This window comes from Pseudomonas putida (assembly GCF_030159595.1).
GTDB lineage: Bacteria > Pseudomonadota > Gammaproteobacteria > Pseudomonadales > Pseudomonadaceae > Aquipseudomonas > Aquipseudomonas putida_AC.
Genome location: NZ_BSKJ01000015.1, coordinates 1 through 55,864, shown reverse-complemented (window position 1 = coordinate 55,864; position 55,864 = coordinate 1). Strand labels below are relative to the sequence as shown.

General features: G+C 62.0%; 52 protein-coding genes and 1 pseudogene (1 of these 53 cut by a window edge). 22 read left to right on the top strand and 31 right to left on the bottom strand.

Annotated elements, in window-relative coordinates:
- The 4 genes in view from QQL85_RS25135 to QQL85_RS25120 are tightly spaced (at most 9 nt apart) and all read left to right on the top strand, a layout consistent with a single transcriptional unit that may run on beyond the window.
- Positions 1–394: the 3' portion of a hypothetical protein gene (locus QQL85_RS25135; RefSeq protein WP_284357082.1), read on the top strand. It extends 188 nt beyond the left edge of the window; the window shows 394 of its 582 coding nt (coding positions 189–582); its start codon lies off the left edge, out of view; the stop codon is at positions 392–394.
- A 9-nt stretch (positions 395–403) separates the two neighbouring features.
- Entirely contained in the window at positions 404–1,483 is a 1,080-nt protein-coding gene (locus QQL85_RS25130; protein ID WP_284357083.1) for a COX15/CtaA family protein, read from the top strand.
- Positions 1,468–2,361 (top strand): heme o synthase, encoded by an 894-nt coding sequence (cyoE, locus tag QQL85_RS25125; protein ID WP_284357084.1) that lies wholly within the window; start codon positions 1,468–1,470, stop codon positions 2,359–2,361. The genes QQL85_RS25130 and cyoE overlap by 16 nt, the downstream gene beginning before the upstream one ends.
- Positions 2,358–2,990, top strand: coding sequence for an SCO family protein (locus QQL85_RS25120; protein WP_284357085.1), 633 nt, complete (start codon positions 2,358–2,360; stop codon positions 2,988–2,990). The genes cyoE and QQL85_RS25120 overlap by 4 nt, the downstream gene beginning before the upstream one ends.
- A gap of 119 nt (positions 2,991–3,109) precedes the next feature.
- Here QQL85_RS25120 and QQL85_RS25115 read toward each other — a convergent pair whose 3' ends face one another.
- The 3 genes from QQL85_RS25115 to QQL85_RS25105 form a co-directional block, all read right to left on the bottom strand.
- The gene (locus QQL85_RS25115) at positions 3,110–3,880 is read right to left on the bottom strand and encodes a MetQ/NlpA family ABC transporter substrate-binding protein (RefSeq protein WP_284357086.1); all 771 of its coding nucleotides are present in this window, start codon (positions 3,878–3,880) and stop codon (positions 3,110–3,112) included.
- A gap of 64 nt (positions 3,881–3,944) precedes the next feature.
- The gene (locus tag QQL85_RS25110; protein ID WP_284357087.1) at positions 3,945–4,616 is read right to left on the bottom strand and encodes a methionine ABC transporter permease; all 672 of its coding nucleotides are present in this window, start codon (positions 4,614–4,616) and stop codon (positions 3,945–3,947) included.
- Positions 4,616–5,623, bottom strand: a complete 1,008-nt coding sequence (locus QQL85_RS25105) for a methionine ABC transporter ATP-binding protein (RefSeq protein ID WP_284357088.1) — start codon at positions 5,621–5,623, stop codon at positions 4,616–4,618. The genes QQL85_RS25110 and QQL85_RS25105 overlap by 1 nt, the downstream gene beginning before the upstream one ends.
- 227 nt (positions 5,624–5,850) lie before the next feature.
- Between QQL85_RS25105 and katE the strand changes: the two genes are divergently transcribed.
- Complete coding sequence (katE, locus tag QQL85_RS25100) at positions 5,851–7,986, top strand: catalase HPII (protein WP_284357089.1); 2,136 nt, start codon at positions 5,851–5,853, stop codon at positions 7,984–7,986.
- Positions 7,987–8,085: 99 nt separating this feature from the next.
- Here the strand turns inward: katE and QQL85_RS25095 are convergent, their stop codons facing one another.
- From QQL85_RS25095 to zur, 4 genes are all read right to left on the bottom strand, one after another.
- Positions 8,086–8,793, bottom strand: a complete 708-nt coding sequence (locus QQL85_RS25095) for a PA5502 family lipoprotein (protein WP_284357090.1) — start codon at positions 8,791–8,793, stop codon at positions 8,086–8,088.
- A 127-nt stretch (positions 8,794–8,920) separates the two neighbouring features.
- A complete protein-coding gene (znuB, locus tag QQL85_RS25090) occupies positions 8,921–9,703 on the bottom strand; it encodes a zinc ABC transporter permease subunit ZnuB (protein WP_284357091.1) in 783 nt (260 codons plus the stop codon).
- Positions 9,696–10,469, bottom strand: coding sequence for a zinc ABC transporter ATP-binding protein ZnuC (znuC, locus tag QQL85_RS25085; protein ID WP_284357092.1), 774 nt, complete (start codon positions 10,467–10,469; stop codon positions 9,696–9,698). The genes znuB and znuC overlap by 8 nt, the downstream gene beginning before the upstream one ends.
- Complete coding sequence (zur, locus tag QQL85_RS25080; protein WP_284357093.1) at positions 10,466–10,951, bottom strand: zinc uptake transcriptional repressor Zur; 486 nt, start codon at positions 10,949–10,951, stop codon at positions 10,466–10,468. Before zur ends, znuC begins: the two co-directional genes overlap by 4 nt.
- 18 nt (positions 10,952–10,969) lie before the next feature.
- On the opposite strand from zur, the gene QQL85_RS25075 reads away from it, so the two are divergent.
- Positions 10,970–11,926: a zinc ABC transporter substrate-binding protein gene (locus tag QQL85_RS25075; RefSeq protein ID WP_284357094.1), complete on the top strand. Its 957-nt coding sequence runs from the start codon at positions 10,970–10,972 to the stop codon at positions 11,924–11,926.
- Positions 11,927–12,038: 112 nt separating this feature from the next.
- Here QQL85_RS25075 and QQL85_RS25070 read toward each other — a convergent pair whose 3' ends face one another.
- Together QQL85_RS25070 and QQL85_RS25065 are read right to left on the bottom strand one after the other, a co-directional pair.
- On the bottom strand, positions 12,039–12,989 hold the full coding sequence (locus QQL85_RS25070; protein WP_284357095.1) for a homoserine kinase: 951 nt from the start codon (positions 12,987–12,989) through the stop codon (positions 12,039–12,041).
- Positions 12,990–13,058: 69 nt separating this feature from the next.
- Complete coding sequence (locus tag QQL85_RS25065; protein ID WP_010951520.1) at positions 13,059–13,346, bottom strand: DUF2782 domain-containing protein; 288 nt, start codon at positions 13,344–13,346, stop codon at positions 13,059–13,061.
- Positions 13,347–13,421: 75 nt separating this feature from the next.
- Here QQL85_RS25065 and polA point away from each other — a divergent pair, with 75 nt between their 5' ends.
- Positions 13,422–16,169 carry a DNA polymerase I gene (gene polA, locus QQL85_RS25060; RefSeq protein ID WP_284357096.1) on the top strand — a complete coding sequence of 916 codons (2,748 nt, stop codon included), beginning with the start codon at positions 13,422–13,424 and terminating at the stop codon, positions 16,167–16,169.
- Between the two features lie 400 nt (positions 16,170–16,569).
- On the opposite strand, the gene yihA is transcribed toward polA, so the two are convergent.
- Positions 16,570–17,202 carry a ribosome biogenesis GTP-binding protein YihA/YsxC gene (gene yihA / locus QQL85_RS25055; RefSeq protein WP_284357097.1) on the bottom strand — a complete coding sequence of 211 codons (633 nt, stop codon included), beginning with the start codon at positions 17,200–17,202 and terminating at the stop codon, positions 16,570–16,572.
- Between the two features lie 201 nt (positions 17,203–17,403).
- Here yihA and QQL85_RS25050 point away from each other — a divergent pair, with 201 nt between their 5' ends.
- The 7 genes and pseudogenes from QQL85_RS25050 (at position 17,404) to QQL85_RS25020 (ending at position 24,514) form a co-directional block, all read left to right on the top strand.
- On the top strand, positions 17,404–17,706 hold the full coding sequence (locus tag QQL85_RS25050) for a c-type cytochrome (protein ID WP_016712845.1): 303 nt from the start codon (positions 17,404–17,406) through the stop codon (positions 17,704–17,706).
- 31 nt (positions 17,707–17,737) lie between these two features.
- A complete protein-coding gene (locus tag QQL85_RS25045; RefSeq protein WP_284357098.1) occupies positions 17,738–18,355 on the top strand; it encodes a c-type cytochrome in 618 nt (205 codons plus the stop codon).
- 151 nt (positions 18,356–18,506) lie between these two features.
- Positions 18,507–19,139, top strand: coding sequence for a thiol:disulfide interchange protein DsbA (gene dsbA / locus QQL85_RS25040; protein WP_284357099.1), 633 nt, complete (start codon positions 18,507–18,509; stop codon positions 19,137–19,139).
- A 34-nt stretch (positions 19,140–19,173) separates the two neighbouring features.
- Positions 19,174–20,006, top strand: a pseudogene (locus QQL85_RS25035) (endonuclease/exonuclease/phosphatase family protein).
- A gap of 27 nt (positions 20,007–20,033) precedes the next feature.
- A complete protein-coding gene (locus tag QQL85_RS25030) occupies positions 20,034–21,962 on the top strand; it encodes a GGDEF domain-containing protein (RefSeq protein ID WP_284357101.1) in 1,929 nt (642 codons plus the stop codon).
- 80 nt (positions 21,963–22,042) lie between these two features.
- Entirely contained in the window at positions 22,043–22,831 is a 789-nt protein-coding gene (locus QQL85_RS25025) for an N-acetylmuramoyl-L-alanine amidase (protein WP_284357102.1), read from the top strand.
- Between the two features lie 78 nt (positions 22,832–22,909).
- The gene (locus QQL85_RS25020; RefSeq protein WP_284357103.1) at positions 22,910–24,514 is read left to right on the top strand and encodes an EAL domain-containing protein; all 1,605 of its coding nucleotides are present in this window, start codon (positions 22,910–22,912) and stop codon (positions 24,512–24,514) included.
- Positions 24,515–24,565: 51 nt separating this feature from the next.
- On the opposite strand, the gene QQL85_RS25015 is transcribed toward QQL85_RS25020, so the two are convergent.
- Together QQL85_RS25015 and algB are read right to left on the bottom strand one after the other, a co-directional pair.
- Positions 24,566–26,332, bottom strand: a complete 1,767-nt coding sequence (locus QQL85_RS25015; RefSeq protein ID WP_284357104.1) for a KinB sensor domain-containing domain — start codon at positions 26,330–26,332, stop codon at positions 24,566–24,568.
- Positions 26,333–26,343: 11 nt separating this feature from the next.
- Positions 26,344–27,690 (bottom strand): sigma-54-dependent response regulator transcription factor AlgB, encoded by a 1,347-nt coding sequence (gene algB, locus QQL85_RS25010; protein ID WP_284357105.1) that lies wholly within the window; start codon positions 27,688–27,690, stop codon positions 26,344–26,346.
- A gap of 419 nt (positions 27,691–28,109) precedes the next feature.
- On the opposite strand from algB, the gene QQL85_RS25005 reads away from it, so the two are divergent.
- From QQL85_RS25005 to QQL85_RS24985, 5 genes are all read left to right on the top strand, one after another.
- Positions 28,110–28,400 (top strand): hypothetical protein, encoded by a 291-nt coding sequence (locus QQL85_RS25005; protein WP_284357106.1) that lies wholly within the window; start codon positions 28,110–28,112, stop codon positions 28,398–28,400.
- A gap of 42 nt (positions 28,401–28,442) precedes the next feature.
- Complete coding sequence (locus tag QQL85_RS25000) at positions 28,443–28,604, top strand: DUF1328 domain-containing protein (RefSeq protein WP_284357107.1); 162 nt, start codon at positions 28,443–28,445, stop codon at positions 28,602–28,604.
- A 2-nt stretch (positions 28,605–28,606) separates the two neighbouring features.
- Positions 28,607–29,077: an inhibitor of vertebrate lysozyme family protein gene (locus tag QQL85_RS24995; protein ID WP_284357108.1), complete on the top strand. Its 471-nt coding sequence runs from the start codon at positions 28,607–28,609 to the stop codon at positions 29,075–29,077.
- Between the two features lie 745 nt (positions 29,078–29,822).
- Positions 29,823–31,151, top strand: a complete 1,329-nt coding sequence (gene gltP / locus QQL85_RS24990) for a glutamate/aspartate:proton symporter GltP (protein ID WP_284357109.1) — start codon at positions 29,823–29,825, stop codon at positions 31,149–31,151.
- Positions 31,152–31,292: 141 nt separating this feature from the next.
- Positions 31,293–32,522 carry a nucleoside recognition domain-containing protein gene (locus QQL85_RS24985; RefSeq protein ID WP_284357110.1) on the top strand — a complete coding sequence of 410 codons (1,230 nt, stop codon included), beginning with the start codon at positions 31,293–31,295 and terminating at the stop codon, positions 32,520–32,522.
- On the opposite strand, the gene QQL85_RS24980 is transcribed toward QQL85_RS24985, so the two are convergent.
- From QQL85_RS24980 to QQL85_RS24940, 9 genes are all read right to left on the bottom strand, one after another.
- Positions 32,504–33,139, bottom strand: a complete 636-nt coding sequence (locus tag QQL85_RS24980) for an ABC-type transport auxiliary lipoprotein family protein (protein WP_284357111.1) — start codon at positions 33,137–33,139, stop codon at positions 32,504–32,506. The two genes, QQL85_RS24985 and QQL85_RS24980, sit on opposite strands and share 19 nt — an antisense overlap.
- The gene (locus tag QQL85_RS24975) at positions 33,136–34,074 is read right to left on the bottom strand and encodes an MlaD family protein (RefSeq protein ID WP_284357112.1); all 939 of its coding nucleotides are present in this window, start codon (positions 34,072–34,074) and stop codon (positions 33,136–33,138) included. Before QQL85_RS24975 ends, QQL85_RS24980 begins: the two co-directional genes overlap by 4 nt.
- A 3-nt stretch (positions 34,075–34,077) precedes the next feature.
- Positions 34,078–34,869, bottom strand: a complete 792-nt coding sequence (locus tag QQL85_RS24970) for an ABC transporter ATP-binding protein (RefSeq protein ID WP_284357113.1) — start codon at positions 34,867–34,869, stop codon at positions 34,078–34,080.
- Complete coding sequence (locus QQL85_RS24965; protein ID WP_284357114.1) at positions 34,866–35,999, bottom strand: ABC transporter permease; 1,134 nt, start codon at positions 35,997–35,999, stop codon at positions 34,866–34,868. Before QQL85_RS24965 ends, QQL85_RS24970 begins: the two co-directional genes overlap by 4 nt.
- A gap of 113 nt (positions 36,000–36,112) precedes the next feature.
- Complete coding sequence (locus QQL85_RS24960; protein ID WP_284357115.1) at positions 36,113–37,135, bottom strand: DUF5924 family protein; 1,023 nt, start codon at positions 37,133–37,135, stop codon at positions 36,113–36,115.
- Between the two features lie 49 nt (positions 37,136–37,184).
- Entirely contained in the window at positions 37,185–38,591 is a 1,407-nt protein-coding gene (locus QQL85_RS24955; protein ID WP_284357116.1) for a M16 family metallopeptidase, read from the bottom strand.
- A gap of 30 nt (positions 38,592–38,621) precedes the next feature.
- Positions 38,622–40,280 carry a Na/Pi cotransporter family protein gene (locus QQL85_RS24950; protein ID WP_284357117.1) on the bottom strand — a complete coding sequence of 553 codons (1,659 nt, stop codon included), beginning with the start codon at positions 40,278–40,280 and terminating at the stop codon, positions 38,622–38,624.
- A 190-nt stretch (positions 40,281–40,470) separates the two neighbouring features.
- Positions 40,471–41,241 (bottom strand): TerC family protein, encoded by a 771-nt coding sequence (locus tag QQL85_RS24945; RefSeq protein ID WP_284357118.1) that lies wholly within the window; start codon positions 41,239–41,241, stop codon positions 40,471–40,473.
- Between the two features lie 71 nt (positions 41,242–41,312).
- On the bottom strand, positions 41,313–42,620 hold the full coding sequence (locus tag QQL85_RS24940) for a CitMHS family transporter (protein WP_284357119.1): 1,308 nt from the start codon (positions 42,618–42,620) through the stop codon (positions 41,313–41,315).
- Between the two features lie 267 nt (positions 42,621–42,887).
- On the opposite strand from QQL85_RS24940, the gene QQL85_RS24935 reads away from it, so the two are divergent.
- Positions 42,888–43,289, top strand: a complete 402-nt coding sequence (locus QQL85_RS24935) for a GFA family protein (protein WP_284357120.1) — start codon at positions 42,888–42,890, stop codon at positions 43,287–43,289.
- A 16-nt stretch (positions 43,290–43,305) separates the two neighbouring features.
- On the opposite strand, the gene QQL85_RS24930 is transcribed toward QQL85_RS24935, so the two are convergent.
- The 10 genes from QQL85_RS24930 to QQL85_RS24885 all read right to left on the bottom strand — a co-directional run bounded on the left by QQL85_RS24930 (position 43,306) and on the right by QQL85_RS24885 (position 53,136).
- Complete coding sequence (locus QQL85_RS24930) at positions 43,306–45,261, bottom strand: DUF4105 domain-containing protein (protein WP_284357121.1); 1,956 nt, start codon at positions 45,259–45,261, stop codon at positions 43,306–43,308.
- The gene (locus QQL85_RS24925; RefSeq protein ID WP_284357122.1) at positions 45,258–45,578 is read right to left on the bottom strand and encodes a DUF2388 domain-containing protein; all 321 of its coding nucleotides are present in this window, start codon (positions 45,576–45,578) and stop codon (positions 45,258–45,260) included. Before QQL85_RS24925 ends, QQL85_RS24930 begins: the two co-directional genes overlap by 4 nt.
- A 36-nt stretch (positions 45,579–45,614) precedes the next feature.
- Positions 45,615–45,908 carry a DUF2388 domain-containing protein gene (locus QQL85_RS24920; protein WP_284357123.1) on the bottom strand — a complete coding sequence of 98 codons (294 nt, stop codon included), beginning with the start codon at positions 45,906–45,908 and terminating at the stop codon, positions 45,615–45,617.
- A gap of 85 nt (positions 45,909–45,993) precedes the next feature.
- Entirely contained in the window at positions 45,994–46,311 is a 318-nt protein-coding gene (locus QQL85_RS24915; RefSeq protein ID WP_284357124.1) for a DUF2388 domain-containing protein, read from the bottom strand.
- A 303-nt stretch (positions 46,312–46,614) separates the two neighbouring features.
- On the bottom strand, positions 46,615–46,830 hold the full coding sequence (locus tag QQL85_RS24910) for a DUF1127 domain-containing protein (RefSeq protein ID WP_201204204.1): 216 nt from the start codon (positions 46,828–46,830) through the stop codon (positions 46,615–46,617).
- A gap of 402 nt (positions 46,831–47,232) precedes the next feature.
- Positions 47,233–48,726, bottom strand: coding sequence for an acetyl-CoA hydrolase/transferase family protein (locus QQL85_RS24905; protein WP_284357125.1), 1,494 nt, complete (start codon positions 48,724–48,726; stop codon positions 47,233–47,235).
- A gap of 186 nt (positions 48,727–48,912) precedes the next feature.
- Complete coding sequence (locus tag QQL85_RS24900; protein WP_284357126.1) at positions 48,913–50,349, bottom strand: NAD(P)(+) transhydrogenase (Re/Si-specific) subunit beta; 1,437 nt, start codon at positions 50,347–50,349, stop codon at positions 48,913–48,915.
- A gap of 2 nt (positions 50,350–50,351) precedes the next feature.
- Positions 50,352–50,666: an NAD(P) transhydrogenase subunit alpha gene (locus tag QQL85_RS24895; RefSeq protein ID WP_016484308.1), complete on the bottom strand. Its 315-nt coding sequence runs from the start codon at positions 50,664–50,666 to the stop codon at positions 50,352–50,354.
- Between the two features lie 11 nt (positions 50,667–50,677).
- Entirely contained in the window at positions 50,678–51,799 is a 1,122-nt protein-coding gene (locus QQL85_RS24890; RefSeq protein ID WP_284357127.1) for a Re/Si-specific NAD(P)(+) transhydrogenase subunit alpha, read from the bottom strand.
- Positions 51,800–52,236: 437 nt separating this feature from the next.
- A complete protein-coding gene (locus tag QQL85_RS24885) occupies positions 52,237–53,136 on the bottom strand; it encodes a LysR family transcriptional regulator (RefSeq protein WP_284357128.1) in 900 nt (299 codons plus the stop codon).
- A 162-nt stretch (positions 53,137–53,298) separates the two neighbouring features.
- Between QQL85_RS24885 and QQL85_RS24880 the strand changes: the two genes are divergently transcribed.
- Positions 53,299–54,480, top strand: coding sequence for an acyl-CoA dehydrogenase (locus QQL85_RS24880; RefSeq protein WP_284357129.1), 1,182 nt, complete (start codon positions 53,299–53,301; stop codon positions 54,478–54,480).
- A 14-nt stretch (positions 54,481–54,494) separates the two neighbouring features.
- Entirely contained in the window at positions 54,495–55,715 is a 1,221-nt protein-coding gene (locus QQL85_RS24875; protein ID WP_284357130.1) for a CaiB/BaiF CoA transferase family protein, read from the top strand.
- Positions 55,716–55,864: the final 149 nt, after the last annotated feature.

Here is a 55,864-nt window from a genome sequence, read left to right as displayed (position 1 = left end):
CCGTGCAGATATCGGCGTGGCAGGCGAGGACGAGCGCTGGCAGTTGCTGGTCAGCGCGCCCGAAGCCTGTGCCGAGGATTGCCAGCGCCTGGTGTACCTGGCCCGGCAGATCCAGGTCGGCCTGGGCCGCGATGCCAGCCGTGCCAGCCATGCGCTCGCCACCGCCCAACCGCTGAGCGCCGACTACCAGGCGCTGTTGGGCCGCGAGTACCCGCAGCTGCAACGCTACCCGCTGGATGCCCCGCGCTACCAGCAGAAGGTCGGTGAGCCTGGCCCGCAACTGTGGATCGTCGACCCCCACGGCAATCTGGTGCTGCGCTACGACGGCAAGGTCAACGGCAAGCATGTGCTGGACGACCTGCGCCACCTGCTCAAGCTGTCCAACATCGGCTAGGAGCCTGCCATGGCCAGACCCGGATTCCGCTTAGCTGTGTTCGCCACCCTGCTGGCATTGCTGGTCGTGCTGCTCGGTGCCTACACTCGCCTGACCCACGCTGGCCTTGGCTGCCCCGACTGGCCGGGTTGCTACGGCTTCATCAGTGTGCCCAAGAGCGAGGCTCAGCTCGCCCATGCCGAGTTGCACTTCCCCGATCACCCGGTGGAAGCGGCCAAGGGCTGGGCCGAGATGGTCCACCGCTATTTCGCCGGCACCCTGGCCGGGGTGATTGCCCTGCTCGCCTTCCAGGCGGTGCGTCGGCACGCCCGCGATGGCCAGCCCTATCGCCTGCCTGTGCTGTTGCTGGGCGTGGTGCTGGCCCAGGCGGCCTTTGGCATGTGGACGGTTACCCTGAAGCTGTGGCCACAGGTGGTCACGGCGCATTTGCTGGGTGGCTTTACTACCCTAAGCCTGCTGCTCCTGTTGTCTCTGCGCCTATCCCGGGCCTTTGCGCCTTTGCCAAAACTGCCGCTGAGCCTACGCCGGATCGCTGCGCTGGCTTTGCTGGTGGTGATCGGCCAGATCGCCCTGGGCGGTTGGGTCAGTGCCAACTACGCAGCAGTCGCCTGTATCGACCTGCCCACCTGCCATGGCCAGTGGTGGCCGGCGGCGGATTTCAGCAACGGCTTCCACCTGACCCAACACGTCGGCCCCAACTACCTGGGCGGGCAACTGGACAGTGATGCCCGCACGGCCATCCACATCAGCCACCGGCTGGGCGCGCTACTGGTGACCTGCGTGTTGCTGATGCTCAGCTGGAAGCTCTACCGCTGTGGCCTCCCCGGCCTGGCGCGGCTGGTACTGCTGGCGCTGGCCCTGCAAGTGGGCCTGGGCATCAGCAACGTGGTGCTCCACCTGCCGCTGGCGGTGGCTGTTGCGCACAATGCCGGCGGGGCGCTGTTGCTGCTGAGCATGGTGTTGGTGAACTACCGCATCCGGGTGGTCGACAAGGTTCGCGTGGGTGTCGGCCAAGGCTGGCGCCTGCGGCCCGTGGCCGGCGTGGGCATTTCCCATCACATGAGGAACGACTCGTGGCGACGCTTCTGAGCGCACGACGGGCCAGCTGGCGCGATTACCTGGAGCTGACCAAGCCCAAGGTGGTGGTACTGATGCTGATCACTTCGCTGGCGGGTATGTTCCTGGCCACGCGGGCAGGTGTCGGCTGGAGCGTGTTGCTGTTCGGCAACCTGGGCATTGGCCTGTGCGCTGGCGCTGCGGCGGTGGTGAACCATGTGGTGGACCGGCGCATCGATGCGCTGATGGCCCGTACCCACAAGCGGCCGCTGGCCCAAGGCCGGGTCGAGCCGCTACCGGCGTTGCTGTTTGCACTGGCGTTGGCGCTGCTGGGCATGGCCCTGTTGCTGGCGTTCACCAACGCCCTCACCGCCTGGCTGACCCTGGCATCCTTGCTCGGCTATGCGGTGCTCTACACCGGCTTTCTCAAGCGTGCCACGCCGCAGAACATCGTCATCGGCGGCCTTGCCGGCGCCGCTCCGCCGTTGCTCGGTTGGGTGGCAGTAAGTGGCCATGTCAGCGCCGAACCCTTGCTGCTGGTGCTGATCATCTTCGCCTGGACCCCGCCGCACTTCTGGGCGCTGGCCATCCACCGCAAGGAAGAGTACGCCAAGGCTGATATCCCGATGCTGCCGGTGACCCATGGCGAGCGCTACACCAAGCTTCATATCCTGCTCTACACCCTGGTTCTGCTGGCGGTGAGCCTGCTGCCGTACGCCATCCACATGAGCGGCCCGCTGTACCTGGCCTGTGCCCTGGCGTTGGGCCTGCGCTTCCTGCAATGGGCTTGGGTGTTGTACCGTGGCAGCCAGCCGCACGCGGCGATCGGCACCTTCAAGTACTCTATCGGCTACCTGTTCGCGCTGTTCATCGCACTGCTCCTAGACCACTACCTGTTGCTGAACCTATGACCCGAACCCAGAAAACCGTCTTCATCCTCGTCGCCCTGGTCGCGTTGATCCTGGGCCTGACCGTCAACAAGGTGCTCAATGGCCGCGACCAGCCCAACCCCACCGAGTTGATCGACGCCGGCATCATCCTGCTGCCGCAGAGCCGTACCGTGGCCGACGTGACCATGACCAACCAGGATGGCCACCCGGTAAAGCTGGATGATCTGAAAGGCAAATGGTCGCTACTATTCTTTGGCTACACCTACTGCCCGGACATCTGCCCGACCACCCTGGCCCAGTTGCGCCAGGTGAAGAGCGAGCTGCCCAAGGAAGCCGTCGACCGGCTGCAGGTGGTGCTGGTGAGTGTGGACCCGAACCGCGACACGCCGAACCAGCTGAAGCAGTACCTGGGCTATTTCGACAAGGACTTTGTCGGGGTGGCGGGGTCTATCGAAGATACCCAGAAGCTGGCCAATGCCTTGAGCATTCCGTTCATTCCGGCGGATACCAGCAAACCGGGGTATACCGTGGATCACAGCGGTAACCTGGCCGTTGTCGGGCCGGATGGGCGTCAGCGTGGGTTCATTCGTGCGCCGTTCAACAACCAGAAGCTGGTGGCGCAGTTGCCCGGGCTGGTCAAGCGGGATTGAGTGGGCCTCAAAAAGCTTCGCGGGTAACCCGCTCCCACAGGGATAGCACAAGGCTCACGGCCTACGCTTCACCTGTGGGAGCGGGTTTACCCGCGAAGAATCCAGCGCGATTGGGCGGCTTAGAAGGCCGGAACCACAGCGCCCTTGTATTTTTCGATGATGAATTTCTTCACCTCAGGCGAGTGCAGTGCAGCCGCCAGTTTCTTCATGTCTTCCGAGTCCTTGTTGTCCGGGCGGGCAACCAGGATGTTCACATACGGCGAGTCGCTGCCTTCGATGGCCAGCGCGTCTTTTTCCGGGTTCAGCTTGGCTTCCAGCGCGTAGTTGGTGTTGATCAGGGCGGCATCGACCTGGGTCAGCACACGCGGGATGGTGGCCGCTTCCAGCTCACGGAACTTGATGCTTTTCGGGTTCTCGGCAATATCCTTCACGGTGGACAGGATGTTCTTGTTGTCCTTCAGCTTGATCACACCGGCCTTGTCCAGCAGCAGCAGGGCGCGGCCGCCGTTGGTAGCATCGTTGGGGATGACCACGGTGGCGCCGGAGGACAGCTCGTCCAGCTTCTTGATCTTGGTCGAGTACACGCCCAGCGGCTCGATGTGCACGCCAGCCACGCTGACCAGGCTGGTGCCCTTGGCCTTGTTGAATTCATCCAGGTACGGCTGGTGCTGGAAGAAGTTGGCGTCCAGGCGCTTTTCGGCCACCTGCACGTTCGGCTGGATGTAGTCGGTGAATTCCTTGACCTTCAGCTCCACGCCTTCTTTGGCCAACTGCGGTTTCACGAAGTTGAGGATCTCGGCGTGCGGCACCGGGGTGGCGGCAACGGTCAGGGTATCGGCGTGGGCCGAGAAGGCCGCAACAGCGGCAGCGACAGCAAGCAGCTTCTTCATTGATCACTCCTTGTGAGGGCCGCGACGGCCCCCGAACGGGTCGGCCAAGCCGACCCCATTGGGGTTACTTACGGGAAAAATGCACGACCAGTTTGTCGCCCACGCTCTGCAGTACTTGAACCAGTACCAGCAGCAGTACCACGGTCACCACCATCACATCGGTCTGGAAACGCTGGTAACCGAAGCGGATAGCCAGGTCGCCCAGGCCACCAGCACCCACCACACCGGCCATGGCGGTGTACGAAACCAGGGTGATGGCGGTGACGGTAATGGCCGCGAAGATACCCGGACGGGCCTCCGGCAGCAGCGCACTGGTGATGATCTGGCGGGTGGTGGCGCCCATCGACTGTGTAGCCTCGATGATGCCGCGGTCCACTTCACGCAGGGCGGTTTCCACCAGGCGGGCGAAGAACGGCGTGGCACCCACCACCAGCGGCGGGATGGCGCCGGCCACGCCCAGCGAGGTGCCGGTGATCAGCACGGTGAACGGGATCATCACAATCAGCAGGATGATGAACGGCAGCGAGCGCAGGATGTTGACCACCAGCGACAGCAGCGCATATACGCCCTTCTGCTCGAACATCTGCTTTGGCCCGCAGAGGAACAGCAGCACGCCCAGCGGCAGGCCCAGCAGCACGGTGAAGAACAGCGAGCCGAACAGCATGATCATGGTGTCGAGGGTGGCCAGCCAGATTTCGGCCCAGTCGACGTTGGCAAAGAAATTCAGGGCGTCCATCAACGCAGTACCTCCATATGTACGTCAGCTGCCTTGAAGCGGGCGAACGCCGCTTCCATGTCACCGCCGATCAGGGCGAGGGTGAGCTGGCCATAGGGGACGTCCTTGATGCGGTCAATACGCCCGGCGAGGATGCTGTAGTCCACACCGGTTTCGCGGGCCACGGTGCCCAGCAGCGGCGCGTAGGTGGCGTCGCCCTGGAAGGTCAGGCGCACGATGCGGCCCGGGACATGGGCGAAGTCGTCGCGCTGCTCGCCTTCGTCGACCTGCTCGTCTTCCTGGACAAAGCGCTTGGTGGTGGGGTGCTGCGGGTGCAGGAACACATCGGCCACCGAGCCTTTCTCGACGATCTGGCCGGCGTCCATCACCGCCACGCAGTCGCAGACCCGGCGGATCACGTCCATTTCGTGGGTGATCAGCACGATGGTCAGCTTCAGCTCACGGTTGATCTCGGCCAGCAGTTGCAGGACCGAGGCCGTGGTTTGCGGGTCGAGGGCACTGGTGGCCTCGTCGCACAGCAGGATTTTCGGGTTGGTGGACAGAGCGCGGGCGATGCCGACGCGCTGCTTCTGGCCGCCGGACAGCTGCGCCGGGTACTTTTTGGCGTGGTCCGACAGGCCCACGCGGGCCAGCAGCTCGGTGACGCGCTTGTCGATTTCGCTGCGCGACAGCTCGCCGGCCAGGGTCAATGGCAGGGCGACGTTGTCGGCGACGGTCTTGGAGGCCAGCAGGTTGAAGTGCTGGAAAATCATCCCGACCTGCTGGCGGAAGCCACGCAACTGGCTGGCGTTGAACGCGGTGACGTCTTCGCCGTCGACGATGATCTTGCCGCCGGAAGGTTCTTCCAGGCGGTTGATCAGGCGCAGCATGGTGCTTTTGCCAGCGCCGGAATGGCCGATCAGGCCGAACACCTGGCCATCTTCGATGGTCAGGCTGGTCGGATTCAGTGCGGGGATTTCCCTACCGGCAACGCGGTAGGTCTTATGTACCTGTTGGAACTCGATCACGTAGCGAACCTTGTGGGGCGCATTGAAATTGGGGTCAGCGGTTAGCTGAGGTCGCGCATTTTAGCCTTTTCCCATAGCTGTTCTTAGCATTTATTTCGTAATGCACCAATCCATCGGGCATATCGCGACAACCGGTAATCCTGATTGAACGCTCGGCGAAGCCGCCCAGTCACTAGTTGAACAAGCCCGCAACGGGCACGCCTGAAGACTGATGAGGAGAGCCGACCATGCCCAGCAAGAAAACGGACGCGCCCAAGCAGAGTGAAGCCGCTGGCACCCAGACCCCGGACCGGGCCAATACCAATGTCAAGTTGCAGAGCCTGGAAACCTTCCGCAGCGACGCTACCGGCCAGGCCCTGCGCACCAACCAGGGGGTGAAGATTGCCGACAACCAGAACAGCCTCAAGGCTGGCGCACGCGGGCCGTCGCTGCTCGAAGACTTCATCATGCGCGAGAAGATCACCCACTTCGATCATGAGCGCATCCCGGAGCGCATCGTGCATGCCCGTGGTACCGGGGCGCACGGCTACTTCCAGAGTTATGGCAACCATGCGGATCTGACCAAAGCCGGTTTCCTGCAAGATCCCGACAAGATCACCCCGGTGTTCGTGCGCTTTTCCACCGTTCAGGGGCCGCGTGGCTCGGGTGATACGGTGCGCGATGTGCGCGGCTTTGCCGTCAAGTTCTATACCGACGAGGGCAATTTCGACCTGGTTGGCAACAACATGCCGGTGTTCTTCATCCAGGACGCCATCAAGTTCCCGGACTTCGTGCATGCCGTGAAACCTGAGCCACACAATGAAATGCCCACCGGCGGCTCGGCCCACGACACGTTCTGGGACTTCGTTTCGCTGGTGCCCGAATCGGCACACATGGTGATCTGGGCCATGTCCGACCGCGCCATCCCGCGCAGCCTGCGGATGATGGAAGGGTTTGGCGTGCACACCTTCCGCCTGATCAACGCCGAAGGCGTGGCCAGCTTCGTCAAGTTCCACTGGAAGCCGCGCGAGGGTGTGCATTCGGTGTTGTGGGACGAGGCGCAGAAACTGGCGGGCAAGGATGCCGACTATCACCGCCGCGACCTGTGGGAGGCCATCGAGTCGGGTGATTACCCTGAATGGGAACTGGGCGTGCAGATCGTGCCTGAGGCCGATGAGCACAAGTACGAATTCGATCTGCTCGACCCGACCAAGCTCATCCCGGAGGAACTGGTGCCGGTAACGCTGCTGGGCAAGATGGTGCTCAACCGCAATCCGGACAACTTCTTCGCAGAAACCGAGCAGGTGGCTTTTTGCCCGGGGCACATCGTGCCGGGCATCGACTTCACCAACGACCCGTTGCTGCAAGGCCGGTTGTTCTCCTACACCGATACGCAGATCAGCCGCCTGGGTGGGCCGAACTTCCATGAAATCCCGATCAACCGGCCGGTGGCGCCCAACCACAGCAGCCAGCGTGATGCCATGCACCGCATGACCATCGACAAGGGCCGTGCTTCGTACGAGCCCAACTCCATCGATGGCGGTTGGCCGAAAGAAACACCGCCTGCAGCGCAGGATGGCGGTTTCGAGAGTTACCAAGAGCGCATCGATGCGCACAAGATCCGCCAGCGCAGCGAGTCGTTTGGCGACCACTTCTCGCAGGCGCGGCTGTTCTTCCAGAGCATGAGCGCGACCGAACAGCAGCACATCATCAAGGCTTACAGCTTTGAGCTGGGCAAGGTAGAGCGTGAAACCATTCGCGAGCGTGTGGTGAATGAGATTCTGGCGAACATCGATTTGAAACTGGCGGCCGCGGTGGCAGGCAACCTTGGTTTGCCGGCACCCAAGCGCGGCACGGTCAAGGTGAAAGGCAGCAAACCTGCGCAGTCAAAGGCGTTGAGCCAGATGAGCCATGCAGGCGAAGTGGGCATCAAGGGGCGCAAGGTTGCTGTGCTGGTAGCGGACGGCGTGGATGCTGCGAGCGTCGACAGGCTGGTCAAGGCACTGGAGGCTGTGAGTGCACGGCTGATGCTGCTGGGGCCAACGTCGGCACCGGTGAAGGCGGCGGATGGCAAGCCACTGGCGGTGGATGCCTCAATGGAGGGCATGCCGTCGATCATGTTCGACGGCATTGTTGTGCCGGGGGGCAAAGCGTCGACGGATGCTATGGCGGGTAGCGGGTTGGCCAAGCATTTTCTGCTGGAGGGCTATAAGCACCTCAAGCCCATGGTGTTGACCAAAGACTTGGCGAAGGGCCTTGGGCTGAAGGAAGACAAGGGTTTACTGCTGGGGGATGAGCAGAAGGTGGTGGATGGCTTTGTGAAGGCGGTTGAAGGGCATCGGGTGTGGGAGCGGGAGGCGGCTGCACAGGCTGTGCCGGCCTGATAGGGCCTCTTCGCGGGTAAACCCGCTCCCACAGGAATTGCACCGACCTTGGGGCCTGTGCAGAACCCTGTGGGAGCGGGTTTACCCGCGAAGCTTTTTTTACTGCTGATGCGGTACCAGAACCACCTGCGCCGGCAGCGAGCGCTGAATCTCATGCTTCTGCTTCAGCTCAAACCCACTGTCGATCTTGCGCACGCGCTTCTCCAGCAAGGTCTTCAGCCACGGCGCATCGTCAGTACGTGGCACCTGGAACACCACCTCGCAGTCATAGCTCACCACATCGGCGGCAATGTCATCGAGTTGGCGGCGCATGGCGCGGCTGTCGGTGGTCTTCAAGGCCACCACCGTGCTCGGTGCGGTCGGGTCGATGATGCGGGCCTTGGGCTTGGCTTCAGCGGCTTTCAAGGCAGCTTCTGCCTTCTCCAGCTCGGCCTTGCGTGCCTGGGACAGGGGATCGCCACCGGTCACTGCCGGGGCCTGCGGCATCAGCGCGCGGGCACGGGCCAGCGCGGTAGCTGCCGCGTTCACATCGCCCTTTTGCAGGACGATCTGGCTGCGTTGCAGATAGGCTTCGGCCAACTGACGCTGGTATTGCTCCAGGCGCGCGTCACCCGGCGACTGGGCCTGCAGGGCTGCCAGCTGGTCTTCGGCGGTGGCCAGCTCGTTGCTGGCGATGTTCTGTTGCAACTGCTGCCAGGCATCGGCTTGGGCAGGTGCGGTGGCCTGTTCGACCGGTGCGCTGGAACAGGCAGCCAGGAACAGGGAAAACGCGGCAACAAGCAGATAACGGGAGGCGAACGGCTTCATTCCTGCGACTCTCTATTTGCGCAAAAAGCGAGCAAGTCTACACCCAGGTGCGCACGCTCGAAAACAGGTCTTACAGACCCTTTACCCGGCAAAAGGTTGCAAGGCATGCCTTCACACGCCTTGTTTTTCAACGTTTCGGCAAGGCCAGGCTCAGCAAGAATAGCACTGCCGCGCAGACCACGATCGACGGGCCGGCGGGTGTATCCTTGAACCACGACATGGCCAGGCCACCGCAGACGGCGGTTACGCCCAGCAGGCTGGCGCCCAGGGCCATCTGCTCGGGGGAGCGGGCGTGACGTTGCGCCGCAGCGGCAGGGATGATCAACAGCGAAGTGATCAGCAACACACCGACGATCTTCATGGCGACTGCAATGACCACTGCAATCAGCAGCATCAGCGCCATGCGCAGGCCGGCCACGGGCAGGCCTTCGACCATCGCCAGTTCTTCGTGCACGGTAACCGCCAGCAACGGCCGCCACAGCACGGCGAGCAGCAGCAGGACCAGCGCACTGCCGCCGAGGATCCAGGCCAGGTCGGTGGTGCTGATGGCCAGCAGGTCGCCGAACAGGTAGGCCATGAGGTCGATGCGCACATCGTGCATGAAGCTCAGCGCCACCAGGCCCAGCGACAGGGTACTGGGGGCGAGGATGCCGAGCAGGGTGTCGGAGGCCAGCGGTTGGCGTTGCTGCAAGGTGACCAGCAGGATCGCCAGCAACAGGCAGCCCACGGTTACCGCCAAGGCCGGGCTTACGTCCAGCACGAAACCCATTGCCACGCCTAGCAGCGCGGCGTGGGACAGGGTATCGCCGAAATACGCCATGCGCCGCCACACCACGAAAGAGCCGAGTGGGCCCGCAACTACTGCCAGGGACAATCCCGCAAGCAAGGCGTAAAGAAGAAAATCAGCCATGCTTGCAGTGCTCTCCGTGAACATGGGTGCCGGGGGCGACGACCGAGCCGTGCAGGTCGTGGCTGTGGTCGTGATGGTGGTGGTAAACGGCCAGGCTCGGGGCGTTCTGGCCGAACAGTTCTACGAAGGCCGGGTCGTTGCTGACTTGCTCCGGGTGGCCCGAGCAGCACACATGGCGGTTCAGGCACACCACCTGGTCGGTGGCGCTCATCACCAGGTGCAGGTCGTGGGACACCATCAGCACGCCGCAGCCGTGGCGGTCGCGCAGGCGGGTGATGAGGTTGTACAGCTCGGTCTGGCCGACCACGTCCACGCCCTGCACCGGCTCGTCGAGCACCAGCAATTGAGGTTCGCGCAGCAAGGCGCGGGCCAGCAGCACGCGCTGCATCTCGCCACCCGAAATGGTCTGGATCGGGCTGTCGATGACCTGCTCGGCGCCCACTTCCTGCAACGCTGACAAGGCTGCCGTGCGGTCTACGCCGGGCACCAGGCGCAAGAAGCGCAGCACCGACAGCGGCAGTGTGGCATCGACCTGGATCTTCTGCGGCATGTAGCCAATACGCAGTTTCGGCTTGCGCCATACCTTGCCGCGGTGCGGCTTGAGCAGCCCGAGTACGGCGCGCACCAACGTGGTCTTGCCCGCTCCATTGGGGCCGATCAGGGTGACGATCTGGCCCGGCGCCACCGACAGGTCGATGCTGTCGAGCACCGCCTCGCCGCCAAAGGTCACGCCGACCTGCTCCAGGCGGATCAGCGCGTCGCTCATGCCGCGCTCCGGCAGTTGCTGCACAGCCCGACCACTTCGACCGTCTGGGTCTCGACCGTGAAGCCTACGCCCTTGGCGCTGTTGATGATGGCTTCGCTGATGCTGCTTTGTTCCAGCTCGATGGCCACATGGCATTCGCGGCAGATCAGGAACTGGCCCTGATGCAGGTGCTCGGGGTGGCTGCAGCCGATAAAGGCGTTGAGCGATGCGATGCGGTGCACCAGGCCGTTTTCCAGCAGGAAGTCCAGCGCGCGGTACACCGTGGGCGGCGCGGCGCGGCGGCCGTCCTGCTCGCTGAGCACGGCGAGGATGTCGTAGGCGCCCAGCGGCTTGTGGCTCTGCCACACCAGCTCCAGCACACGGCGGCGCAGCGCGGTCAGGCGCAGGCCCTGGCGGGTGCACAAGGCGTCGGCTTCAGCCAGTGCGCTGTGTACGCAGTGGGAGTGATCGTGAGGACGGTTGGCCAGCGGCGTGATGGACATGGGCAGCGACGGTTCTGGATGGAGACGTTATTATGTTACCTGTTTCTGACGACTCGAGTATCCACCGTGTCCCGATTCCTAGCTCTGTTTGTCGCTTTCATCGCATTTTCCGCCCAGGCCGATGTGCGTGTGCTCACCAGTATCAAGCCCCTGCAGCAGATCGCTGCTGCCGTGCAGGATGGCGTTGGCAGCCCTGACGTGCTGTTGCCGCCAGGTGCTTCACCCCACCACTACGCGCTGCGCCCTTCTGACGTGCGGCGTGTTGGCGATGCTGATCTGCTGTACTGGATCGGCCCGGACATGGAGAGCTTCCTGCCACGCGTGCTGGGCAGCCGCAGCAAGCCTACGGTGGCCGTGCAGTCGCTGACGGGCATGAAGCTGCGTCACTTTGGCGAGGACAGCCATTCCCATGAGGAAGAAGACCACGACGACCATGACCACGATCACCGCCCGGGTAGCCTGGATGCGCACTTGTGGCTTTCGTCGGTCAATGCGCGGGTAATCGCGGCGAAAATGGCAGCGGACCTGGCTCAGGTAGACCCGGCCAATGCGGCGCGCTACCAGAGCAACCTCAAGGCGTTCGATGAGCGCCTGGATGCGCTGGATGGGCGAATCAAGGCGCGGGTGGCGGGTATTGCCGACAAACCGTACTTCGTGTTCCACGAAGCATTCGATTACTTCGAGGCTGAATATGGCTTGAAGCATACCGGCGTGTTCAGCGTGGCGTCCGAGGTGCAGCCTGGGGCGCAACATGTTGCTGCCATGCGCAAGCGCCTGCAGGAAGTGGGCAAGACCTGCGTGTTCAGCGAACCGCCTCTGCGGCCACGCCTGGCCGAGACCCTGACTGCCGGGCTGCCGGTGCGTTTGGCCGAGCTGGATGCACTGGGTGGTACCGATCCGGTGGATGGCAAAGGGTATGAGCGGTTGCTGGAGAAGCTGGGCGGGGACTTGGCTGGGTGCCTGGAGCAGCTGTAAGCCTGTTCCGGCCTATTCGCGGGTAAACCCGCTCCCACAGGGATAGCGCTAGTCTCAAGCCTATCGCCGTACCTGTGGGAGCGGGTTCACCCGCGAAGAAGCAGACCCGGTATCAGAGGGCAAACGGCAAGTGCAAAGCCACTTGCTGGCGCTGCGCCAAACGCACTTCAAACTCGCTAGGGTCATGGATCATCACATCCATCCCGGCGAACGATTCCGCCGCAATCAGACGCGACAGCCAGAAGCGCACACACCCTACCCGCAACATTTCCGGCCACAGTTCGGCCTCGGCCGCCGTGAACGGCCGCAGCGCTGCATAAGCTGCCAGCAGCGCCTGAGCACGCGGTACATCCACTGCGCCCTTCTCATCCAGGCACCAGTCGTTCACGGTGATGGCGATGTCATACAGCATCGGCCCGGAGCAGGCGTTGTAGAAGTCGATCACACCGGTCAGGTGGGTGCCTTCGAACATCACATTGTCGCGGAACAGGTCGGCATGCAGGTTGGCCCGCGGCAACGCCAGGATCTGCGCCTTGTGCGCGGTAATTTCATCCAGTGCCGGCTGCAGCAGTGCGGCTTGCTCAGCGGACAGGCGCGGCAGCAGCTCGGCACCCGAGGCCAGCATCCAGTCCAGGCCACGGTCAGTGCGGCGCTCGATGATGTGCTCGCGGGTAGCCAGGTGAATGTGTGCCAGCAGCTCGCCAACCTGGGCGCAATGCTGGTTGTTCGGCGCTTTGATGTGCTTGCCCGACAGGCGTGGTTGCAGCAGCGCAGGCTTGCCGCACAGTTCGCGCAGGCCATTGCCGTCGCGGTCACGAATGGCATAGGGCACCGGCATGTCGGCAGTGTGCAGGGTATCGAGCAGTTCGATGAAGAACGGCATGTCCTCGCTCGGCCCGCGCTCGATCAGCGTCAGGACGAACTCCCCCTGTTCGAGGCTGACGAAGAAATTGCTGTTCTCGGTGCCGGCGGCAATGCCCTGGAAGTCGAGCAGACGGCCCAGCTCGTACGGCGCCAGAAAGGTTTCCAGCTCAGGCCGGGTCACGGGGGTGAAGACTGACATGATGAAAAATTGCCCATACGGGCACTTCCGCCGGGAAGTGCCGGGTTGATGTGAACGGTGCGCGTCAGATTACCACTCGAAGATCTTCCAGGACGGAATCAGCATGTCCGGCTGGTCGGATCGAATGAAATTGGCATCAGTGCCATCAGCGCGCACCAGAAAATATGGCTTGCCGTTTTTCGGCGTGATCTTGATCGCATACAGGAACCCGTTTTGCCGGTATTCCTGGATGGTTTTGTCGCCTTCCGTGCGAATGGTCACCTCGGGATCGGCCGAGGGGGCGTCGTCCGCCGCCAGGGTAACGACAGGCATGGTTGCCAACAGGCCGAGCAGTAACAGGCGATTGAGTGTACGCATGATAACCTAGTCCCTTTGTCGTCAATGATTCTGGCTATTCTAGCGCCGGACCCGTCGAAAAGGTTGATTCTGCTCATGAGCCAAGCGCCCCTCGTCCTCGTGGACGGTTCCTCCTACCTGTACCGCGCCTTCCACGCCCTGCCGCCGCTGACCACGTCCAAGGGCATGCCGACCGGTGCGGTGAAGGGGGTGTTGAACATGCTCAAGAGCCTGCGCAAGCAATACCCCGACAGCCTCTTCGCGGTGGTGTTCGACGCCAAGGGCGGCACCTTCCGCGATGCCATGTACGCCGATTACAAGGCCAACCGTCCCAGCATGCCGGACGACCTGCGGGTGCAGGTCGAGCCGCTGCACGCCAGCGTGAGGGCGCTGGGCTACCCGCTGCTGTGCGTCGAGGGTGTCGAGGCCGACGACGTCATCGGCACCCTGGCGCGCAGCAGCGCCGCCCAGGGCCGACCGGTGATCATCTCGACCGGTGACAAGGACATGGCGCAGCTGGTGGACGGGCACATTACCTTGGTCAACACCATGACCGGAAGCGTGCTGGACGTGGCTGGCGTGCATGAGAAATTTGGCGTCGGCCCGGAACACATCATCGACTTCCTGGCCCTGATGGGCGACAAGGTCGACAACATTCCCGGCGTGCCAGGTGTGGGCGAAAAAACTGCCGTCGGCCTGCTGACAGGTATCGGCGGCGGCCTTAGCGACTTGTATGCCAACCTGGACAAGGTCCCGGCACTGGCCATTCGCGGCGCCAAGACCCTGCCGGCCAAGCTGGAGGAGCACCGGGACGCGGCGTTCCTGTCCTATGAGCTGGCCACCATCAAGGTCGATGTACCGCTGGATGTCGAGGTCGATGCGCTGGTGTGCGGCGAGCCAGATCGTGAAGCGCTGCTGGCGCTGTACAACGAGATGGAGTTCAAGAGTTGGGTCGCTGAGGTTCAGCGTGACGCCGCCAGGGCCGGTGATGACGTTGCACCGGTCGAGGAACTCGCCGCCAAGGTCGAGCCCAAGTACGAAACCATCCTCGACCAGGCCCGTTTCGATGCCTGGCTGGAAAAGCTGCGCCAAGCGCCGCTGTTCGCCTTCGACACCGAGACCACCGGCCTGGACGCCCAGCAGGCGCAGTTGGTCGGCCTGTCGTTCGCCGTCGAGCCGCATGAGGCCGCTTATGTGCCCTTGACCCACGACTATGAAGGCGCGCCGGTTCAGCTGGGCCGCGAGGCCGTGTTGCTGGCACTGAAACCGCTGCTGGAAGATGCGGCCAAAGCCAAGGTCGGGCAGAACGCCAAGTACGACATCAATATCCTCGCCAACGGCTCGCCCGCCATCGAAATGCGTGGTGTGGCCTACGACACCATGCTCGAGTCGTATGTGTTGAACTCCACGGCCACCCGTCACGACATGGACAGCCTGGCGCAGAAGTACCTCGACCACGCCACAATCGCCTTCGAGGACATCGCCGGCAAGGGTGCCAAGCAGCTGACCTTCAACCAGATCCACCTGGACAAGGCCGGCCCTTACGCTGCCGAAGACGCCGACATCACCCTGCGCCTGCACCAGGCACTGCAGGCCCGCCTGGCGCAGACGCCGAGCGTGCAGCCGGTACTGATGGAGATCGAGATGCCGCTGGTGCCGGTGCTGGCCAAGATCGAGCGCCAGGGTGCGCTGGTCGACGCTGCGCTGCTGCATGTACAGAGCGGTGAACTGGGCGTGAAGATGGCCGAGCTGGAACAGCGCGCTTATGAGCTGGCCGGTGAGGAATTCAATCTCGGCTCGCCCAAGCAGTTGGGCTCGATCCTCTACGACAAGCTGGGCATGCCGGTGCTGAGCAAGACTGCCAAGGGCCAGCCATCCACCGCCGAGGCCGTGCTCGACGAGTTGGCCGAGCAAGGCTACCCGCTGCCTGAGGTGCTGATGCAGTACCGCAGCCTGAGCAAGCTCAAGAGCACCTACACCGACAAGTTGCCGGGCCAGATCAACCCGCGCACCGGGCGAATCCACACCTCCTACCAGCAGGCAGTGGCGGCAACCGGCCGTCTGTCGTCCAGCGACCCGAACCTGCAGAACATCCCGATCCGCACCGCCGAAGGCCGACGTATTCGCCAGGCGTTCATTGCCAGCCCGGGCTACAAGCTGTTGGCGGCGGACTACTCGCAGATCGAGCTGCGCATCATGGCCCACCTGGCCAAGGACGAAGGCTTGCTGCATGCCTTCCGCAATGACCTGGACGTGCACCGTGCCACGGCGGCGGAAGTGTTCGGCGTGGCGCTGGAAGACGTCACTACCGATCAACGCCGCAAAGCCAAGGCCATCAACTTCGGCCTGATCTACGGCATGAGCGCCTTTGGCCTGGCCAAGCAGATCGGTGTCGACCGCAAGCAGTCGCAGGACTACATCGACCGCTACTTCGCCCGCTACCCGGGCGTGCTGGCCTACATGGAGCGCACCCGTGCCCAGGCGGCCGAACAAGGCTTTGTCGAAACCCTGTTCGGGCGTCGCTTGTACCTGCCGGATATCAACGCCAAGAACCCGGCCTTGCGCAAAGGCGCTGAGCGCACGGCGATCAACGCGCCCATGCAGGGCACGGCGGCCGACATCATCAAGCGAGCGATGGTCAATGTGGACAACTGGCTGACCGAGAGTGGGCTGGATGCCCGGGTGATCCTGCAGGTACACGACGAACTGGTACTTGAGGTGCGTGAAGACCTGGTTCAGCAGGTGAAAGATGAAATTCGCCAGCACATGAGCCGGGCCGCGCAGCTGGATGTGCCGCTACTGGTGGAGGCAGGAATTGGTGCGAATTGGGACGAAGCTCACTGATTGAGCGGGGAAAGCTGTGTAGGATCTGCGACGTGGTGATGCGGATCCTGGCACCGCTAGTGCCAGTGGTGCTGAAGTTTCATGAAACTATCGCAAATAGTTTTCAGGGCTTCGGAACTAAACCGGTGAAGCGGAACTCAGAGTAACTGAATGGCTGGTGAAGCCCTTCGATGCTCCTATGTTGTGTTAAGTGTTGGCAGATATCTGGACCCCGCCCTAGCGGTCCGGACTTGGACCCCGAACTTCCCCCTCCCCATACGAAGTCCGGGGTTTTTTTTGCCCGGAATTTGAGCGAATGCTTGTGGGTAACCCTGTGGGAGCGGGTTCACCCGCGAATGCGATGTTGAATATACCGCCGCATTCGCGGGTAAACCCGCTCCCACAAGGGACCAGCAAACCTTCAAACGACAGGCTTGTCTTCCAGCTCCATCCAGTCCGCCAGCACCCGGTAGGCGTCTTCCACGCCCAGGCGCTTGGGTGCCGAGAACAGCTGGATGGTCACGCCATCACCCCAACCCTTGCGGATTTCCGACTGCACTTTCAGCAGGGTGTTCTTGCCCGCGCCGTGGGTCAGCTTGTCCGCCTTGGTCAGCAGGATGTGCATCGGCATGCCGCTGGCCTTGGCCCAGTCGAGCATCATCTTGTCGAAATCGGTCATCGGGTGGCGCACGTCCATCATCAGGATCACGCCCCGCAGGCACTCGCGGCTGCCCAAATAGGCTTCCAGGTGTTTCTGCCAGTGCTGCTTGAGCGGAATCGGGACTTTTGCATAACCGTAGCCCGGCAGGTCGACCAAACGCCGTTCATCGTCCAGACTGAAGAAATTCAGCAGCTGGGTGCGCCCGGGGGTTTTCGAGGTACGCGCCAGGCTGGCATGGGTCAGGGTGTTGAGGGCGCTGGATTTGCCGGCGTTGGAGCGGCCGGCAAACGCCACCTCGTAACCCTGGTCGTCCGGGCATTGTTCGACCTTGGCTGCGCTAAGGGCGAATTTGGCTTTCTGGCAGAGGCCGAGGATGGGGTTCTTGACTTGCATGGGATATCCGATGTGGGTGTTGCCTGACTCTGTAGGCCCGAGCCTGGCAAGCGGTGTCGTTTCCGTTTGGATGGCGGAAGTATATAATGCCCCAGTTTTTGTGTGCTCATTCTCCCAGCGAAGGGGAAAGAGCATGGGGTGTCGAACAATAGCTCGCGCAACAGAACGCAGCGCGGCCCCCAACCCTGAAGGTCGTTCCGCATGGCGAAATGGCTGCTTGCTGTCGGTATGTTCCTGCCGGTTTTCAGCGCACAGGCTACACAGGATCCCGAGGTGTTGTACAACCGCACGTGTGCGGCCTGTCACACCGGGCAGTTGCCGCAGGCACCCAGACGGGGTGACCGGGCAGCTTGGGAGCCAAGGCTGGCGCAAGGCATGGAGGTACTGGTGAAGCATGTGACCCAGGGTTTCAAGGCTATGCCGCCGCGTGGATTGTGCATGGACTGCAGTGCCGAGGACTACCGTTTGGTCATCCTTTGGATGAGCGGCAGTCCCGATACATAACATTTCACCCTTAGCCGTGTTGGATTAGCTGATGAACAAACTAGTCGTGAGTCTGCTGTTGACCCTGGGTGTCGCAGGTGCGGCCACTGCTGCGCAACCTATCAAAGGCGATGCCGCCGCCGGCCAGGCCAAGACGGCCGTTTGTGGCGCCTGCCACAACCCCGACGGCAATAGCCTGGCACCGAACTTCCCTAAACTGGCCGGTCAGGGCCAGCGTTACCTGGAAAAACAACTGCACGACATCAAGTCGGGCAAGCGTACCGTGCTGGAAATGACCGGTATGCTGGCCGCGTTCAGTGACCAGGATCTGGCCGACATCGCCGCCTACTTCGCCAGCCAGAAAGGCAGCGTGGGTGCCGCCGATCCCAAGCTGGTCGAGCGTGGCCGTGCGCTGTTCAACGGCGGCGATCTGGAGAAAGGCATGCCGGCCTGCACCGGCTGCCACTCCCCCAACGGCGGGGGCATCGCGTTGGCCGGCTTCCCGCACCTGGGTGGGCAGCATTCGCAGTATGTGACCAAGCAGCTCACGGACTTCCGCGAAGGCAACCGTACCAACGATGGCGATGCGATGACCATGCGCACCATCGCCGGCAAGCTGAGCAACCACGACATCGAGGCGTTGGCCAGCTACATCCAGGGCCTGCATTAACTCTCAGTTAATGTTGTAGGCCAATGATGAAAGGGCGGCCGGACCGCCCTTTTTTGCGTCCGCAGCCGTTACACTACAGAACTCGGGCCTGGCCCGGCCTGTCTCAATGCAGGTCGCGCCGAGGCGACCTATGAATGCTCAGGAGTAAAGCATGCGTAAACTGATTCTCAGCGCCGCGCTGGTCGCTGCCAGCGTATTCGGTATGACTGCCGTCCAGGCCGCCGAGCCTGTCGCCGGCAAGGAATACATCGAGCTGAGCAACCCTGTTCCGGTTTCCGTGCCTGGCAAGGTCGAAGTGGTCGAACTGTTCTGGTACGGCTGCCCGCATTGCTACCACTTCGAGCCGGTCATCAATCCATGGGTCGAAAAACTGCCCAAGGATGTCAACTTCAAGCGCGTACCGGCCATGTTCGGCGGCCCATGGGACGCACACGGCCAGATGTTCCTCACCCTGGAAGCCATGGGCGTCGAGCACAAGGTTCACGCGGCAGTTTTCGATGCCATCCAGAACCAGCGCAAGCGCCTGACCGACCCTGACGACATGGCCGACTTCCTCGCCACCCAAGGCGTGGACAAAGACAAGTTCCTCGCCACCTTCAACTCGTTCGCCATCAAGGGCCAGGTCAACCAGGCCAAGGAGCTTGCGAAGAAATACGAAATCACCGGCGTACCGAGCATGGTGGTCAACGGCAAGTACCGCTTCGACCTGGGCACCGCTGGCGGGCCGGAAGGTGTGCTGAACGTCGCCGACCAGCTGATCGACAAGGAGCGCGCCGCTAAGTAAGCGGCGTAACCCATGCCCCGCTTCAGAACCACGCGTGGCATTGGCCTGCACCAGCCGCAGGTCAACGAGCATCACCTGCAGGCTTCTGGCCTGCCCGAGGATGGTCGGCTGCGGCTGCTCAGTTTCAACATTCAGGTCGGCATCAGCACCGAGCGCTACCGGCATTACCTGACCCGCAGCTGGCAGCACTTGCTGCCGCACAACGGGCGTGCCGGCAACCTGCAGAAAATCGGTGAATTGCTGGGCGACTTCGACCTGGTGGCCTTGCAGGAGGCCGACGGTGGCAGCCTGCGCTCGGGTTATATCAACCAGGTCGAGCACCTGGCGCATTTGGGGGCCTTCCCCTACTGGTACCAGCAACTCAACCGCAACCTCGGGCGTTTCGCCCAGCACAGCAATGGCGTGCTCAGCCGTCTGAAGCCGCAGTTGCTCGAAGACCACCCGTTGCCCGGCCCGGCCGGCCGCGGGGCGATTCTGGTGCGTTTTGGTGAAGGCGATGATGCGCTGATCGTGGTGATGATGCACCTGGCGCTTGGCGCCAAGACTCGCGCCCTGCAACTGGGCTACATCCGCGAGCTGATCGGCGGCTACCGTCACCAGGTGCTGATGGGCGACATGAACACCCATGCCACCGACCTGCTGGAGCACTCGCCGTTGCGCGACCTGGGCCTGATTGCCCCGCAAGTCGAAGCCACCTTCCCCAGCTGGCGACCACAGCGTTGCCTGGACCATATCCTGCTCAGCCCAAGCCTCACGCTGGAGCGTGTCGAGGTGCTGGCACGGCCAATTTCCGACCACCTTCCCGTTGCTGTCGAGATTCGATTGCCTGATGCATTGACTGTGGATACGCTGCCGGTCTTGAGCTAATTGCCATCACCGTTTGCGGACCCGGGCATGACTGAAGACGCTGAGCGCTGGAAAGAAAAGTACCTTAAAAGCATCGAGCAGCAAGAAAAGCTCGAACGCCGGTGGGACGCCCGTCTCGACCTGCTTCGTCGTGGCCTGGTGCGCAGCAGTCTGGCTGCAGAAGGCAGTGACAAGGTCGTGGACGCGTGCATGAAGGAAATGCGCGAAGTCATCCGCAGCGACAACATGGACGCTGGCCTCGCCGGGTTGATCCCGCGCCTTGAGAAAGCGGTGCTGGATTCCGAACAGCGCCGGGAAACCCGCATGAACCAGGTCAGCGATGCGCTGACCGCACTGGTGGGTCAGTTGCAAGGCCTGCCGCTGCCCAGCGAAATCTCGCGCCCGTTGAAAAAGCTGGCGAAGAAGCTCGATGGTGGTGTTGCCCAGTCCCGCGATCTGCCGCCGCTGCTGGGCGAGTTGAGCGGCCTGCAGGGCCGTGCCCTGTCGGCCCTTGGTAAACCGGAGGAAGAAGCCCGGCCCGGTTTCTTGCAGCGTTTGTTCGGTAGCCGCGAGGATGACCCGCAAGGCGAGCCTGTGCCTGTGCCGGTGGCAGTGCCTGCTGCCGAAGCGCCGCCTCAGGTTGCGCAGCCCCGTATCGACGCCCTGCAGCCCGACGATGTGGATGCGCTGCAACTGTTGCCGGCCCTCGCCACCGAAGCGCGCGTAGCGGCCGAACCCGAGCCGGAGCTACAGGGCCCTGCGCTGATCGAAACGGCTGAAACACCTGCCGTCCAGCAACCGCTGGACGATGATGTGCTGGCGCCCGACGCGGCCGTCAGCGAACCCTTGGCAGCAGCACAACCGGCACCCACGCTCGAAGAGACGTTCGGCGAAGACGGCCCCTATGCCCTGCCCTATGCAGTCGAGCCGCCCTACAGCCAGGTTGCCGCGCACATCGAGCAGACCCTTATCGGCCTGCTCGACGACCTCAGCCTGCCCGAGCGGCACAAGGCCCAAGCGCTGGAAATGCGCGGACGGGTTGCGCGTGGCCTGAACTGGTACGAGCTGATCCCGGTGCTGGATGATCTGGCCGTGCTTATGCTGGCCATCACCGACAGCGGCCAGCACGAGTTCGAAACCTACCTGCAGCAGCTCAATGAGCGCCTGGAAGGCTTCCAGAGCCATCTGCACGAGGCCAGCGCCGGCCATGCCGACAACAGCACCGCCGCCCGCGAGCTGGATACCCAGCTGCGCGAGCACGTCGACGGTCTGCAAAGCAGCGTGCAAGGCGCCGTCGACGTGGACAGCCTCAAGCACATCCTGGAAAACCGCCTGGAAGGCCTGCTGGTCACCATGGACGAGCACAAGCATGAGCGGGATCGTCGCGAACAGGAACTGGCCGGCCGCCTGCAAGGGCTCTCCGAGCGGGTAGCGAATATGGAGCATGAGGCGCTTGGCTATCGCGAGCACCTGGAAGAGCAGCGCCAGAAAGCCCTGCTCGACCCCCTCACCGGCCTGCCCAACCGTGCGGCCTGGAGCGAGCGGGTCGAACGCGAAATACTCGAATGGCAGGAGAACGGCGGCCATCTGGCCATGGCGATTCTCGACCTGGATCACTTCAAGCGTATCAACGACAGCTATGGGCACCTGGCCGGAGACAAGGTACTGAAGATTGTCGCCGATCAGCTGCGCAAACGCCTGCGCGGTCGTGACTTCATCGCCCGTTTTGGTGGTGAGGAATTCGTCCTGTTGCTGCCGCAAACGTCGCCAGCAGCCGCCGCCCAGGTGGCGGAGGTGCTGCGGGCAGCGGTGGAAGCCTGCCCGTTCCACTTCAAGGGCGAGCGGGTGGTGATCACCACGTCCATTGGCGTGGGTGCGTTTCGCTCTGGCGAGCGCGGTGACCAGGTGCTCAAGCGCGCTGATGCGGCGCTATACCGGGCCAAAGAGCTGGGGCGCAACCGCGTCGAACAGGGCTAGCCCTGCGAACACTGATCCACGGTAAGCGCAGCCATGGGGAGCACGTTATACTGTAGCGCTCATTCGCTGAGGCCACTGACGTGCTTTCCACGCTTAAAAAAACGCTGATTTCCTTTTTGCTGTTGTCTGTCGCCGGTTGCTCGACGGGCCTGCGCATCGACCGCAGCCACCCCTCTGCCAACCAGGACAACCGTATCCAGTTCGTTGTGCTGCATTACACCAATGCGTCCTTGGAGCGCTCCTTGGCATTACTCACCCACGGTGAGGTCAGCAGCCATTACCTGATTGGCGATGGCCCGGCGACGGTGTACCAGTTGGTGGATGAAAACCGTCGTGCCTGGCATGCCGGTGATAGCCAGTGGCAGGGGCGCACCTGGCTGAACTCTTCGTCCATTGGTATCGAGATCGTCAACCCGGGGTTCACCGACACGCCGAATGGTCGGGTCTGGCACCCTTACAGCGAAGCGCAGGTCCAGTCGTTGATCGCGCTGCTCAAGGACATCGTCAAACGTAATAACATCGAACCACGGCACATCATTGGCCACAGTGATATCGCACCATCACGCAAGCTGGACCCGGGGCCGCTGTTCCCCTGGAAGCGCCTGGCCGACGCCGGGCTGGGTATCTGGCCCGATGCCAATGCCGTGGCACGCCAGCAGGCTTATTTCAGCGTCAACCCGCCAAGCATTGGCTGGTACCAGCAGGAACTGGCGCGGTTTGGCTATCAGATCGAGCAGACCGGCGTGCTGGATGCGGCCACCCGCCATGTGATTGCTGCGTTCCAGATGCGTTTCCGCCCGCAGCGCTTCGATGGCATGCCGGATGTGCAGACGGCGGCGATGCTTCAGGTGCTCAACCGGATGCGTTGAGCCTGCAGCGAGGCGCCAAACGGCGAGGATGATTCTTGATCCAGTTGCTATACCTTGGTAATCAACTGGATGCCTTCGATGTCAGCTCTCATTTCTACGCTGCGCCAATTTTTTTACCGTCCCTGGATGCTGGCCACCTTGGCAGCATTGGCCAGCGCAGCACTTTTGCTTACTGCCAGCATTGGTATTGCCCTGCAGCAGATGAAGCAAAGCGAAAGCGAACAGATGAACGCCCAGGGCGAGCGTTTTCTCGACCGCCTCGAGCAAGTGTTCGGCCAGTTGCGCGAAGGGGTCGACCTGCTCCAGGCCCAGCCCCTGCGTGGCTGCAGCCCGGCGATGTTGGCAGCCTTGCAACAGGTTGGCCTGAGCTCACGGTTTATCTATGAAGCGGCGTATGTGGATGGCGATGTTGCCTGCTCCAACCGAGGTGACGAGCGCGCGTTTGTTCCCTTACGGGCTCCGGACATCCAGGGCCCGACCTACAGCTACTGGCTTAATACCACCACTGAGCCCGATGAGAACCTGGCCGCACTGATGCTGGGCCGGGGCAAGTTTCTGGTCTCCACTTCGCGTGGGCATTTGACCGATGTGGTTGATCTGCCCCCGGGCGGTAGCCTGGTGGTGGTGCTGGACAACGGCGCCCGGGCGATCCCTGTGCTGGGCCCGCCACAGGTGTGGCCACCAGCCTCGGCCTGGTCGACCAGCCACAAGTCACTGCTTGAACTCAGTGACCGGCTGATCTACCGAATGCCCACCAAGTCGCCAGATTACCAGCTGGTGCTGATTGCCCCGCGCGCCAGCCTGCCGTTGAGGATGAACGGCATGCTCTGGCTGCTGTTCCCTGGCAGTGTGCTGGCTGCCTGCTGCATCGGCTGGCTGGTGCTGCAACTGATCCTGCAACGGCGGTCGATGAGTTCGGAGTTGCAGAATGCCTTGCGCCGTGGAGAGTTGCAGGTGCTCTACCAGCCAATCTTCGAGCTCGACACCCGCCGCTGTGTAGGGGCCGAGGCCTTGGTGCGTTGGCGCCGCCCGGATGGCACGCTGACCAGTCCGGACCTGTTCATCCCGTTGGCGGAAAACACCGGGCAGATCCGCCAGATCACTGACTTTGTCTTGCAGCGCGTCCTCGAACAGCTGGGGCAGCTGCTGCGTTCGCACCCCAAACTGTACATATCGGTGAACCTGGCCGCCTGCGATGTGATGGTGCCGCGTATTGGCCGGGTGGCGGCACGTCTGCTGGCCTTGCACCGGGTGGCGGCTAGCCAGATTGCTTTTGAGGTGACCGAGCGCGGTTTGATCGATGTGGTGGTGGCGCGTGACAACCTGCAGGCACTACGTGCCGTGGGACATCAGGTGCTGATCGACGATTTCGGTACGGGCTATTGCAGCCTGGCCTACCTGCAAACCCTACCGGTGGACTGCCTGAAGATCGATAAGGCATTCATCGATGCGCTGGGTCACGATGCCGCCAGCAGCGGCGTTGCACCGCATATCATCCGTATGGCTCATGACCTGCACTTGCGGGTGATTGCCGAGGGCATCGAATGCGAGGACCAGGCGGTGCTGCTGAACAGTGAAGGGGTCAATTACGGCCAGGGCTGGCTGTTTGCCCGGCCGCTTAACGCCCGACAGTTTGCCGAGTTGGTAACCCGCGGGCAGCTGCCGCGCAGAGTTGAACACTGAACGGGCGTGTACCGAGGACGCTGTGGGAGCGGTAGCAATTCTAGGTAGGCATCAAACTGGCAAGGCCATGTAGAACTGTGTTCCTTGCCCCGGCCGGGAAAACACACCCATGCGTCCGCCATGCAACTGCACGATCTCCTTGCACAACGCCAGCCCCAGCCCTGCACCGCCCTTCTTGCGCCCTACCTGTACAAAAGGCTCGAAGATGCGCCCCTGCTGTCCATAGGCAATACCTTCGCCATTGTCCTCGACACTGATGATCACCCGCTCCGAGTGCCGCCGCGCATGCAGGCGAATACGCCCGCCGTTGGCGGTATGGCGGATGGCGTTGTGCAGCAGGTTGTCCAGAACCCGATCAAGTTGTGCAACGTCAGCCTGAATGCGCGGTAGCGGTGGTTCCAACGCCTTGACCAGTTCGATCTGCTTGATGGCCGCCTGCTCGGCAAAACGCAGTTGCGCGCGTTCCAGCAATTCGTCGATGGCGCAGGGCGCCAGGTCGAGTTTCTGCAACCCGCTCTGGTAACGAGAGAAGTTGAGCAGGTCGTTGATCAGCTGGGTAAGCCGCTGCATTTCTTCGCCGATGGTTTCCAGCAAGTCATTCTCGCGGGCCTCGGGCGGAAATTTGACCCGCTCGCGCAACAGACCGAAGGCCATGTGCATGCCGGTTACCGGGGTGCGTAATTCGTGGGAGGCGCGTAGCACGAACTCACTGCGCACGCGTTCGAAGGCCCGTTGTTCGGTCACATCGTGCAACACCATCACCGCGCCAAGGATCGGCCCCTGAGGGTGGCTGACTGGGGTCAAGCTGTAGGTGAGCAGGCGCGTTTCCTCATCGACTTCCATGTTGAGGTCGTCCGGTGGCCTGTCCAGGCTACCACCGCGCAGCACCTGACGAAGTTGCTGCTCCAGCTCCGGACGGCACAGCGCCTCGGCCAGGCTGCTGCCCACGCGGCTGTCATGCCAGCCCAGCTGGCGCTGCGCCACCGGGTTGAGGTGCTCCAGGCGGCCCTGGCGGTCGATGATCAGCAGGCCATCGTCGATGCTGTCGAGCACGGCTTGCAGGCGCTGCTGCCCAGCCAGCAGCTCGTCAACGTTGGTGGCCTGGTGTTTGCGCAAAGCATCGGCCATGAGGCCGAAGCGGCGGGTCAGCTGGTTCAGCTCGGTGGCCTGGGTGACGGGCAGGGTGACGTCAAAGTTGCCTTTGCCCAACTGGTCAGCCGCTTTGGCCAAGGCTTCGATCGGCTGGCCGAAGCGGCGGGCGATGTTGTGCGCAGTGATGAAGCCCAGCACCAGCACCACCAGGCCCATCAGGCCAAGTACACCGCTGACCAGCAGGGCACGGTCTCGGGTGTCCTCCTCGCTTCGGGTGATGAGGTCCAGGGCCTGTTTGTGGGAGTCGATCAGGTCGGTACGCACCTGGTTGAAGGCCGCGCCCAGCGGTTGCTCGATACCCATGCTCCGGGCGGGCGCGGGGCTGTTGCGGTAAGCCAGGAGGAAAGCCTGGTAGTTACTGCTGGCCTTGCTGAAACCGGTGCGCTCACCGCCTTGTTCCAGGCCTTGGTTGAGCAAGGTCTGGAAGTTGTCCTGCAGCAGCCGCAGGCTCTCCGGGGCCGTGCTTTCATCAAGGATCAGGGTCAACTGTTCGCCAAGGTTCTGCCTCAGCTTCAGCCCCACTTCGAGGGCATGAGTGGTATCTCGTACCAGTTGCTGTTGCACGGTAGCCATCTGCAGCACGCTGATCAGACCCAGCAGCAACCCGAGCAAGGCGACGGTAACCAGCGCCGAAATGCTAAGGAAAAGCCGCGTGCGCAGCTTCATGGGCGGCCACTTCACAGGTTGTACTGCTTGCGCTTGCGGTACAGGGTAGACGCATCGATGCCCAAGGTCTTGGCAGCCTGGTCGAGGGTGTCGCTGGCCGCCAGCACCGCGCCGATGTGGGCGCGCTCCAGCTCATCCAGGCTTAGTGCAGCCCCCACACGCGGGGCATTGCCGGCAGGCTGTTCGCCCATGCCCAGGTGGCTGATTTCCACCCGTTCCTGCGGGCAGATGATGCTGGCCCGCTCTACCACGTTGCGCAATTCGCGAATGTTGCCGGGCCAACGGTAGTTGAGCAGGGCCGCGCGTGCTTCGTCGCTGAAGCCCCGGGCGGGTCGGGAGTATTCCTTGACGAAGCGGGCGAGGAAGCGGTCGGCCAGGGTCAGGACGTCCTCGCTGCGCTCGCGCAGGGGCGGCAGGTGCAAGGTGATGACGTTCAGGCGATACAGCAGGTCTTCGCGGAAGCGGCTTTCGCGCACCATCTCTTCGAGGTTGAGATTGGTGGCGGCCAGGATGCGTACATCGGCGCGTCGGGTAACGGGGTCGCCGACGCGTTCGTACTCCTTGTCCTGAATGAACCGCAGCAACTTGGGCTGCAAGGTCAGCGGGAAGTCGCCGATCTCGTCGAGAAACAGCGTACCTCCGTCGGCCTGGCTCACCCGTCCCAGGGTGCTTTCGCTGGCACCGGTGAAGGCGCCGCGGGTGTGGCCGAACAATTCGCTTTCCATCAACTCGGCACTCAGCGACGGGCAGTTTATGGTTACGCAGGCTTTGCGCGCACGTTTGCTCCAGCCATGGATGGCCCGAGCCAATTCGCCTTTACCCGTCCCCGATTCGCCCAGTATGAGAATGTTGGCGTCGGTGGTGGCGACCTGGCGGGCAGTCTCCAGCACCGCCATCATGGCCGGGCTGTGCGAGTCCAGGCCGTCCTTGGGTTTGCGCATTTCGCCTTCCAGGGCCTCCAGGCGCGCAGAAAGCTGGCGCACTTCCAGCTGCTTGGCGGTGGCCAGGCGCAACTGGTCGGGGCTGCACGGCTTGACCAGGTAGTCGGCGGCACCGGCCTGGATGGCGTCCACTGCCGTGTCGATCGCCGAGTGCGCGGTCACGATCACCACGCGCATCCAGGGTGCCTGGATGCGCATCTGCGCGAGTACGTCCAGGCCGTTGTCCTCGCCCAGGCGCAAATCGAGGAAGCACAGGTCGAACACCTGGCGCTGCAACAGTGCTTCGGCCTGGGCGGCGCTGTTGGCCGTGGCCACGCTATAGCCTTCGTCTTCCAGGCAGTAGCGGAAGGTGCGCAGGATCGCGGACTCGTCATCCACCAGCAGAATGCGGCCTTGGTTGTCCTGGGCTGATTCCATGTCCTGCGCTCCTTAGGGATAGATCTTCATTTAGTGTGGGAAAAATCGGGCAAGTTGCATGGTCGATTCTGAAGGATTCTGACCTTTGCATGCTAGCCAATGGCCAATTGACGCCTGGAGGGCGCGTTAACCCGATGATTTGCTTAGAGGTAGGGGGTGGCACATTGGTTGCGGAGTTTTTTGCTTTTACCTACAAAAAGCGGCCTCCCCTTAGTCTCTCCTGTGGCGCAGACCACTAAGGCCGATCGTGCAATTCGCACGACCGCACAGGCGCGATCGTGCAGGATACGTCCTGACAGTTCACTTTGATAAATTCTAAGTGTTTGATTTTAAAGATTTTTTATAGATTCAGAAGGATGGCATGCAGGCTGCAATTACCTGTTCAGGTTTGAACAAAAATTACAGCAGGAGGAGCCGGCATGAACCGCCAAACCGTCAACCGCTCGCAGAACGCCGCACTGCCCCTGCGCCAGATGCTGTCACTCGGCATGGCGCTGCTGCTGACCTTGGCCGCTGGCCTCTTCTACTACAGCTGGCAGACCGCGCGTCTGGCTGAGCAAGTGGCAGCGCAGACTGCCCTGCTGACGCAAATTCAGGCATCCCGTGCCAACACCCTGGTCAAAGCCGCTGATTCATTGCCAGCAGGCCAGGCCACTGCCTCACCGGCCACCCTGGAAACTGTCGTACCCCAGGACCGTTGGGTCTTCTGACCTGCCGGCCTGACCTCTTCTGAAAAAGAAAGGAGAACTACCATGCTGAGCTGGGCTATCACGTTCCTCATCATCGCCCTTATCGCAGGTCTACTGGGCTTCGTTGGTATCGCGGGCGCTGCGACGGGAATTGCGAAGATTCTGTTCGTTGTTTTCCTGGTGCTGTTCGTAGTTTCCTTCTTCTTTGGACGTAGACGAGGTTGAAGATGGGCAGGAAGCTCTGTAAAGCCCTGGCTGCCGCCCTGTTGCTGGGCGGCAGTGCGGCGGCGATGGCGGCCAATGATGGCCAGGTCCGGGTCGACCAGTTGCTCGGCTCGGCCCCGGAGTACCGGGAAACCTGGCAGGACACGATCAAAAGCGAGGAACGCCTTCCCGATTGGGTGGTCAATCTGACCGGCAGTGCCCAGCAGCAGATGTCTGCCGTTACCGAAGATGGCGACAAGTACCTGGTCGGCCCGCTGTGCGAGTCGCAGGACAACTGCACCTACAAGCGGCTGATCGTTGCGTTCAGCTGGGACAAGGACGATGCCTACGCGATGCTCGTGGAGGTGCCCGAAGGCTTGCCGAGCGACAAGTCGCCCACCCGCCATGCGCAGTACCGCTGGCTGGGCGAACCGGACGACGGCATGAAGGCGATGCTGCAGGAGCAGCTCAAGCGTGACCCGAACTGGTATTGAGCATTTATTGCCGATAAGGATGAAGGGTCACCGACTGTCACACAATAGAAGCTGAACCTTTCTATATTTCAGCCTTCTATGATGCGCCGCCCCGAGGAGGGGCAGCACATGACCAAGGGGCCGGGCTGTTCTGATTGTTGCAGGATCGGAGTGGTCTAGGGGTACAGGGAGTGCCTCCAGCGATGGGCCGGGTCAGGAAAGGCGGAATCGGAAGTATCAGGTCGGCGGTGTCACAGGGGCACCTGACCAGACCTGACTTCCGAGGAGCCATGTAGGAAAGGTCCCTTCCCTTGCGCGATTTCATCCCTGAGACACATTTTGTCTCGACCGTACATCAAATTTTTTTCGACCTCGCTGACGCTTCTTCAAGTGTCATTTCGGCCATTCGGATTGTCGAACAGGCCATCTCCCACACCCTTTTCGTACCGTCAAATCTGCCGAAATATGGCGGTTTGGTCTTGTTCGGGATTCCGAACGTTATAAATCAAGCACTTGCGAACCCTCTGTTTTGGCATGAAACATTATGCACAAACGGTATGGGTCATGCGCTTCCGGCATTAGATTTCCCCCTTCCCCATCGCAATAGTTGCCGCCTTTTTCGCTGGCCAGAGCGCCCTGTCGCTCGCCTGCGGTGTCCTTACATGAAGTCGCCAGACGGGTGCGCTTGAAGCCAGAGGCCTTGCCAACGGCTCTGTTACGCGTGTTTTCGTCGGGTGCCATGACCACTAGAACAAAGGGTAAAGACATGAAGAAGGCAAAACTGAGCCTCGCCTGGCAGATCGTTATCGGTCTGGTCCTGGGCGTTGCAATCGGCGCGCTACTGAATCATTTCAGTGCAGAAAAGGCATGGTGGATCAGCAACGTCCTCCAGCCCGCCGGTGACATCTTCATTCGCCTGATCAAGATGATCGTCGTCCCGATCGTGATCTCGTCGCTGATCGTGGGTATCGCCGGGGTTGGCGATGCGAAGAAACTGGGCAGCATCGGCCTGAAGACCATCATCTACTTCGAAGTGGTGACCACCATCGCCATCGTCGTCGGCCTGGTGCTGGCCAACCTGTTCCACCCGGGCGCCGGCATCGACATGAGCACCCTGGGTACCGTGGACATCTCCAAGTACCAGGCCACTGCGGCCGAGGTGCAGCATGAGCACGCGTTCATCGAGACCCTGCTGAACCTGATCCCGTCGAACATCTTCGCAGCGCTGATGCGTGGCGAAATGCTGCCGATCATCTTCTTCTCGGTGATGTTCGGCCTGGGCTTGTCGAGCCTGCAGGCAGAGCTGCGCGACCCGCTGGTACGTACCTTCCAGGCCGTATCGGAAACCATGTTCAAGGTCACCCACATGATCATGAACTACGCCCCGATCGGCGTGTTCGCTTTGATCGCCGTGACCGTGGCCAACTTCGGCTTCAGCTCGCTGCTGCCGCTGGCCAAGCTGGTGCTGCTGGTGTACTTCGCCATCGCCTTCTTCGCCTTCATGGTGCTGGGCCTGGTTGCGCGTGTGTTCGGCTTCTCGGTAATCAAGATCATGCGCATCATGAAAGATGAGCTGATCCTGGCCTACTCCACCTCCAGCTCCGAAACCGTGCTGCCGCGTGTGATCGAGAAGATGGAGAAGTACGGCGCGCCGAAGTCGATCTGCTCGTTCGTGGTACCGACGGGTTACTCCTTCAACCTCGACGGTTCGACCCTGTACCAGAGCATCGCGGCCATCTTCATTGCCCAGCTGTACGGCATCGACCTGTCGTGGAGCCAGCAGCTGCTGCTGGTGCTGACCCTGATGGTCACCTCCAAAGGCATCGCTGGCGTACCAGGCGTATCGTTCGTGGTCCTGCTGGCCACCCTGGGCAGCGTGGGCATCCCGCTGGAAGGCCTGGCGTTCATCGCTGGTGTCGACCGCATCATGGACATGGCCCGTACCGCGCTGAACGTTGTGGGCAACGCCCTGGCTGCACTGGTCATTGCGCGTTGGGAAGGCATGTACGACGCAGCCAAAGGCGAGAAGTACTACGCCTCGCTGATGGCCGACAAGCAGGACGCTGCTGTGGTTGGCGAAGCCGCCAAGCGCTGAGACGGGTAGCTGCTTGACGAAGAGCCCCGACTTGTCGGGGCTTTTTGTTGTCTGTAAGGATCGCTGGCACCTGTACCGGCGATGAGGCCGGTACAGGCAACTTCCGCTATCATTCGGGCATTTTTCAGGGGGAATACGCGGATGCTCAACGGCCTTTGGCTTGGCTTTTTCCTGGTGGCGGCAGTGTCCGCCCTGGCCCAATGGCTGATCGGTGGCAATGCCGGAATCTTCGCGGCAATGGTCGAAAGCATCTTCGCCATGGCCAAACTGTCGGTCGAGGTGATGGTGCTGCTGTTCGGCACACTGACCCTGTGGCTGGGCTTTCTCAAGATCGCCGAAAAGGCCGGTATCGTCGAATGGCTGGCCAAGGTGCTGGGCCCGCTGTTCGCTCGCCTGATGCCAGAAGTGCCACCTGGTCACCCTGCTCTGGGCCTGATCACCATGAACTTCGCCGCCAACGGCCTGGGCTTGGACAACGCTGCCACCCCCATTGGCCTGAAGGCCATGCGCGCGCTGCAGGAGCTGAACCCCAGCAGCACCACGGCGAGCAACGCACAGATCCTTTTCCTGGTGCTCAATGCCTCGTCGCTGACGCTGTTGCCGGTGACCATCTTCATGTACAGGGCCCAGCAAGGCGCGCCAGACCCGACCATGGTGTTCCTGCCCATCCTGCTGGCTACCAGCGTCTCGACCCTGGTCGGCCTGCTGTCGGTGGCAGTGATGCAGCGCTTGCGCCTGTGGGACCCGGTGGTGCTCGCCTACTTCATCCCTGGCGCTTTGCTGCTGGGGGGCTTCATGTCGTTTCTCGGTACGTTGTCGGCCGCTGCGCTGGCCAGCCTGTCGTCGATCCTGGGCAACCTCACGTTGTTTGGCGTGATCATGCTGTTCCTGGTGATTGGTGCCCTGAAGCGGGTGAAGGTGTATGAGGCCTTTGTCGAAGGTGCCAAGGAAGGTTTCGATGTGGCCAAGAACCTGCTGCCTTATCTGGTGGCGATGCTGGTTGCGGTGGGTGTACTGCGTGCTTCAGGCGCCCTGGAGCTGGCCCTGGACGGTATCCGCCATGCGGTGAACTGGCTGGGCCTGGACACCCGCTTCGTCGAAGGACTGCCCACAGCACTGGTCAAGCCGTTCTCTGGCAGCGCGGCGCGAGCCATGTTGATCGAGACCATGCAGACCCAGGGCGTGGACAGCTTCCCGGCCCTGGTGGCGGCGACCATCCAGGGCAGTACCGAAACCACTTTCTATGTACTGGCTGTGTACTTTGGCGCCGTGGGTATCCAGCGCGTGCGGCACGCGGTCGGTTGCGCACTGCTGGCCGAATTCTCGGGTGTGGTCGCGGCGATCTTCGTCTGCTACTGGTTCTTCGCCTGAACCTTCAGTTGCGCCTGGTTGGCCTGGGCGACGGTCCAGGCCACAACTTGCCCCACCAGCTGGTCGCTGGCCTGGCCGAAACCGGCGACCACGGCTGAAACCTGCTTGTCGGCCAATGGCTGGCGGATCTCGAAGCGCTTGCTGGCCAGGATGCGCTGGTTGCGGCCTTGAACCAGGCGAGCGTCATAGCGAATCACTACCTCCACCGCCCCACCTGCGCGGTACTCACTTTGGAAGGCCTGCAGCTCGCCAGCCAGCTCGTAGTCGGCTTGCAGGTTGCTGTCGTCGGCGCTCAGGCGCTGTACCTGGCCATCACGCTGGAAACCATCGAGCAGGCGGTTGCGCAGCAGCACCGGGGCCGCATCGCTCCAGCGCGCGCCCTTGTAGCTGCTGATCACGTCGCCTTGGGGTATCACGGCAATGCGCGGCCCGGCCAGGACTTCGCTGGCCAGCGGCTTGTTCAGGCGCAATGACCAGTCCAGCGGCGCTGCCGTGCGGCTGGGCTGGTTAACGGGCAGGCGATACAGGTCGACGGGTTCGCTCTTGGGCAGGATCGAGCAGGCACTGGCCAGGCTCAGTGCAGCAGCCAGGGCCAGCAGGCGCAGCGACGGGTTCATGGCTGGAACTCCTTGTTGTTGTCGCGGCCGAGCAGGTAGCCGCTGGGGTCGGCTTCCAGTTGCCGGGAAATGCCTTTGAGTGCGTTAAGGGTTTCGCGCAGCTCGCGAATGGCAGGGGTGAGCTGGTTCAGGCCCTGGGCGCCGTCGCCGATGGCTTCGCTGTTGTTCTTGAGCAAGTTGTTGATGGTGGCAGTGCTTTCGGCCAGCGACTGCATGGCCTGCTCGGCGCTGCCGATTGCCTGTTTGCCTTCGCTGCCCAGCAGACCGTTGGCATTGCGCATCAGCGTCTGGGTTTCGGCCAGGGTGGCGCTGGCCTGCTTGCCCACCTGCACCAATTGCTCGATGGCCTCGGCGATGCTGCCGTGCTGGCCGGCGAAGGCGCCGGTGGTCTTGTCGAGGTTGGCCAGGGTGCTGCTGAGGTGGCCGATGTTGTCCTCGGAGAACATCTGGTTGGCATTGTGCAGCAGCATGTTGATGTTGGTGACAAGGTCGCTGCTGTCATTGAGCAGGCGCGAGATGGGCGACGGTGAGGCGATGATCACTGGCAGCTTGCCGTCCTTGCCCTTCAGTTCGGGGCTTTGCGGCGTGCCGCCGCTGAGCTGGATGAAGGCGTTGCCGGTCACGCCGGCCAGGGTCAGCTTGGCCTGGGTGTCTTCCTTCACCGGGGTATCGCCACTCAGACGCACCCGGGCCAGTACCCGACGCGGGTCTTTCGGGTCCAGGCGCAGGGTGGAGACATCGCCCACCTTGATGCCGTTGTACTGCACCGGGCTGCCGCGTGACAGCCCGGAAACGGCCTCGTTGAATACCACTTCGTAGTCCTTGAAGGCGTCGTCGACACTGGATTTGGTCAGCCACAGGCCGAACAGCATGGCGCCTGTCACCACCAGGACGGTGACCAGGCCGATTAGGACGTGATGGGCTCGGGTTTCCATTGCTCAGCGCTCCTGCCCGGCGCGGGTGGCGGCCTGCTCGGCTGCGCGCCCGCGTGGGCCGTGAAAGTAATCTTGAATCCAGGCGTCGTGGGTCTGCTCGACCTCGGCCAGCGGGCCGGCTACCAGGACCTTTTTCTGCGACAGCACCGCGATGCGGTCGGTGATGGTGTACAAGGTGTCGAGGTCGTGGGTGATGAGAAACACCGACAGGCCCAGTGCATCGCGCAGGGTCAGGATCAACTGGTCGAACGCGGCGGCGCCGATCGGGTCAAGGCCGGCGGTGGGCTCGTCAAGGAACAGGATGTCTGGGTCCAGTGCCAGTGCTCGGGCCAGTGCCGCGCGCTTGATCATGCCCCCTGAAAGCGAGGCGGGGTACTTGTCGGCGGCGGAAATCGGCAGCCCGGCCAGGGCCAGCTTCACGCCGGCCAGGTGCTCGGCATCGGCGCGGGAAAGGCCGGCATGCTCGATCAATGGCAATGCGACGTTTTCGGTCACCGTCAGCGAAGAGAACAGCGCGCCCTTCTGGAACAGCACGCCGAAGCGCCGCTCGACCAGTGAGCGCTGTTCTTCGCGCAGGTCGGCGAGGTCCTGGCCGAACACCTTGATCTGCCCTTCGTTGGGCCGGCGCAGGCCGATGATGCTGCGCAACAGCACCGATTTTCCGCTGCCTGAGCCGCCGACCACGGCGAGGATCTCGCCACGGTACAGGTCCAGGTCGAGGTTTTCATGCACCACCTGGCGGCCGAAGCGGTTGCAGATGCCGCGCGCCTCGATAACGGTTTCCTGGCCACTCACCAGCCCATCTCCATGAAGAACAACGCGGCCACAGCATCCAGCACGATGACCACGAAAATCGACTGCACCACCGCCGAGGTGGTATGTGCCCCCACCGATTCAGCGCTACCGCTGACCTTGAAGCCTTCGAGGCAACCGATGGCGGCAATCAGGAAGGCGAAGAACGGCGCCTTGGCCAGGCCTACCAGGAAGTGCTGCACGCCAATGTCGCTTTGCAGCAGCGACAGGAACATGGCCGGCGAGATATCCAGCGACAGGGCGCATACCACTGCGCCGCCGACCATGCCGCAGATCATCGCGACAAAGGTGAGCAACGGCAGCGTGATCAGCAGGGCCAGTACGCGTGGCACCACCAGCAGCTCCATGGGGTTCAGGCCCAGGGTGCGGATGGCGTCGATTTCCTCGTTGGCCTTCATCGAGCCGATCTGCGCGGTGAACGCGCTGGCGGTACGGCCGGCCATGAGGATGGCGGTCAGCAGCACGGCGAACTCGCGCAGGAACGAGAACGCCACCAGGTCGACGGTGAAAATGGTGGCGCCGAACGCGGCCAACACCGTGGCGCCGAGGAAGGCCACCACCGCGCCCACCAGGAAGGTCAGCAAGGCAACGATGGGGGCGGCGTCCAGGCCAGTCTCTTCGATATGTGCCACGACCGGGGTGAGGCGCCAGCGGTGCGGTTGCAGGGCGCGGCGCAGCAAGGTCTCAAGGATTACCCCGACAAAACCGAGCAATTGCAGGGTGTCCTGCCACAGCGTGCCGACGGCGCGGCCGATGCGTTCCAGCAGCAACAGCAGCACGTTGCGCTCGGGTTCCTTGACTGGGATGCAGTAGTCCTGGACCGAGCAATAGACGTTCTTGAGCAGCGCGCGGCTGGCTTCGGGCAGGTCCTGGGTACAGTGGGACAGGCGTTCGGAGCCCAGCAGCTCGGCCAGCAGCGACGCCCCGGCGGTGTCCAGGCGGCCCAGCTGGCTGAGGTCGGCGATGGTGTCGGCGGCAGACTGCGTGCGCAGGCGCTCGCTTTCGCGTCTGAGGCTGGCGTAGTGCGCCAGGGTCCAGTCACCGCTTATACGCAGGCAGGCGGGTTGGCTGCTGGTGTCCAGGGTGGCGCTGGGGGTGGTCATTGGCTCCATGCTACTGACTCGGCGCTAAGGCTTAGGGGCTGATCATAGCGCAGCGGGCATGGGCTGTTTGGTGATTATGTGCTGTCTGTTGGGCCAGGGGGCTGCAAAAAAGCCCCCTTCAGTCATTGTGCCGGTGCGTCGTCGATCACCTTGAAGCGCAGCACGCCAATCACCTGCCCATCCTCGGTCAGTACCCTCACCTGCCATTTGCCCACCGGGTTGGGCGGGAAGTTCTGCTTGTGGGTCCAGGCCCGGTAGCCTTCTTTGCGCCCGCCATGGATGTCCAGGGCGATGCGGTCGACCTCTTTGCCGTCCTTCTGCCACACATGGTAGATGCGCTCGTTCAGGCCGCGTGGCGCGTTGATGGCGGTGTAGGCATACAGGCCGCTGCTGCGAATGCGGCTGGCGGCAATCTCGTCCAGCGATTCGCCCGGCTGGCGGTTGAGCACTTCAGTACTCACCGCCACTTCGGTCATCCACAGGGTGGCTGGCGGTACCCACGACCGCAGCAACCAGCCTCCGGCACCCACCGACAGGGTCACCAGCACCAAGGCCACGCCCCGCCGCCAGGTGTTGATCGGGAAGCTGCTGGCCAGGCTGGGGAACGACAGGGCCATGGCTGCGATCAGGGCCAGCTTGAAGCTTTGTGCGGTGGTCAGGTGCAGGATGATCGGTAACGCGGTCAGCAGTGCGGCAAACAGGGTCAACGTATGCAGTGCCAGGAACAGCCATCGTCGCGGTGCCAGCCACTTGTAGTACAGCGGGTCGATGATCGAAATCAGGCCTGCGGCACCGAGCAAGCCGGTGAACACCAGCTGGCCGCTGTTCCAGGTGGTGGTGATGAAGAAGAACGGCAGCACGAAGAACAGCGTTTCCTGGTGGATCATCTGCGTCGCATAGCGCAGCAGCGGCTGTGGGATTTCACGGTTGAAGGTGCGGGCGAACAGGCCGGTCAGGGTGTTTTCCAGCATCAGCCAGACCCAGCTGACCAGCATGAGCACGGCCACCCAACTGGCCAGGCCAGCTTGGCGGTCGACCAGGATGAAACTGCCGATACCGGAAAGGAAACCGCCGAGCGCGATGATGCCGGGGTAGCGTTTGAGCAGTTCGATGATGCGTTGAACGATATGGGGTATTTGGGGCATTGGGTCTACAACAGGAAAGGGACGGTACTGGCAAAAGGATACCGCCGAATCACCGCTGCCGTGTAGCACCACTGGGCCGTTCAGCGCCATGCCGTCGCCAGCGCAGCAGCCCCGCCGCAAGCATCAGCCCTACCAGCAAGGCGGCCAGCCCGTAGAGCTCGTCATAGCCAAGCAACGGCTTCTCGACGCGCACGTACCCATCTTCCTTGAGCAACGCCTTCAGCGCCTCGTTGGCCTGCTCCAGGCTGACCTGGCGCAGCTTGCGCACCGGGTTGGCAAAGCGCCCGTCGGTATAGTCGTTCAGCGCCCCCCAGTAGTAGTCGGCCAGGGCACTGTTGCCTTGGGTGCTCCAGCTCTCCTTGGCAACGCTGGCGTCCTTGACGCGGGCGAAGGTGTCCGGGTCGAGGCCTTCCTTGCGCAGATGTTCGAAAAGGCCCTGCATGACCTTGATCGCCTTGTCGAGGTCGTTGCGTTCCAGGTCGGCATTGAGGCTAAGCAGGCCGGTGTCGCCAAAGCTCTCACGTTGCACCGAGGGACCGTAGGACAGGCCGTTGCGCAGGCGCAGCTGGTCGTACAGCGCCCAGTCCAGGTAACGCGATAGCAGGTCGAGTGTGGCCTGGTGGTCGTTGTCCAGCACCGGCTCGATGAATAGCCAGTGCAGCTTGACGCTATCGCCCAGCCAGCCGCGGGTCAGGTCGCGACGCTGTTCGGCCTGTTGGGTGATGCTTTCCAGGTTGCGGCGCTCTTCCGGTTCGGTGGCTGGCAACTCACCAAAGGTGCGTTCCAGGTAGGCGGGTAGCAGGCGATCAAGGCCGCCGACCACGATCAGGGTCATGTTGTTGGCCGCGTACCAGTGGTCACGCAACGCTTGTACCTGCTCCAGGGTCATATCGTCGATATTGGAGCGCTCCGGACATTTCAGGCCTAGCTCGGTCGCCAGTTGGTCGCTGGCTGGGTGGCCGATATCCTGGCGGTCGAGCCAGCGTTGCAAGTGGCCATAGTGGCCGCCATCCTCGCGCTCGATGATGCGCTTGGCGGTGGCCAGGGCCGTGGCATCGATATGAGTATCGCGGATTACCGCCAGCAGCAGGTCGAGCACTTTGCGCTGGTTGCGTGCGGGGGCTTCGATGACGAAGGTAGTGTCGGCGCTGCTGGTGTAGGCATTCCACTCGCCCCCGAGCGATTGCAGGCGCTCTTCCAGGCCGCCCTCACCTGTTTCGTCGATACCGCTGAACAGCAAGTGTTCAAGCAAGTGCGGCAGCTCTTTCTGCTCGCAGTCGAAGTCGTCCAGACCCACCCCGACTACCAGGCGGATCGCCACATGGTCGCGTTCGTAGCCGTTTTTCAGGATGACCTGCAGGCCGTTGGGCAACAGGTAGCCCTCAACCCGAGAACGGTCGAGGGCCAATGAGGGCAGGCTGCAGATCAGCAGGCAAACGAACATCAGACAACGCATGGGCGAGCTTCGGTCCTCAGGTAGGCGTGGTCACGGCAGACGGGCTTCGTCCGGCACGCTGTCGAGCATCAGCCCGCCGGTGTCCGAGCCGCCCAGTACCACATAGGCACTGCTGCAGAACAAAGAGTTCAACCGCTTCATGTCGGCGATCAGCTCTAAGTGTAGCGAACTGGTCTCGATACTTTGCACCACCTTACGCTGCAGGCGGCTGACATGGGCATGCGCCAGGCGGCGTTCCTGGGCGCGAAAACGACGCTTTTCCCGCAGCAGCAAACGGGCGCTTTCCGGGTCGGCGCTGAGGAACACCGACAGGCCCAGGCGCAGGTTGGCCAGTAATTGCGCTTGCAAGCCGGTCAGCTCTTCGAGGCCCGTTTGGGAAAATTCCCGGCGCTGGCTGGTTTTCTGCTGCTGGACCTTGCGCAACATGCGTTCGATCAGATCACAGGCCAGTTTTAGGTTGATTGCCAGCTCGATGATCTCGGCCCAGCGGCGGTTGTCCTGCTCGCTGAGGTCTTCGCGCGACATCTGCGCAAGGTATAGCTTGATCGCGCTGTACAAGGCTTCAGCGTCCTCACCCAAGGCGCGGACCTGCTGTGGCAAGGCGGCCTGAGTGCCGCGCAGGGCGCCAAGCATGGCTTCGAGCAGGCTGTCGACGATATCGCCCAGGCGCAGGGTTTCGCGGCATGCGTTGGCCAAGGCCAGGCTGGGCGTTTCCAGTGCCGAGGCGTCGAGGTGGCGCGGGCGGATCTGTCCATTGCCGTTTTCCCGCTCGGGCAGCAGGGTGTTGCACAGCCGGCCCATCAGTTTGACCGTAGGCAGCATGAGCAGGCAGCGCAGCGTGTTGTAGAGCAGGTGGAAGCCGATGACCAGCTCTTGCGGGCTGAAGCTCAGTGAGTCCATCCACTCAACTAACGGGTGCAGCACGGGGATGATCAGCAGCAAGCCGATCAGTTTGTACAGCAGGCTGCCCAAGGCTACCCGGCGCCCGGCGGTGTTCTGCATGCTGGTGCTGATAAAGGCCAGCAAGCCACTGCCGATGTTGGCGCCGACCACCAGGCCGATGGCCACCGGCAGGCTGATGACCTCGGCACCGGCCAATGTCGCGGTGAGCAGCACGGCGGCCAGGCTGGAATAGGAAACCATGGCGAACAAGGCGCCGACCAGGGCGTCGAGCATGATGTCGCCGGTCAGTGAAGCAAACAGCACTTTCACGCCTTGGGCGTGGGTGATCGGCGCAGCTGCCTGCACGATCAGCTCCAGTGCCAGGATGATCAGACCAAGCCCGATACCTACCCGGCCCAGTTGGCCAGCCCGCGTCTGCTTGCGCGAGAGGAAGAAGATCACGCCCAGGAAGATCAGCAGTGGCGACAGCCAGGACAGGTCGAAAGTGAGTACCCGGGCCATCAGCGCGGTACCCACATCGGCACCCAGCATGATTGCCAAGGCTGGCGTCATGGCCATCAGGCCCTGGCCAACGAAGGACGTGACCAGCATGGCCGTGGCGTTACTGCTTTGTACCATGGCGGTGACCAGAATGCCGGCGATGAACGCCAGCGGGCGCTTGTCCATGTTCTGGCTGATGATGCGCCGCAGGTTCGAGCCGAAAACGCGGAGGATGCCGGTACGCACGATATGGGTGCCCCAGACCAGAAGCGTCACGGCCGAGAGCAGGTTGAGCAGGGTCAGCATGGCGAAGGCCCCCTGTTGCACTGGCCCAGCGGGCCCAGAAAAGAAACATGAGCGTTTGAAGAATTTTCAGTGCTCACTCAAAGCTTTAGTTGTTTTGCGCAGCTGTCGCCAGCTTCGCATGGCTGTCATTTGTTTGAAACCGAAATAAAAAAGGGCCCTGTTCAGAGGGCCCTTTCTGCACTTCTTGATCTTATTGACCTGGAATGTCCTTGCGCAGTTTCACCGGGTCATGCTCTTTGCCTTCCTTGCGGGCCGAGGCGGTGCGCATGCGGATGTTGATGGCCTCTACCGCCAGCGAGAAGGCCATGGCGAAGTAGACGTAGCCCTTCGGCACATGCACGTCGAACGCTTCGGCGATCAGCACGGTACCGACCACGATCAGGAACGACAACGCAAGCATCTTCAGCGACGGGTGCTTGTCGATGAAATTACTGATGGCGCCGGCGCACAGCATCATCACCAGCACGGCAACGACAATGGCAGCGATCATCACCGGTACATGGGAAACCATACCCACTGCGGTGATCACCGAGTCCAGCGAGAACACGATGTCGATGATGGCAATTTGAATAATGGTGTAGAAGAACTTGCCGCCCGCGCCTTTTGGCTCGTCCGCGCTCTCATCTTCCCCTTCCAGGCCGTGGTAGATCTCTTGCGAGCTTTTCCACAGCAGGAACAGGCCACCGAAGAACAGGATCAGGTCGCGCCCGGAGATGCCTTGGCCGAATACCACGAACAGGTCGGCGGTAAGGCGCATGACCCAGGTAATCGACAGCAGCAGCATGATGCGGGTGACCATGGCCAGGGCCAGGCCGAAGATCCGGGTGCGCGGCTGCATGTGCTTGGGCATGCGGCTGACCAGGATCGAGATCATGATGATGTTGTCGATACCGAGGACGATCTCAAGCGCGGTAAGGGTGAAAAAGGCAACCCAGATTTCCGGGCTGGTCAGCCATTCCATGTGTTTTCCTTCGAACGATAAAGGCGACGCGCCCCTGTCGGGACGCATCGCGTCAGATTAATACATGTTTATTAAAGACTACTGAACAGCGGGAAAATCCCCATCAGCAGCGCGGCGAACATTATGCACAGGCACACAAGCACTGCCCACTTGAGCGTGAAGCGCTGATGATCGCCAAATTCGATACCGGCCAGGGCCACCAGCAGGTAGGTCGATGGCACCAGCGGGCTGAGCAGGTGTACCGGTTGGCCGACGATCGATGCACGGGCCATTTCCACAGGGCTGATGCCGTAGTGGCTGGCGGCTTCGGCCAGCACGGGCAGTACGCCGTAGTAGAACGCGTCGTTGGACATGAAGAAGGTGAACGGCATGCTCACGATCGCGGTGATTACCGCCAGGTAGGGGCCCAGCGCTTCCGGGATGACGGCCAGCAGGCTCTTGGACATGGCATCGACCATGCCGGTACCCGACAGGATGCCGGTGAAGATGCCGGCGGCAAAGATCAAGCCGGTCACGGCCAGCACGCTGCCGGCGTGGGCGGCGATGCGGTCCTTCTGCTGCTGCAGGCACGGGTAGTTGACGATCATGGCGATACTGAAGGCGATCATGAACAGCACGGGCAGCGGCAGCACACCGGCGATCAGCGCGACCATCAGTGCGGCAGTCAGGGCACCGTTGAAGTACAGCAGCTTGGGCCGGCGCGCTTCAGGGAACTGGGAAACGGTGATTTCGCTGTGGTCGATGTCGTCGGTCGGCAGGTGCAGTTCGCCCAGGCGGGCACGTTCACGTTTGCCGTACATGTAGGCAATGGCCAGGATTGCCAGCACACCGAACAGCATGGCCGGGATCATCGGTACGAAAATGTCCGATGGGTCTACATGGAGGGCGCTGGCGGCGCGGGCGGTCGGGCCACCCCACGGGGTCATGTTCATTACCCCGCCGGCCAGGATGATCAGGCCGGCCATGATCCGCGGGCTCATGCCCAGACGACTGTACATCGGCAGCATGGCGGCGCAGCAGATCATGTAGGTGGTGGCGCCGTCACCGTCGAGCGAGACCACCAGCGCCAGCACGGCGGTACCGACGGAGACTTTCAGCGGGTCGCCCTTGACCAGCTTGAGGATCTTGCGCACGGCCGGGTCGAACAGGCCGGAGTCGATCATCAGGGCAAAGTACAGGATGGCGAACATCAGCATCACGCCGGTAGGCGCGAGTTTGCTGATGCCTTCGAGCATCATGGGGCCGATCTTGGCGGAGAAACCGCCGAACAGGGCAAACAGGATCGGTACCAGGATCAGCGCGATCAAGGCCGACAGGCGCTTGGTCATGATCAGGTACATGAAGGTGATGACCATGGCAAAGCCGAGGAAGGTCAGCATGGCAATACTCCAGGCGTGGCGCGGCGAAAGGAATGTCGATTCGGGCGGATCAGCGCGTCGGGCGCTGCACAGGGAGCATGCGGAGGGGGACTACGAAAAGGCGGGCGCAGGAATACATCAGAATCACCATTGTTGTTGTTGATTGGGCCGGGCGCGGTAAATACCGGGTGCCCTGGCTGACCGGTCTTGTGCCGGTAGTGGGGGCTATCCTATGAGGGCAAGCTTTCAGCCAGCTTTCGCTGAAGCAAAGGCGACGAGAGGTAGGTGATGCAGGATGTAACCGAAGGAGGTTGCCATTGCGGCGCCTTGCGTTACCGATTGGTGGGTGATCTGACGGACATTGCCCACTGCCACTGTACAATTTGCCGGCGGGTAAGCGGAGGGCTGGTAGTGACCTGGCTCACCCTGCCCCGTTCGGGGTTTCAGTGGCTGGCGGGTGAGCCGAACTGCTATGTGGCGCCGGCCAGTTGCAGTCGGTACTTCTGTGGGCATTGCGGGGCACATGTGGCACTGGTGACCACGCACAGCCCGGAAACGGTCGATGTGACGGTGGCGACGCTGGATCACCCTGAGCGGGTCAGGGCCAACCGGCATATCTGGGTGGGTAGCCGGTTGCCTTGGTTGCACCTGGATGAGGATTTGCCTTCGGAGGCAGAGGAGAAACTTTAGACCAGCTCAGACAACATCATAGCTGTAGGCCACCCGCAGCTTTATGCAACGCCCGCAAATGCTCCCCGATTTGCTTCACATTGGCCTCAACGGCGGCAATTTCCTTGGCGCGTGAAGGCTCCAGCAGCGCCCTCACCTCTTTGTCCAGGCTGGTGCTCAAACGCAACAACTGTGCCTGACGTTCGCTGCTCACCTGCTCAAGGTGCTTACGCTCCTCGGGCTGCGGCAGCCCGTACCCCTTGGCATCGAGCAATTCTGCCGGGCGGCTGAGGAAGCCGCTGTTGGCGAGCATCTGCTTGAGGGTCGCATCGGCCTTGCTGACGCTGCCATCTTTCAATGCCGCGGCGTTCAGGTAGCGCTGTTTGACCTCGTCCTGGGCCAGCAGCAGTTGCCTGCGCAAGCTGGCCTGCTCAAGCAGCAGCAGTGCTGCGCTGGTGCGCAGGTCGGCTTTGGCGAACCACGGACGGCGTTGTTCGGCGTCCAGGGCCAGCCAGTCTTCGACCAGGGCCTGCTCGATCGGTAACTGTTTCCTCAGCACTTCGAACATTGCCTGGTAGCGGTCGCGGTAGGAATCGAAGCGGTAGCCCAGGCGTAATGCCTCGCGCGGGTCGTCAAGCACGCTGGTGTCTGCCAGCCCCCTGCCCTTGAGCACTGCCAGCAAGCCGTTGGGCATGATGCTGTCCAGGTCGTTGAGGCGCGGGTTGGCGGTGCCACTGCGTAGCAGTTTCAACGACTCCACCGCACAGTTGTTGGAGAGGAACCAGTAGTTGCCGTCGTAGCTCCAGTGCATCTCGGCTGCCTGGCGCACCAGATCTTCGATCTCGCTTCGGCTGAGCCTCAAAGGCACTGAGGCCAGGCTGCGCAGTTCGGTCTTGGTGTACTCATCGATCACCTGGCCCAGCGGCAGCACGAATAGCCGCGAGGGGTAGTTGCCGACCAGGCCGTCCCAACTGGACAGTTGCACATCGTTGACGAAGGCGCGGTACGACAGCACCAGGCTCTGGTCGAGGTCCAGGCGGCAGTCCGGCCCGCGTGGGCGGCCCGGTTTGCAGATCACCAGGCGCAGCATACTGTGGCCCCAGCGGCTAACCAGGTTCTGGTTGGCTTCGGCCAGCAGGTAGTCCACTTCATAGACCCGCTCGGGGTCGATCTCACCCAGCGGCTGGCGAGCGAAGTCGCTGCCGGCATTGATGAACGGCAGGCCCTTGGCGCAGGTGTCCTGTTGGGGTGCCCAGCCGAAGTGCTCGCGCAGGTACTGGTTCAGCGCCGGGCGTCGGCATCCATAGCTCGGGTCGAGGAGGAAGTACTCCATGTTGACCGCGATGTACTCCTTGGGGCTGCTCAGCTCATAACTGTCGGGGCTGCGTACGAACTGGCCATTGTGCTGCTCACGCTCGCCACGGCGGCCCACATACTGCTGCCAGCCGGCCAGGTCGAGCAGGCGCGGGTCGTCGCTGAGGGTGAAGCGGCGCTCTGCCTGGCCCCGGCATTCTTCGGGCAGGCCGATTTTGCCCAGTGTGCCTTGCTGGCGCTTGCAGCGGGCAATCAGCGAATGTTCGGCAGCGGGCCACAGGCGGGCGCGGTCGTAGATATGGGTAAGCTCGTGCAGCACGGTGGCCAGCAGCTCTTCGCGCACCGTGCCATGTGGACGGTTGGTGCGGGCCGTGGCGGCGCTGCCATCGGTGAGGCTGGGCAGCAGGCGGCGGTTGAGCTCAAGGGTGGATACCAGCGACGCCTGGCCATAGGCATCGGCCGCCATGCTGTCGCTCCAGCTGACCCGTACGGTGCGGTCCAGCTGCTGCTTGAATCGGGGGGGCAACTTGCCCAGGGCCTCATCGAGCAGGACCTGGGAGGCTTGAGTTTGTTGCGGGTCGAGGCCGGACGCCTGCAGCTGAAGCTGCAGGTCGGCCAATACGGGTGTGCCGGGCAGCGTCAGGGCGCAGCCGAGCAGCCAGGCACGCACGCGGTTCACAGTGCGAGGATGGCTTCAGCCAGTACCTGGTCGCTGGCACCGCGCGCTTCTGCCACGCGCTCGCGCAGGGTGCTGAAGGCGGCCTCAAGCTGGGCACCGCGAATGTCGCCATTGCTGGCGACGAAGCTGGCAGCGTCGTCATGGGCTTCGCGCACCACTTTGGAGTCGCGAATCGAGGTGGTGGTGTCCGAGGTGAAGTCGATCGAGCGGCCAAAGGCACGCACGATGATGTTGCTGGTGGCCACCAGGGTCTGTGCCTGGGCCAGGTCGGCCAGCAGCAGCATGCCGAGGGTAGCGGCAATCAGCGGTTTACGCATGGAGCATCTCCGAAAAATACAGGGAGTCAGATGTAGTTATTGGACGAGAATTGCCTGCGCCAGTTCCAGGTCGGCGACGGCGTGTCGCGCGCAATTGTGGCGTAATGATTCCAGCGCAGCTTCCAGCCGCACGCCGCGGATCTGGCCGTCGCTGGCAACGAAGGCAGCGGCATCGTCGCGGGCCTGACGAACCAGTTTGCGATCAAAGGGTGCAGTGGTGACCTGGCTGGTGGCATAGCCTGAGATGACCAGGCCTTGCGTCGTGGTATCCATGGCATGGGCGCTGGCCATACCTGCAACGGAAAACAGTAGCGGCAACAGATAACGCATGGGCTCTACAACGGCTGGAAACGTGGAGGGCAAAAATGGGGGCAGCTGTGCTGCTGACCAGCACAGCTGAACGGCTTACCCAGGGTCAGAGTGCCAGGATGGCCTGCGCCAGTTGTGCGTCGCTGGCCTGCAGGGCTGGCATTTGCGAGCGGATGTGCAGGAAAGCGCTTTCCAGTTTGGCACCGCGGATGTCGCCCTGGCTGCCAACAAAGCTGGCGGCGTCGTCACGGGCAGCCTGGACGATCTTGTCGTCTTTGAACGAAGAGGAGATATCGGAAGTGGCATCAGTGGACGCGGCTACCGCGCCAACGACGGCGTCGGTGGTGACAACGAAGCTGGTGGCGTTTGCGGTGCCGGCCAGGCTCAGCATCAGGGCGGCGCCAATCAGGTATTTACGGGACATGATGGTGGACTCCTGGACTAGGGTCGGGTGGTTCTGCTTATCGGACGCTCATACAGCTCGTCGCGGTACGTTTAACAGCGGCTTTCAACAGCCTGTTAAGCCAAGCGTATCACGCGCCGTTGTTTGTGGAAGTTAATGAACGGCGCGCCAACAAACTGTACCTGCATATTTTCGAATTTTAAAAACTGTACATGTCGGCTTGAAAACAGCTCTAGCACGCGGCCTGGAAACAAAAAACCCGTCGCAGTCACCTGCAACGGGTTCGGGAATTCGCGGTGCCGGCCGAAGCCGGCAAGCCGGTGCTTAGCGCCAGAAAGGCTTGCTCAGCTCTTCGTAACGCTGCGACTCGCTGATACCGGCGTCAGCCAGCAGGCGGGCATCCAGGCGAGCCAGTTGACGGCGGCTGGCCATGCGGCGCTGCCACAGCAGCAGGGTGGACAGTGCGCGCAGCGGCATCGAGGCGTTGGATTGCTGGGCGTTGCTTTCAAAAACCAGACCGGAACTGAGGGTACGTTCCATGATGCTTCATCCTTCCGCTTATGGCGGGATTAGGTAGTGATTTAACTGATGCCAATGATCCTCCTCTGCCGTCCATAACAGTAGATACAGTTCAGTTGAAAGACGATGGCTCAGTTAACTGTGTAACCCTACTGTTGCACTCGAAACAGGCGCAACTGTACTGGTCTGCACGACATTGGTGCGTTTCTGACTGAAGGGAGGATTTCGCGAGGAAGGGACTGGCAGAAATACCAGCACAGTAGAACAGTTTTTAATGATGGTTGTGAGGTGTTGTGGGAGCGGGCTTGCCCGCGAATCAGGCGACACGGAGGATGGCACCGGCTGTGCCGGTGTTCGCGGCTAAAGCCGCTCCTACAGAGAGCGTGACCGGAACAGCGGATGCTGTTCCGGATCGCGAATTGATCAGCTAGCCAGCATGCGCCCGGTTTCTTCCAGGTTTTCGTGCCAGCTCAGCGCTTCACGCAGAATGTGCGGGGTATGGCCGCCACGTTCGCAGGCGCGATCGAAGTAATCGTTCAGCGCTGCGCGGTAGTCTGGGTGCACACAGTTGTCGATGATCGCCCGCGCCCGCTCTCGCGGTGCCAGGCCACGCAGGTCGGCCAGGCCTTGCTCGGTGACCAGGATGTCCACGTCGTGCTCGGTGTGATCGACATGGCTGACCATTGGCACGACGCTGGAAATTGCGCCGCCTTTGGCAATCGATTTGGTCACGAACACCGCCAAGTGCGCGTTACGGGCAAAGTCACCCGAGCCACCGATGCCGTTCATCATCCTGGTGCCGCACACATGGGTGGAGTTGACGTTGCCGTAGATATCGAACTCCAGTGCGGTGTTGATACCAATGATGCCCAGGCGACGTACCACTTCCGGGTGGTTGGAGATTTCTTGTGGGCGCAGTACCAGCTTGTCCTTGTAGCGCTCCAGGTTACCGAATACATCGGCGTTGCGTCGGGAGGACAAGGTGATCGAGCTGCCCGAAGCGAAGCTGAGTTTACCGGCGTCGATCAGGTCGAAGGTGGAGTCCTGCAGTACTTCGGAGTACATGGTCAGGTCTTCGAAAGGCGACTCGATCAGGCCGCACATCACCGCGTTGGCGATGCTGCCGATACCGGCCTGCAGCGGGCCGAGCTTGTTGGTCATGCGGCCAGCTTCAACTTCTTTCTTGAGGAAGTTGATCAAGTGGTCGGCGATGCCCTGGGTTTCGTCATCCGGCGGCAGTACGGTGGATGGCGAGTCTGGCTGGTCGCTGATGACGATACCGACGATCTTGGCCGGGTCGATCGGGATGGCGGTGCTGCCGATACGGTCGTCGACCTTGACCAGCGGGATTGGCGTGCGGGTCGGGCGGTAGGTCGGGATATAGATGTCGTGCAGGCCTTCGAGGTTGGGGTTGTGCGAGAGGTTGATCTCGACAATCACCTGCTTGGCGAAGATCGCGAAGCTGGCCGAGTTGCCTACCGACGTGGTTGGCACGATGTGGCCTTGCTCGGTGATGGCCACGGCTTCGATGACGGCGATGTCCGGCAGCTTGAGCTGCTGGTTGCGCAGTTGCTCGACGGTTTCCGACAGGTGCTGGTCGATGAACATCACCTTGCCATCGTTGATGGCCTTGCGCAGGGTGCTGTCGACCTGGAACGGCATGCGGCGAGCCAGCACGCCGGCCTCGGTCAGTTGCTTGTCCAGGTCGTTGCCCAGGCTGGCGCCGGTCATCAGGCTGATTTTCAGTGGCGACTGCTTGGCACGTTCGGCCAGTGCATGCGGTACGGCCTTGGCTTCGCCGGCGCGGGTGAAACCGCTCATGCCGACGGTCATGCCGTCCTCGATCAGACCAGCGGCATCAGCCGCACTCATTACCTTGCTGTGCAGGGAGGACAAGCGGATACGATCACGGTACATGGATTGTTATCTCGGGCTACTGAAACTACTGCAGCGCAGTCTAGAGATTTCGCCCATTGCCGTCCCACGACCATGGTCGTATGAGAAGCCTCGAAGTAGAGCCGTTGATCCGGATCAATAAAAGAAAAGCCCCGGCAGATTCTGACCGGGGCTTCCTTTATATCAGCTGGTTTTCAGCAGCGATTGTCAGTCCACGGCCTTGACCATGTCCTCGATCACCTTCTTCGCGTCACCGAACACCATCATGGTCTTGTCCAGGTAGAACAATTCGTTGTCCAGGCCGGCATAGCCGCTGGCCATGGAGCGCTTGTTGACGATGATGGTCTTGGCCTTGAACGCTTCGAGGATCGGCATGCCGGCGATCGGCGACTTGGGATCGTTCTTCGCCGCCGGGTTGACCACGTCGTTGGCACCCAACACCAGTACCACGTCGGCCTGGCCAAACTCGGCGTTGATATCTTCCATCTCGAACACCTGGTCGTACGGCACTTCGGCCTCGGCCAGCAGCACGTTCATGTGCCCAGGCATACGGCCCGCTACCGGGTGGATCGCATACTTCACGGTCACGCCGTTGTGGGTCAGCTTCTCGGTCAGTTCCTTCAGCGCGTGCTGGGCACGGGCCACCGCCAAGCCGTAGCCCGGCACGATGATCACGCTGTCTGCGTTGCTGAGCAGGAAGGTGGCATCGTCGGCCGAGCCGGACTTCACCGGGCGCTGTTCTTTCGAACCTTGCGCCGCGCCGGCATCAACATCGCCGCCAAAGCCACCGAGGATGACGTTGAAGAACGAACGGTTCATCGCCTTGCACATGATGTACGAGAGGATCGCACCGGACGAACCGACCAGCGAACCGGCAATGATCAGCATCGAGTTGTTCAGCGAGAAACCAATACCGGCCGCTGCCCAGCCCGAGTAGCTGTTGAGCATCGACACCACCACCGGCATGTCGGCGCCACCGATCGGGATAATGATCAGCACGCCCATGATGAAGGCCAGGACCAGCATCAGGGTGAAGGCACTGTAATGGCCGGTGAAGGTGAAAAGCAGGCCGAGGGCGATGGTGGTCAGGCCAAGGATCAGGTTCAGTTTGTGCTGGCCGGCGAACTGTACCGGTGCGCCCTGGAACAGGCGGAACTTGTACTTGCCCGACAGCTTGCCGAAGGCAATCACGGAACCAGAGAAGGTGATGGCACCGATGGCGGCGCCAAGGAACAGTTCCAGGCGGTTACCGGTGGGGATCGGGTCGCTGATCGCGGCAACGATGCCCATCGACTGCGGCTCCAGCACTGCAGCGATGGCAATGAACACGGCAGCCAGGCCGATCATGCTGTGCATGAAGGCGACCAGTTCCGGCATCTTGGTCATCTCGACGCGCTTGGCCATGATCGAACCGGTGGTGCCGCCTACCAGCAGGCCGACAAGCACATAGCCGATGCCGGCAGTAGCAAGCTCTGCCCCCAGCTTATATATAAGGCCGACGGTTGTGAGGATAGCGATCCCCATGCCGATCATGCCGTACAGGTTGCCGCGCCGTGAAGTGGTCGGGTGCGACAGGCCCTTGAGTGCCTGGATGAAGCAGATCGAGGCGACCAGGTACAGAAGTGTTACCAGATTCATGCTCATGCTTACTTCTGACCCTCGTTCTTGGCTTTCTTCTTGAACATCTCAAGCATGCGGCGGGTGACCAGGAAGCCACCAAACACGTTGACTGCGGCCAGGGCCACGGCAAGGGTGCCCATCAGCTTGCCGGCTGGGGTCACGGTCAGGGCCGCGGCCAGCATGGCGCCGACGATGACGATTGCCGAGATGGCGTTGGTGACTGCCATCAACGGGGTGTGCAGTGCCGGGGTGACGTTCCACACCACGTGGTAACCCACATAGATGGCCAGCACGAAGATGATCAGGTTGTAGATGCCATGGGAAATCAGCATGTCTTCCATTGTCGTGCTCCTTAGCCGTTCTTGCGGACGACTTGACCGTCACGGCACATGAGGCAGGCCGCGACGATGTCGTCTTCGAGGTTGATGACCAGTGCGCCGTCTTTGTCGAACAGCAGCTTCATGAAGTCCAGCAGGTTGCGTGCGTACAGTGCCGAGGCATCGGCACCCACCTGCGCCGGCAGGTTGGTCGGGCCGACGATGGTCACCCCGTTTTCCTGCACCACCTGGTCAGCGACAGTCAGCGGGCAGTTGCCGCCCTGGGCTGCGGCGAGGTCGATGACCACCGAGCCGGGCTTCATTTGCGCGACGGTCTCGGCGCTGAGCAGGGTCGGCGCCTTGCGGCCAGGGATCAGTGCGGTGGTGATGACGATGTCCGCCTGCTTGGCGCGCTCGTGCACGGCCCGGGCCTGGCGTTGCATCCAGCTGGCCGGCATCGGACGTGCGTATCCGCCAACGCCTTCGGCGCACGCGCGTTCCTCGTCAGTCTCGTAAGGCACGTCGAGGAACTTGGCGCCCAACGACTCGATCTGCTCCTTCACTGCCGGGCGTACATCGGACGCCTCGATCACCGCACCCAGGCGCTTGGCCGTGGCGATGGCCTGCAGGCCAGCAACGCCCGCACCGAGGATCAGCACACGCGCGGCCTTAACGGTACCGGCAGCGGTCATCAGCATGGGCATGAAGCGTGGGTAGTGATGAGCAGCCAGCAGCACGGCCTTGTAACCGGCGATGTTGGCCTGTGACGACAGCACGTCCAGGCTCTGGGCCCGTGATGTACGCGGCGCGGCTTCCAGGGCGAAGGCGGTAATACCGCGTTCGGCCATCTTGCCAATCAGTTCGCTGTTGAAGGGGTTGAGCATGCCCGCCAGGAGGCTGCCACTGTTGATCAGGGCCAGTTCCTGGTCGTTGGGGGCGACCACTTTGAGTACCAACTGGGCGCCGTAGGCATCGGCAGCGCTCCCGAGGGAAGCGCCCACGGCCTCATAGGCACTGTCCGGAATGCTGGCGTTGAGCCCTGCCCCCCGTTGGACGGTGACCTGATGGCCCTGGCCAATCAGTTTCTTGATGGTTTCCGGGGTCGCAGCGACCCTTGTCTCACCGGTCTGCGTCTCGAGAGGAACACCAATGTGCACGACTATTTCTCCTGCGGTGACCTTTTTGTCTTTATAAGAACCAGCACACTTCGGATGGTGAGCTGGGGCGGCTGTGGAGCGCCGACCCGCCGAATCCCAGGCGGGCGAAGCATTTTGCAGACGAACCTAGGGCCCTTCAACCGGTTCTGGAGCGAAACGAAGTTAAAACTACAAGTCACCCTGTGACCGCTTGTCGCATCGATAAGGCTTCAGCCCGTCAAACATGGGCTATTGGCAGACTAGGAGAAAAAAACAAAAATATTTCGGTCAGTTCGCTTACGGCGAGGCGAATGTCGCAAATTTTCCCGCAAAGCCGCGTGGTTAGCAGGGTTAAAGGGCATTTTCCGGCTGGCATAACAGTTTATGCATATGCGACAAATACATATATCTGTAGGTGTTTAAAATAATTGACTACAGAGTCAAGTTGTCGCACTTGCTCAGGTTTTTGAGGTGTAGGCCTGGGCCTGGTTTACCAGCCAGTCGCGGAAGGCGCGTAGCGAGGCCGACTCTACCTTGCGCTCTGGAATCATCAGATAGTAGGCCTTGTCGCTATTGAGGGCATGTCTGTTAGCGACCACCAACCTACTCTCCTCCAATTCGCGCTGGATCAGGAACGGCGGAATTAGCGCGATCCCCATTTCATGCATGGCCGCCTGGGCAAGCATCGAGAATAGTTCATAGCGCGGGCCTGTCATGTCGCGTTCCACATTCATTCCCTGGCTGCCGAACCATTGCCGCCAGGCGTAGGGTCGCGTGCTTTGCTGCAGCAGTGGCAGCTGGGCGATGCGCGATGCTTCAAGTATGCCCTGCCCGTCCAGCAGTGCCGGGCTGCACACAGGAACCGGGTTTTCGCCCATCAACCGGTGCGACTGGGTGCCGGACCAGTCGGCATCACCGAAATAGATAGCTGCATCGAATGTAGTGTCGGCAAACAGGAACGGCCGTGTGCGGTTGGTGAGGTTGACAGTGACCTCCGGGTGGCGCTGCTGGAAGTCCTTCAGGCGCGGTAGCAGCCATTGGGTGCCGAAGGTAGGTACCACCGCCAGTTCGATCACGCTGGCGCCCTGCTGGCGCATTACCGACAGGGTGTCGCGCTCAACGGCGTCCAATTGGGCCGCCACCTGGCGACTATAGGAAAGGCCCGCCTCGGTCAGCTTCACACCGCGGCGCGAGCGGCGAAACAGCTCCACATTGAGGAAGGCTTCCAGGCCACCTATTTGCCGACAGACGGCGCCCTGGGTCAGGGCGAGTTCCTGGGCAGCCTTGGTAAAGCTTTCGTTGCGCGCCGCCGCTTCGAAGCAAACCAGTGCGGCGGTGCTGGGGATCTTGCGACGCATGTACGTCAACCTCACTTGTAAGGCTGTCAATATGGCGTTCTGCCGATTTACGAAGTGACAAATTATCACTAATTGGTGCGCAATCCTCGTTTGTCCCGGCGGCCGATCAGGCCTAGGCTCAAAGGCACAAGAAACTGCCACCCTATTTCGAGGATTTCGCTCATGGCCGGTAAAGCAAGCTTCAACTGGATCGACCCGCTGCTGCTCGATCAGCAGCTCACTGAAGAAGAGCGCATGGTGCGTGACAGCGCTTATCAGTTCGCCCAGGACAAGCTGGCCCCGCGTGTGCTCGAGGCTTTCCGTCACGAGCAGACTGACCCGGCGATCTTCCGTGAGATGGGGGAAATTGGCCTGTTGGGTGCCACTATTCCCGAGCAATACGGCGGCAGCGGACTGAACTATGTGTGCTATGGCCTGATTGCCCGTGAGGTCGAGCGCATCGACTCGGGTTACCGCTCGATGATGAGTGTGCAGTCGTCGCTGGTGATGGTGCCGATCAATGAATTCGGTACCGAAGCACAGAAGCAGAAGTACCTGCCCAAACTGGCGAGCGGCGAGTGGATCGGTTGCTTCGGTCTGACTGAGCCTAATCATGGCTCCGACCCGGGATCGATGATTACCCGTGCCAGGAAGGTCGACGGTGGCTACCGGCTGACCGGCAGCAAGATGTGGATCACCAACAGTCCGATCGCTGATGTCTTCGTGGTCTGGGCCAAGGACGATGCGGGTGATATCCGCGGTTTTGTCCTGGAAAAGGGCTGGCAGGGCCTCAGCGCCCCGGCGATCCATGGCAAAGTCGGCCTGCGCGCTTCGATCACCGGTGAGATCGTCATGGACAATGTGTTCGTGCCAGAAGAGAACATCTTCCCGGATGTGCGCGGCCTTAAAGGTCCGTTCACTTGCCTCAACTCCGCCCGTTACGGCATTTCCTGGGGGGCGCTGGGTGCCGCCGAAGCCTGCTGGCACACCGCGCGTCAGTACACCTTGGACCGCCAGCAGTTCGGTCGTCCGCTGGCTGCCAATCAGCTGATCCAGAAGAAGCTGGCCGACATGCAGACCGAAATCACCCTGGCACTGCAAGGCTGCCTGCGCTTGGGGCGCATGAAGGACGAAGGTACGGCTGCGGTGGAGATCACCTCGATCATGAAGCGCAACTCCTGCGGCAAGGCGCTGGATATTGCCCGCATGGCGCGTGACATGCTGGGGGGCAACGGCATCTCCGATGAATTCGGTGTGGCCCGTCATCTGGTCAATCTGGAAGTGGTCAACACCTATGAAGGGACTCACGACGTGCATGCACTGATCCTGGGGCGTGCGCAGACCGGTATCCAAGCCTTCTATTAATAAGGAGCCAGCCCATGGGCGCGCTATCACATCTGCGGGTGCTGGACCTTTCGCGCGTGTTGGCCGGCCCATGGTCTGGCCAGATTCTCGCTGACCTGGGCGCTGACGTGATCAAGGTCGAGCGCCCGGGCAGTGGTGACGATACCCGCGCGTGGGGGCCGCCCTTCTTGAAGGATGCTGAGGGTGAGAATACCAGTGAGGCGGCTTATTACCTGTCGGCCAACCGTAACAAGCGTTCGGTGACCATCGACTTCACCCGGCCTGAAGGTCAGCGCCTGGTGCGTGAACTGGCAGCCAAATCCGATATCGTCATCGAGAACTTCAAGGTGGGCGGTCTGGCTGCCTATGGGCTGGACTACCAGAGCCTGAAGGCGATCAACCCGCAGCTAATCTATTGTTCCATTACGGGGTTCGGCCAGACCGGGCCGTATGCCAAGCGTGCGGGCTATGACTTCATGATCCAGGGGCTGGGTGGGCTGATGAGCCTTACCGGCCGCCCAGAAGGCGAGGAAGGTGCGGGGCCGGTCAAGGTGGGTGTGGCGCTAACCGACATTCTTACCGGGCTGTACTCCACGGTGGCCATGCTTGCCGCCCTCGCCCATCGGGAGCAGACAGGGGTAGGCCAGCACATCGACATGGCGTTACTGGATGTGCAGGTAGCCTGCCTGGCCAACCAGGCCATGAATTACCTGACCACGGGTAATCCACCTCGCCGCCTGGGTAATGCGCACCCAAACATCGTGCCTTATCAGGATTTCCCGACGGCGGATGGCGACTTCATTCTTACCGTGGGCAACGACAGCCAGTTCCGCAAGTTTGCAGAGGTGGCCGGGCAGCCACAATGGGCGGACGATCCGCGCTTCCTTACTAATAAGCAGCGGGTGGCCAACCGGGCCGAGTTGATCCCATTGATTCGCCAGGCCACGGTGTTCAAGACCACGGCGGAGTGGGTAAGCCAGCTGGAGGCCGCGGGAGTGCCGTGTGGGCCTATCAATGACCTGGCGCAAATGTTCCAGGATCCTCAGGTGCAGGCGCGTGGGTTGGCGGTGAGCATTCCTCATCCGCTGGCAGGTAGCGTGCCACAGGTGGCCAGCCCTATAAGGCTGTCGGAGACGCCGGTGGAGTATCGACGGGCGCCACCGCTGCTGGGCGAGCACACTGAGGCGGTGCTTGAGGAAGTGTTGGGGTTGGAAGTGGGTGAGGTGCAGCGCTTGCGTGATGCCAGTGTGATCTAGAAGCACCAGTGGCTACTGAAAAGCGGGGCGGCCGTCAGGCCGCCCCGCTTTGCTTTTTGGCGATATTGAAGGTTCTTGAAATTAAGGGTTGACGCGCTTTCGAATCCCCTTATAATGCGCCCCACTTCCAGCGACATCGGAACGACAAA

Excerpts from the sequence above, each read along its gene's own strand:
- zur (WP_284357093.1), bottom strand. The coding sequence starts at position 10,951 with ATGTCCATCACGCCGCTGGCCAACCGTCCTCACGATCACTCCCACTGC.
- QQL85_RS25020 (WP_284357103.1), top strand. The coding sequence starts at position 22,910 with ATGTCAGCTCTCATTTCTACGCTGCGCCAATTTTTTTACCGTCCCTGG.
- QQL85_RS24960 (WP_284357115.1), bottom strand. The coding sequence starts at position 37,135 with ATGCCCCAAATACCCCATATCGTTCAACGCATCATCGAACTGCTCAAA.
- znuC (WP_284357092.1), bottom strand. The coding sequence starts at position 10,469 with ATGAGCGACGCGCTGATCCGCCTGGAGCAGGTCGGCGTGACCTTTGGC.
- dsbA (WP_284357099.1), top strand. The coding sequence starts at position 18,507 with ATGCGTAAACTGATTCTCAGCGCCGCGCTGGTCGCTGCCAGCGTATTC.
- QQL85_RS25070 (WP_284357095.1), bottom strand. The coding sequence starts at position 12,989 with ATGTCAGTCTTCACCCCCGTGACCCGGCCTGAGCTGGAAACCTTTCTG.
- znuB (WP_284357091.1), bottom strand. The coding sequence starts at position 9,703 with ATGGCTGATTTTCTTCTTTACGCCTTGCTTGCGGGATTGTCCCTGGCA.
- QQL85_RS24955 (WP_284357116.1), bottom strand. The coding sequence starts at position 38,591 with ATGCGTTGTCTGATGTTCGTTTGCCTGCTGATCTGCAGCCTGCCCTCA.
- QQL85_RS25050 (WP_016712845.1), top strand. The coding sequence starts at position 17,404 with ATGGCGAAATGGCTGCTTGCTGTCGGTATGTTCCTGCCGGTTTTCAGC.
- QQL85_RS25115 (WP_284357086.1), bottom strand. The coding sequence starts at position 3,880 with ATGAAGAAGCTGCTTGCTGTCGCTGCCGCTGTTGCGGCCTTCTCGGCC.
- algB (WP_284357105.1), bottom strand. The coding sequence starts at position 27,690 with ATGGAATCAGCCCAGGACAACCAAGGCCGCATTCTGCTGGTGGATGAC.
- QQL85_RS24985 (WP_284357110.1), top strand. The coding sequence starts at position 31,293 with ATGCTCAACGGCCTTTGGCTTGGCTTTTTCCTGGTGGCGGCAGTGTCC.
- QQL85_RS24980 (WP_284357111.1), bottom strand. The coding sequence starts at position 33,139 with ATGAACCCGTCGCTGCGCCTGCTGGCCCTGGCTGCTGCACTGAGCCTG.
- QQL85_RS25000 (WP_284357107.1), top strand. The coding sequence starts at position 28,443 with ATGCTGAGCTGGGCTATCACGTTCCTCATCATCGCCCTTATCGCAGGT.
- QQL85_RS24900 (WP_284357126.1), bottom strand. The coding sequence starts at position 50,349 with ATGAGCATGAATCTGGTAACACTTCTGTACCTGGTCGCCTCGATCTGC.
- QQL85_RS24935 (WP_284357120.1), top strand. The coding sequence starts at position 42,888 with ATGCAGGATGTAACCGAAGGAGGTTGCCATTGCGGCGCCTTGCGTTAC.
- QQL85_RS25015 (WP_284357104.1), bottom strand. The coding sequence starts at position 26,332 with ATGAAGCTGCGCACGCGGCTTTTCCTTAGCATTTCGGCGCTGGTTACC.
- QQL85_RS24925 (WP_284357122.1), bottom strand. The coding sequence starts at position 45,578 with ATGCGTAAACCGCTGATTGCCGCTACCCTCGGCATGCTGCTGCTGGCC.
- QQL85_RS25065 (WP_010951520.1), bottom strand. The coding sequence starts at position 13,346 with ATGCGTACACTCAATCGCCTGTTACTGCTCGGCCTGTTGGCAACCATG.
- QQL85_RS25095 (WP_284357090.1), bottom strand. The coding sequence starts at position 8,793 with ATGAAGCCGTTCGCCTCCCGTTATCTGCTTGTTGCCGCGTTTTCCCTG.
- QQL85_RS25130 (WP_284357083.1), top strand. The coding sequence starts at position 404 with ATGGCCAGACCCGGATTCCGCTTAGCTGTGTTCGCCACCCTGCTGGCA.
- QQL85_RS25005 (WP_284357106.1), top strand. The coding sequence starts at position 28,110 with ATGAACCGCCAAACCGTCAACCGCTCGCAGAACGCCGCACTGCCCCTG.
- QQL85_RS24950 (WP_284357117.1), bottom strand. The coding sequence starts at position 40,280 with ATGCTGACCCTGCTCAACCTGCTCTCGGCCGTGACGCTTCTGGTCTGG.
- QQL85_RS24945 (WP_284357118.1), bottom strand. The coding sequence starts at position 41,241 with ATGGAATGGCTGACCAGCCCGGAAATCTGGGTTGCCTTTTTCACCCTT.
- QQL85_RS24875 (WP_284357130.1), top strand. The coding sequence starts at position 54,495 with ATGGGCGCGCTATCACATCTGCGGGTGCTGGACCTTTCGCGCGTGTTG.
- QQL85_RS24975 (WP_284357112.1), bottom strand. The coding sequence starts at position 34,074 with ATGGAAACCCGAGCCCATCACGTCCTAATCGGCCTGGTCACCGTCCTG.
- QQL85_RS24885 (WP_284357128.1), bottom strand. The coding sequence starts at position 53,136 with ATGCGTCGCAAGATCCCCAGCACCGCCGCACTGGTTTGCTTCGAAGCG.
- QQL85_RS24905 (WP_284357125.1), bottom strand. The coding sequence starts at position 48,726 with ATGTACCGTGATCGTATCCGCTTGTCCTCCCTGCACAGCAAGGTAATG.
- QQL85_RS24920 (WP_284357123.1), bottom strand. The coding sequence starts at position 45,908 with ATGCGTTATCTGTTGCCGCTACTGTTTTCCGTTGCAGGTATGGCCAGC.
- gltP (WP_284357109.1), top strand. The coding sequence starts at position 29,823 with ATGAAGAAGGCAAAACTGAGCCTCGCCTGGCAGATCGTTATCGGTCTG.
- QQL85_RS24995 (WP_284357108.1), top strand. The coding sequence starts at position 28,607 with ATGGGCAGGAAGCTCTGTAAAGCCCTGGCTGCCGCCCTGTTGCTGGGC.
- QQL85_RS25045 (WP_284357098.1), top strand. The coding sequence starts at position 17,738 with ATGAACAAACTAGTCGTGAGTCTGCTGTTGACCCTGGGTGTCGCAGGT.
- QQL85_RS24880 (WP_284357129.1), top strand. The coding sequence starts at position 53,299 with ATGGCCGGTAAAGCAAGCTTCAACTGGATCGACCCGCTGCTGCTCGAT.
- polA (WP_284357096.1), top strand. The coding sequence starts at position 13,422 with ATGAGCCAAGCGCCCCTCGTCCTCGTGGACGGTTCCTCCTACCTGTAC.
- QQL85_RS24940 (WP_284357119.1), bottom strand. The coding sequence starts at position 42,620 with ATGCTGACCTTCCTCGGCTTTGCCATGGTCATCACCTTCATGTACCTG.
- QQL85_RS25110 (WP_284357087.1), bottom strand. The coding sequence starts at position 4,616 with ATGGACGCCCTGAATTTCTTTGCCAACGTCGACTGGGCCGAAATCTGG.
- QQL85_RS24910 (WP_201204204.1), bottom strand. The coding sequence starts at position 46,830 with ATGGAACGTACCCTCAGTTCCGGTCTGGTTTTTGAAAGCAACGCCCAG.
- katE (WP_284357089.1), top strand. The coding sequence starts at position 5,851 with ATGCCCAGCAAGAAAACGGACGCGCCCAAGCAGAGTGAAGCCGCTGGC.
- QQL85_RS24965 (WP_284357114.1), bottom strand. The coding sequence starts at position 35,999 with ATGGAGCCAATGACCACCCCCAGCGCCACCCTGGACACCAGCAGCCAA.
- QQL85_RS25030 (WP_284357101.1), top strand. The coding sequence starts at position 20,034 with ATGACTGAAGACGCTGAGCGCTGGAAAGAAAAGTACCTTAAAAGCATC.
- QQL85_RS24895 (WP_016484308.1), bottom strand. The coding sequence starts at position 50,666 with ATGGAAGACATGCTGATTTCCCATGGCATCTACAACCTGATCATCTTC.
- yihA (WP_284357097.1), bottom strand. The coding sequence starts at position 17,202 with ATGCAAGTCAAGAACCCCATCCTCGGCCTCTGCCAGAAAGCCAAATTC.
- QQL85_RS25120 (WP_284357085.1), top strand. The coding sequence starts at position 2,358 with ATGACCCGAACCCAGAAAACCGTCTTCATCCTCGTCGCCCTGGTCGCG.
- QQL85_RS24915 (WP_284357124.1), bottom strand. The coding sequence starts at position 46,311 with ATGTCCCGTAAATACCTGATTGGCGCCGCCCTGATGCTGAGCCTGGCC.
- QQL85_RS25075 (WP_284357094.1), top strand. The coding sequence starts at position 10,970 with ATGGAGACGTTATTATGTTACCTGTTTCTGACGACTCGAGTATCCACC.